The sequence below is a fragment of the Rhizobium sp. Root708 genome (genome assembly GCF_001429725.1).
Lineage (GTDB): Bacteria > Pseudomonadota > Alphaproteobacteria > Rhizobiales > Rhizobiaceae > Rhizobium.
Genome location: NZ_LMHV01000012.1, coordinates 168,377 through 223,484 on the forward strand (window position 1 = coordinate 168,377; position 55,108 = coordinate 223,484).

A 55,108-nucleotide genomic window follows, 5' to 3' on the forward strand; every position below is an offset into this window, starting at 1 on the left:
TATGCCGTGCAGGGGGATCTCAGCTTCAACACCTATTCGCTGGTCGTGCAGGCAGCGCTTGGCGAGCAGGGGCTGGCGCTCGGCTGGATGGGGCTCGTCGATTCGCTTCTGGAATCCGGCATTCTCGCCATCGCCGGCCCGGAGCTCGAGGCACCGGACCGTGGCTACTGGCTGCTGCGGCCGAAAAAGGGCAGCCCCCAGAGCGAAAGGCTCGGGGCGTGGCTGATGACCGAGGCGGGGATATCAGGCGTCGACGGCCAAGCCTGAGAAATCTAGGCCGCGAGGTCCTTGAGGAAATCGTCGCACCAGCGCGACACATCATGCTCGAGCAGGTAGTCCATCATTCGCTGCCAGCGATCTTGGCGCTCATCGAGCGGCATGTTGAGCGCCCGCGCGATCGCGTTCGCCGTGCCTTCGATGTCGTAGGGATTGACCAGCAGCGATCCTCGCAATTCCCGTGCGGCGCCGGCGAAGCGTGAAAGCACCAGCACGCCGGGGTCGCGCGGATCCTGCGCCGCCACATACTCCTTGGCGACCAGGTTCATCCCGTCGCGCAAGGGGGTGACAAGGCCGACCTTCGCCATTCGATAGAGACCCGCGAGAACCGGCCGGCTCACCGAGCGGTTGATGTAGCGGATCGGCACCCAGTCGACCGTCCCGAGAGCGCCGTTCACGCGTCCGGCCTGCTCGGCAACGGTACGCTGCATCTGCTCGTACTCAGGCACCTCCGAGCGCGATTTCGGGGTGACCTGCAGATAGGTGACCTTGCGCTGATGAGCGGGGTTGGCAAGCGCGAAACGCTCGAAGGCGTCGATGCGCTGTGTCAGCCCCTTCGAGTAGTCCAGCCGGTCGACACCGATGATCAGATCGCGATCCTCGATGCTCTCCTTGGCCTTGGTGACCAGCGAATGGTGGCCGGCCTTCTCGGCGAAACGGGCGAAGGCCGCAGTCTCGATGCCGATCCCGTAAATCCCGCCCTTGAAGATTTTATCGCCAGCCATGAACCGGCCTTCGCCGATCGCATCGCCCATCTCCTCGCGCCGGAGGCAGCCGGCGAAGTTTTCGAGATCGTGGTCGGTCTGGAAACCGACGAGATCGTAGGCGGCAAGCCCGCGCATGATCTCTTCGTGAACCGGCATGGCAAACAGCACGTCAGCCGGCGGCCAGGGTATGTGATAGAAGAAGCCGATGCGGTTCTTGACGCCCATCTGACGGAGCTCCGCGGCAAGCGGGATCAGGTGGTAGTCGTGAATCCAGATCGTGTCGTCCGGTTTCAGCAGCGGCGCCAGGCGATGCGCGAAGAAGCGGTTCACGCGAAAATAGCCCGCCATTTCCTTGCGGCCATACTCCGCCAGATCGAGCCGGTAATGGCAGATCGGCCAAAGCACCCGGTTGGCGAAACCAAAATAATACTCATCGACGTCCTTTTCCGTGAGGTCGGTGAGAGCGAAGGTGATCTTTCCCTGTTCTTCCACGGAAAGCGGTCCGGGCTCATTGTCGCCGCTGGATTTTCCCGACCAGCCCATCCAGATCCCGCCTCGCTCCTGCAGCGCCGCCAGCAACGCCACGGCAAGCCCTCCGGCGGAGGCTGCTGCACCGCCCTTCTCGGGAACAGGAACACGGTTGGAAACGACAACGAGACGACTCACAAAGACTTCCTTTCGGCGGAAATGGCGACAATGGCGCGGCTGTGCATCAAACGGAGATGCGGGCGATCAGTTCCCGCAGCGCGGCTGCCGAGGGCAGCGACAGCGATGCGGCGGTTGTGGTCGACGGTTTGCCGATGCGGATCGCATGGCCACCGAGCCGATTGACGGTGGCAAACATCGCCTCATCGGTCACATCATCGCCGATCGCAACCGGGCGGCGACCGGCAAACGGCGGTTCTGACAGGAAAGTCTCGACGGCCATGCCCTTGTCGGCACTGGCGGGTCGGAGCTCGATCACCATCTTGCCGCGCTGGAGAATCCAGCCCGGCCCGACCTCCTCCGCAGCCCGCTCCATCAGACGTTCGACCTCGGCCTGCCTATCGGGCGCCAGCCGATAATGCGCGGCAACGGCAGCACCCTTGTCCTCGATGAGAACGCCGTCGAGCGGTGTCGTCGCCTGCTGCAGCTCCTGTTTGAACCGATCGAAGGCAGGCGTCGTCTCGCTTCTGCTGACGGCGCCGTCCGCGTTCCGCAGTTCGGTGCCGTGAAGCCCCGCGATCGGAAAGCGATACGGGGTAAACAGCTTATCCGCATAGTGGAGCGCGCGGCCGGTAACGAGGGCTAACGCGCCTTCCAGGCGGCTCGACCAGGCGTGAAGCTGCGCGGGCAGGGCAGCAGGCACGATGATGTCATCGGGGGTGGCCGCGAGATCGAGCAATGTGCCGTCGATATCGAGAAACAGCGCGTAATCGTCAGGTGACAGGAAAATGATCTGCCATAGGTCTTCGGCTCCGGAAACCTCAGGCGAGGTCGGGGCGGGGGCAGGTGTCGTTGCATCGGGCATGTGGACTAACTAGGTCGGCGATCCCAGGAAACAACCCCAACGCGTCATGAGTACAGCCGGACGCCGTCGTTCAGTCCGCCGGCGAGGATTGGTGCCGTGCCGCGTAGAAGGCCTTCGCATCCGCCGTGAAGGCGGCGCGTTGCTCGGTCCGCGTATAGAACATGTGGCCGCCAGGATAGACGTTCAGCGCCACGCGCCCTGCTGTCAGCGCCGTCGGCAAGTGGTCGATGACATAGCGGCTCACACCATACGGCGTGACGAGGTCGCTATAGCCGTGGGCGACAAGCAGGCGGAATGACGGGTTGGACGCAAGCAGTTCCCGGATGTCGTCGGTGATGCTCGCCTGCAAGCGAGATCCGCCGCCCCGGCTGCCCCATTCCCAGCGCCGGTTGATGTCGCTGTCGAGCAGCGAATAGGTCATATCGGTATGGAAGCCGAGCTCGTTGCGGGCATAGTTCGCAAAGATGCCGCCATAGGCGCGGGTGAAGCCGTCGAGAATGGGATCGTCGCCACGGCTCTCGTCTGTTTCAGGATAGGGATCCAAAGATGTGAAGGCCGCATCGTAGGGGCTGGCGACAAGCCCCTTGCCGGCCTGCTTTGCGAACGAGCCGCCGAGGAAGCCACGGCTTTTCTCGACCACGCCGGCCTCGATCCCGGTCAGGTCGGCAACCTTCTTGTAGAACGCCTTGCCCGCGTCCCCTGTCGGAGGAGCGCCGGCGAGCGTCGTCAAGTAGTCGGTCAGCGCGAAATGCTCGGCATCCCGCTGGCGCGCAGGATCGAAGCTGTTGCGCCGATCCATTTCGGCCGCGGCGAGAGACGGAAGTTCCAGTGCGGCGCCGAGCGCGAACTGATCTGCACCGAACATCAGCTGTCCCTCGATGAGAGGCGAAAGCATGACGGCGCCGGAAACGATGATGCCCTGATTGTCCTTCAATGCATCCGCGACCTTCGCGGCGCGGAAACCGCCATAGCTTTCTCCGAGCAGATACTTCGGGGAAGCGGAGCGATTGTTATGCGCGACGTAGAGGGCGATCGCCTTGGCTATGGTGTCGGCGTCCGCGTTGACGTTGTAGTATTTGGAAGCGTCGTCGGCCTTCGCCGTCCGGCTCCAGCCGGTGCCGATCGGGTCGATCAGCACGAGGTCGGTAAAGTCGAGCCAGGTCTGCGGATTGTCCGTGAGCTTTGCGTGGGCACCATCGTCGCCCTTGGGGCCGAAATCGACGATCTTCGGTCCGACCAGGCCGAGGTGAAGAAAGGCGGAGGCGGCACCCGGCCCGCCGTTGAAGGCGAAGGTCAGCGGCCGATCCGGATCGCCGTCCTTCTTGACATAGGCCGTGTAGAAGATCGCAGCACTCTGCGTCCCGTCCTGGCCAAAGAGATCGAGGGTGCCAGCCGTCGCCGCGTAGCTCAGCCTCTGCGTACCGATCGTGATCTCGTGCTGCGTGACGGAATCGCCAGGCAACAGCCGCAGGACGCCTTCGCGCGCCGTGCCGCCTTCTTCGGCGGCGCCCAGCCCCGGCGGCAGAGCAGCAAGCAGCGTCGCGACGAGAAACATGTATCGAAGCCGCACGATTGTCCCTCCGGCAATGGCATTGACAGGCCTGAGCCTAGCATTGCCGGGCAGGGGGCGGGATCAACACTAGGTGATGCCGCGTTACTGCTTCTCGACGGTTCGCGCGCCGACATAGGACGCCCTTCCGGCATTCCAGCCATTGATCGCGGCGCCGGTGCCGAGAGCAACGAACAGCACGGCGCACCATGCGAAACTGCCCGTCCAGCCACGCAGTAACCCGACGATCAGCGGGCCGATCGCCGCAAGCAGGTATCCGACACATTGCGCCATGCCGGAAAGATGAGCGGCAACGTGCTGGTCGCGGGAGCGCAGCACGATCGTCGTCATCGCAACGGCGATCAGCCCGCCCTGGCCAATCCCTTGTAGCACCGCCCACAGCCAGACGGTGGACAGCGGTGCAAACAGCAGGCCGAGCAGGGCAACGACCGCAACGACGCAGAGCGAAGCGTTGATCAGCCGCTGATCCTTGCCCCTGACGGCGATCTGCGGGGCGACCAGGCAAGCCGCAGCCTGGACCATCACGGAAGCGGAAACGATCGCGCCGGCGGTAACGCCATCCAGCCCGCGCTCGCGCAGGATCGGAACGAGCCAGCCGAAGACACAGTAGGCGAGAGCCGACTGCAGACCCATGAACAGCGTTACCTGCCATGCGAGCCGGTCGCGCCACAGCCCTTCGACTGCAAAGCCGCTTCGCCGCGCTGCGTTCTTGGTCGTCAGGACTTGGGGCAGCCAGATCGCGCCGACGACGAGCGCCGGCAGCGCCCATCCCGCCAATGCGCCGGCCATGGAGCCGCCAAGGGCGCGCTCCAGCGGCAACGTAAGCCCGGCAGCGCTGGCAGCACCGGCGCACAGCGCCATCGTGTAGCACCCGGTCATCAATGCCGCGCGATCGGCGAAATCACGCTTCACGAGACCCGGCAGCAGCACGTTGCCGACGGCGATGCAGGCGCCGGCAAGCGCTGTCCCGATGAACAGCAGCGGCACCGACGAGGCGCCGCGTAAGGCTGTGCCGATTGCAAGCAGGAAGAGGACGAAAAGCAGCGTGCGTTCGGAGCCGATCCGCTGCGACAGGCGCGGCGCCAGCGGCGAAAAGGCACCAAGGCAAACGACCGGCAAGGTCGTCAAAAGGCTTGCACCAAGTGCTGAAAGACCAAGCTCGCTGCGGATCTCCGGCAGGAGTGCGGATGCGCTGGAGAAAACCGGGCGAAGATTGAAGGCAATGAGGACAAGGCTGGCGCCGAGCACGAAGCGGCGCATGCTGCTCAGTCCGGTCGGCGCTTCCGGCTGCGGCACGCTATCGGCTTCGGCATCGATCAATTGCTCGTCCGCCAGATCGTAGCTGCGCGCGGAATCTTGCAATGGGCTGGTCATGAAAGGATCTTTCGGTCTAGGGCACCGAGAATAGGGGCCATGAAGCGGCGCACGGCGGCGTCGGCACTGGCCGGCTCGCCGGTGGCGATGGCGTCGATGATATCGGCATGCGCCTGCATGTCGGGCTCGGGGATTTCCGCCCCCAGCGTGGCCTCGATCGTCTCGGCGATGGAGGCGGCGAAGAAATCGTATATGTCGACCATCGCCCGGTTGCCCGAGGCTGCGATGACGGCCTTGTGGAAGGCGAGGTCACGTTCGACGAAGGCCGCCTTGTCGCCACCTTCGAAATTGCCGCGCCGTTCCAGAAGGCGCCGAAGCTCGACGATGATGTCGGGTGTCTGCCGCAGCGCCGCCAGGCGCGCTGCCTCGACATCGAGGGCGCAGCGGGCTTCGAACTGGTCGCGCAGGCTCGCGCGCCGCGCCATGCTGAGCGGCGTACTGGCGTCCGTGGTCGACAGGACATAGGTGCCCGACCCCTGCCTCGTCTCCAGAAAACCTTGTGATGCCAGCACGCGGACAGCCTCGCGGATGGTCCCACGGCTGACGGAAAGCATAGCTGAGAGCGTCGTTTCGTTCGGCAGTTTCTCGCCGATATCCCAGCGCTTCGAGACAATCTCGCTGCGTATGGCCGCAATCGCGGTGTCTGCCAGGTTGGTCTTGGTCAGAGGTTGCATGGGTATCTCATTAAATCATCAGATGACTTTATGAATAATCCATGCCGTCTGTCGCGTCAATCGATCTGCTGAAATTGGAAAAGGGCCGCGCGAAGCGACCCTTTCCATGAGTTCTGGCCTGTAACCGGCCGGACCGTCAAAGCGATCCTAGGAAGGTGGGTTTAGAGCGAGGGCTGCCTCGCCTTCATCACCACTTCCATGCCCATTACGAGGTCTGAAATCTCATTAGACATTGGATCACCTTCCTTTCGTTCTGTTGTCGATGGATAGAAGGTAGGACGATTCGTCATAGATGCAAGAAAAAACCGGAAAGCCTGCTTCGGCGTTTCTTTCGGCGAAACGCGGCTTGCGACTAGGCGCGACCGGATTTTTGAATATTTACAATCAGGTGCGATCCGAAGGCGCCTCCCGAATTCGGGCGTGCGGCCTGTGGATCACCTGTGTTCAATGCGCGGCCTTTATGAAGGTGCCGTTCTGCAATTCGCGCATCGCCTGGTTGATCTCTTCGCGCGAGTTCATCACGATCGGGCCGTGCCAGGCGACCGGTTCCTCGATCGGCTTGCCGGAAACGAGCAGGAAGCGAATGCCTTCGTCTCCGGCTTGCACCGTCACTTCATCGCCGCTGTCGAACACCACAAGCGTGCGGTTGCCCGACATGTCGCGGATGTTGAGCTCCTCTCCGTTGACCTCCTTCTCGACACGCACGCCGAAAGGCTTCGAAGCGTCGCGGAAGGTGCCCGAGCCGGCGAAGATGTAGGCGAAGGCATTGCGATAGGTATCGACAGGCAGCCGCTTCTTCTTACCAGGGGGGACCGACACGTCGAGATAGATCGGCTCCGCCGCGATCCCGTCGACCGGGCCGGCCTTGCCCCAAAAGTCGCCACAGATGACCCGAACCGCCGTGCCGTCGTCATCGACGACAACGGGAATGTCCGCCGACTTGACGTCCTGATAGCGCGGCGCCGTCATCTTCATCGACGAGGGGAGGTTGGCCCATAGCTGGAAGCCGTGCATGCGCCCGGCGAAATCACCCTTCGGCATTTCCTGGTGCATGATGCCGCTGCCGGCCGTCATCCATTGAATGTCGCCCGCACCAAGCAGGCCGCGATTGCCGAGGCTGTCGCCATGCTCCACCGTGCCGGCGAGTACGTAGGTGATCGTCTCGATGCCGCGATGCGGGTGCCACGGAAAGCCGCGGATGTACTCCGCCGGATTGTCGTTGCGGAAATCGTCCATCATCAGGAACGGATCGGTCATCGACGGATCCCCGAAGCCGAAGACACGGTGCAGCTTCACGCCGGCGCCTTCCATGGTCGGGGTTGCAGTGCTCATATGCTTTACGGGACGGATCGACATGGCATCCTCGCTGGGGGGTGAACTTGACGCGACTATAGCGGCTTGGGCTCATCCTGCGAAATCGGCACCCACGGGAACGCACTGTTCACAAAAGAAGATGTTGCATCGCGCGATTTGATCACGTCGATCGTCCGAATTTCGTCATCTTCCGCTTGCAAGCCACGGATCTGTTTAGTTCTTATTAACCATCGGATTCGACAATCATCGTCGCGTTTCAGCATTCGCCTGCTCCTGCGGAGAGTGGGTTCAGGAGTGAAAAAGCATGTGTCGCTGGGCAGCCTATCGCGGAGACCCGCTCTATCTCGAGGAGCTGGTATCCTCGCCCGCGCATTCCCTGATCGAGCAGTCGCACTGCGCCACCCGCGCCAAGACGCCCACGAACGGCGATGGCTTCGGTATTGCCTGGTATGGCGATCGTCCGGAGCCTGGCCGCTACCGCGATACCTTGCCGGCGTGGTCCGACTGCAATCTGCGGAGCCTGGCACGGCAAATCCGTTCGCCGCTGTTTCTGGCGCATGTGCGCGCGGCAACCGGCGGCGGCACGCGTCGCGACAACTGTCATCCCTTCGTCTTCGAAAACTGGTCGTTCATGCACAACGGGCAGATTTCCGGCTTCGAGCGTTTGCGCCGGCCGATGGAAGCGATGCTTGATGATGAGCTGTTCAACGCCCGCGGCGGCACGACGGATTCGGAGTTGATGTTCCTGCTGGCGCTGCAGTTCGGCCTGCGCCAGAGGCCGGTCGCCGCCATGGCGGAGATGATCGGCTTCGTGGAGGGCCTCGCCCTCAACATTCTCGGATCGGCGCTCGTTCGCTACACGGCGGCGTTCTCCGATGGCAAATCGCTCTACGCCATTCGCTACGCGACGGACAGCAAGGCTCCAACGTTGTACGCATCGACCCTCGGCGGCGGCTTTTGCCTCGTTTCCGAGCCGCTCAACGACGACGTCGATGCATGGGCCGAAATTCCGGATGGAAGTGCCGTCGTGCTTGGGGAAGACGGGATCGATATCACCCCGTTCGGCGGCGAGAAGCCATCGGAAGCTTCGCCTCGGCTCGTTGTCGCTATGCCTGCCTGAGGCGCTCGGCGATCAGGGCGGCGAGCTTTGCCGCGACGTCTTCCTTGGTCAGATCCGGCCACTGCTCGATGCCGTCGCGGCCGACGATCTTCACCCTGTTTCTCACCCCGCCCATGATGCCGGTCGCCGGCGAAACGTCGTTCGCGACGATGAAGTCGGCGCCCTTGCGCTCCAGCTTCGTCTTGGCGTTGTTCTCGATGTCTTGCGTCTCTGCGGCGAAACCGACGACCAGCTTCGGCCGCATCGTATGATGGCCGATCGTCTTCAGGATGTCGGGGTTTTCGGTCAATGCCAGCGTCGGGATGGATTCGCCCGGGTGCTTCTTGATCTTCTGATTCGATGCCGACGCCACGCGCCAGTCCGCGACGGCTGCCACCATCACGGCGATGTCCGCCGGCAGCGCGGAAAGCACCGCGTCCCGCATTTCTTCCGCCCGTTCGACGTGGATCACCGTGACGCCAGGCGGATCCTGTATTGCGACCGGACCGGAAACCAGCGTGACCTCGGCGCCGAGTTTGGCGAGCGCCGAAGCAATGGCGTGACCTTGCCGGCCGGACGAGCGATTGGCGATGTAGCGGACGGGATCGATCGGTTCGTGCGTGGGGCCCGACGTGACGACGGCCTTTCGACCGGCGAGCGGCCTCGGACCTTTGTCGAGTAGTGCTTCCGCCGCAGCGACGATGTCGAGCGGCTCGGCCATGCGGCCGACACCGGCCTCCCGGCTCTCGGCCATCTCTCCAGCCATCGGGCCGACGAAGCGGATCCCGTCAGTGCGCAACGTTTGGATGTTGCGCTTGGTGGCCGGATGCGCCCACATATGCGGGTTCATCGCCGGTGCTGCGAGCACCGGCTTGTCGGTCGCGAGCAGAACGGTGGAGGCGAGGTCATCGGCGATCCCGGCCGACATCTTCGCCAGAAGATCGGCGGTCGCGGGCGCGATGAGCACCAGGTCGCAATCACGCGCCAGCCGGATATGCCCGACATCCTGTTCGTCCTGCCTCGAAAACAGGTCCGTGAAAACGTGATCCGCGGCAAGGGCTCCGACGGCAAGAGGCGTGATGAACTCCTGCGCACCCTTTGTCATCAACGGGCGAACCGAGGCGCCGCGTTCCCGCAGCCGGCGAATGAGGTCGAGACTCTTATAGGCTGCGATGCCGCCCGAAATGATGAGGAGGATGCGCTTGCCGTTGAGAACCATGGCTCCTGTCCGTCTCACATGTCACTGTGGATGAACCCTAAGCCCTTGGCGTATAATAAGCAATCGGCCTCAGGCTGGTTGCCGTCGGGCGGCTTTGCTGAAGATGGCGATCGCCGCGAAGACACCGGCGAGCTGCAGTAGCGATCCGCCGGCTTCCGCAACCGTCGGCCAACGCTGCTCGAAGACGAAACCGAAGACGAGGCCGAACAGGGTCTCCGCCACGATCAGTTGCGCCGCGAGCGCAAGCGGTAGCCGCCGGGACGCTATCATCCATAGCAGCGTGGCAAGCCAGGCGCCGGCAATGCCCATCAGAAGTGACCAGAGAATGAACCTGACAAGGTCGATCTCGGTATAGCTGATCGAATGGTTGAGCGACGTCAGCGGGATCAGCACGAGACTACCGAGACCTGCGCCGATCCCCTGAAGGCCGGTCCATTGCAGGATGTCGGGCGCATTGGTGGATTGCATCGCGGCGGTGCTCGCCAGGCCGTAGATGACCCAGAGCACGAGGCCGATGCCCGCCGAGCCGATACCGAGAACGATCATCGAGTGGTCACCCTCGGGGGCCGACGCGAAAACCGAAACGTTCACCCAGGCGATACCGAGCGCGATCAGCAGCAAGGGCACTGCGAGAAGCCGCCAGGAAACCGAGCGATCACGGAAATTCGCGATCAGCGCGAGGAGGACAGGCATCGTGCCGATGACGAGCGGTGGAATGGCGGCACCCGCAAACCTTACGGCGTATGAAACGCTGACGAAGTAACCGACATAGCCCACGCCGCCGAGAAGCAGGGCGGTGATGACCATGCGCGGCGGCATCCCCCGCGGGCGAAAGCGCGGATAGACCATCAGCACCACGCTTGCGAGCGCGAACAGGCCATAGCGGGTAACTGTCAGGTCGAGGGTCGTGAAAGGAGCGATGGCGCGCGGAACGACGAAGGTCAGCCCCCACAACGCACATGTCGCGATGCCGCACAGAATACCGATCAGCATGGATATCTCCGGGGCAGGTCAGCCCCAATCCAATGAAAGAGGAAGGAATCGGATCACCGATCTCCGAGGCACTATGCCCCAGATCGGATTTGCGCAAGCGTCAGAGTGCGACACGCGGTTGGCTACGTCCGCTTTCCGAGGCAAATGCGCTGCTGCCCTGACATCGCGAAAAAGCCGCGGCGAATGCCGCCGCGGCCTTGAAAAACATCGGACTGGACGTGTCAGAGATTGCTCATGCCACCGTCGATGACAAGTTCGCTGCCGACGATGTAGCGCGCCTCGTCGGAGGCAAGGAAGACGATCGTCTTGGCGACCTCGATTGGATCGCCAAAGCGACCGACCGGAATCTGCGACTGGATGTGCGCGGCCATCGCAGCGGCGTCGGCGGCGGAAGAGCCGAGCTTGTCGTAGAGCGGTGTCGCGATCGGGCCGGGGCTGACGGCGTTGACGCGAATGCCGCGACCGATCAGTTCGCCCGACAAGGTCTTTGCGAGTGTCAGCAGCGCGCCCTTGGTCAGGGAGTAGACGCTGGAGTTCGGCATTCCGATATGCGCGTTGATTGAGGTGTTGAGCACGATCGAGGCCTGCTTCGAGAACAGCGGCAACAGGGCCTGGATCAGGAAGAACGGACCTTTGACATTGATCGCGACCGACTTGTCGAAGGCGTCCTCGCCCCACTGTTCGAGGGGACCGAACTCGGCAACCCCTGCATTGATGAAGAGGATGTCGAGGTGTCCGAAGGCGTCGCTGATCGCGCCAGCAACGATCTTCTGACCGGCGACGTCACCGGCATCCGCCTGGATGACCAGGGCCTTGTCGCCGAATTCGGCGCGAGCGGCCTCGACGCTGCGGGCGCTGCTGCCGGTGATGGCGACACGTGCGCCTTCAGCAATGAATTGGCGGGCCGTTTCGAGGCCGATGCCGCTGGTGCCGCCCGTGATGAGCGCCGTCTTCTCTTGTAAGCGTGCCATTGTCTGTGTCCTTGTGAGCCGTGGGCCAGTGGCCCATCTGAGGGAATGCTTTTCGTCGAGGCCAACTGCTCCGGCGGGTTTGCCGACCGGAGCAGTCGTCGGATCGTTATGTGCGGGTGATCGATGCGCCGCCGTCGACGAGCGATGCGGTACCGGTCACGAAGCTTGCATCGTCGGATGCAAGGTAGAGAACCGAACGAGCCAGCTCCAGTGGGGCAGCGACACGCTTCAGGGCATGCAGGTTGGTGATGAAGCTCTGCTTGTCTGAGGTGTCGTTCATCTCCCTGTACATGTCGGTATCGACGGCACCGGGCAGCACGGCGTTGACGCGCACATTCTTGGGTCCGAACTCGGCGGCAAGCGCCTGCGTCAGGCCGATGAGGCCGGACTTGCTGGCGGCATAGGCGGCAACGCCCGGGAAGGCGAAGCTGTAGCCGACGAAGGTCGAGGTAAAGATGATCGAGCCGCCACCGTTCTGCTCCATCTGTGCGATCTGGTGCTTGGCGGCAAGGAAGGACGCCGTCAGGTTGATCGCCAGCGTGTCGGCGAAGCCACTCTCCGAAACCCCGGTGCTCGGGCCGGCCTCGCCAAGCGTGCCGGCGTTGTTGAAGGCGACATCGAGCTTGCCGTAGCGATTGACGGCGGTCGAGACCAGTTCCTTGTGGTAGTCTTCCGAGCGGACGTCGCCAGCAACGGCGACGGCTTCACCGCCTGCTGCCTTGATTTCTTCGACGAGGCTGTCGAGCTCCGGCTTGCGGCGTGCGCCGACGATGACCTTGGCGCCTTCGGCAGCGAAAAGCTTAGCTGTGTCGCGACCGATGCCAGAGCTTGCGCCGGTGACGATAGCGACCTTTCCAATCAATCTGTCCATTGTTCCATCTCCGTTTTTGGGTTGGAGGCGGCTGCGGCCGCCCTTCGATGAGTGGAAGATGGCATTTTCTTTTCGTTCGGATTAGTGTGCAAATTGCGGAACTCGAATTCGGAATTACCGAACGATGATCAGGATTGAGGGAATTGTCGCTTTCGTCGCCGTGGTGGAGGCCGGCTCAGTCAGCGAGGCCGCGCGGCGCTTGCGGCTGTCGAAATCTGTGGTCAGCGAACGCCTCTCCGAACTGGAGCGATCGCTGGGCGGTGTGTTGCTACACCGAACCACCCGGAAACTCACGCTGACGGAGGACGGCACCGCCTTCCTCGAGCGGGCTGCGCGGATTGTTCGCGAGATCGATGAGGCGGCTGCCGACATGGCGGTGCGGCGGGGAAGTCTCGCCGGTCCGCTGAGGATCGCGGCCCCGGTCACCTTCGGGCGAATGCATCTCGGGCCGGCGCTCTATCCCTTCCTGGCCGCGCATCCGGAGATCGAACTGACGCTCGACATCGACGACCGCCGCGTCGATGTGTCGTCTGAGGGATATGACGCGGTGATCCGGCACGGTCCGATCGTCGACTCGCGCCTCGTGGTCTGGAAACTCAGCCGTAGCCGACGTCTGCTGGTCGCAACACCCGATTATCTCAACCGTGCCGGTCGTCCAGCCACGCTTGCCGATCTCGATCACCACAAGGGCATCTTCTATACCAATCGCGGCAATGCTGACTGGCGGTTTCAGACGCCCGAGGGCGCGCTTGTCGTGCGCGCCAAATTCTCGGTCGGAATGAACAACGGCGACATGATCCGGGATGCTGCCGTGGCCGGCCTCGGCGTCGCGCTGCTGCCTGCGTTCATTGCCGGGCCGGCCGTCCGCGAAGGGTTGCTGGAGGAGATCGATGTCGGCTATCGGCCCGAACCCGAGTTCATCTACATGGCGCACCCCGAAGGCCGCAATCCATCAGCCAAGCTGCGGGCGGTGGCCGATCATCTGCGTAGAACCTTCAAGGACCCGCCCTATTGGGATCCGGCGGGCTGATCAGACAAGGCTCATCAGGTTGGCGACCACGCGCGAGCGCTGTGCCTTGAGCATGGCAAGCCCCAGCCGGGCGACCAGCGGCGGTCCCTCGATCGGGCGGTAGGCCACCCCGTCAAGAGCAAGGTGAGCGATCGACGCCGGAACGATCGAGACACCGAGATCGGCAGCGACGAGATTGACGACCGAGGGAATTTGCGGCGCCTCCTGCGTTACGACGAGCTCGAACCCGGCGTCGCGGCAGCCGCGCACGATGTCGTCGTAGAGGCTGAGGCCGACCGTGCGCGGAAAGAGGATGAAGGGCTCCCCTGCAAGTGCCGCCAGCGGCACAGCGCGCCGCTTCGCCAGTTCATGGTGGGCGGGCAGGGCGATCAGCATCGGTTCGTCGGCCAGCCGCTTCAAAAGCACATCTTTCGGATCCTCCAGCCCCGGCCGGATGAATGCCGCATCGATCTCCTGGCGCATCAGCTTTTCCATCAGCCAGTTGCTGTTCATCTCCGTCAGCGACAGCGACACATCGGGCCAGTGACCGCGAAAACGGCGGATGGTGCCGCTGACGGCTGTGTTGAAGGCCGAGGAAGCGGTGAAGCCGAGGGCAAGTCGTCCAGTCTCTCCACGCGTGGCTCTTTGAGCGGCAAGCTTTGCCTTTTCCGCCGCCGCGACCGCAGCCATCGCTTCCGGAAGAAAGGCGCGGCCGGCCTCCGTCAGTTCTGCGCCATGCGGCACCCGATGAAACAGCATCGCGCCGACTTCCCGCTCAAGATCGCGGATCTGCTGGCTCAGCGGTGGCTGACCAATACCAAGCTTCGCCGCCGCCCGGGTGAAATTCTCCTGTTCCGCCACGGCAAGGAAATATCGGATGTGGCGCAACTCCATAGGTATCTCCAAAACATATCGAGAATGGCAGTTCCATATATTGGACAAATGATAGCCGCTTGGCTAGATGAGAAGGCGTGAAAGGTTGGTGCCCATGCCCCGCGCCGCAGACAAGCAGCTAGACGTCCTCGACACTCCCTCCCGCCCCAATTTGCAGCTGGTCCAGGCTCAGCCCGAGCCAAGGGAAAAGCAGTTTCTCTTTCGCGGGACCGCTCCCTACCGCCGCGCCAGCATCGCGCTCTTTCTTTCGGGCTTCGCAACGTTCTCGCTGCTCTATTGTGTCCAGCCTCTCATGCCGATCTTCGCCGCGGATTTTCACATCAGTCCTGCGGCCAGCTCCCTCTCCCTGTCCTTGTCGACCGGTTTTCTTGCCTTTGCGATCTTCTGCGCAGCGGCCGTGTCGGAGAGCTTCGGGCGCCGCAGTCTGATGTTCGCTTCGCTGCTTGGCGCCGCGCTCTGCACCATAGCCTGCTCGCTGGTGCCGAGCTGGCACGCTCTGCTGGTGATCCGCGCGCTCGAAGGGCTTCTGCTTGGCGGCGTGCCGGCCGTTGCAATGGCCTACCTGTCGGAGGAGATCGATCCGCGGGGGCTTGGCGCATCCATGGGGCTCTATATCGCAGGCAATGCCTTCGGCGGCATGGCCGGACGCGTCGTGACTGGCACGCTGGCGGAATTCTTCTCATGGCGCGTCGCGTTGGGAACGCTCGGCTTGCTCGGTCTTGCCGCCGCCATCGGCTTCTTCCTGCTGCTGCCCGCCTCTCGGAACTTCACACCCCGCCGCGGTTTCAATGCGCGCTTCCATGCGATCGCCTGGATCGGTCACCTCCGCAATCCGGCGCTGCCGTTCCTGTTCGCCATCGGCTTCCTGGCGATGGGAACCTTCGTCACGGTCTATAACTACATCGGCTTTCGCCTGGTGCAGCCGCCCTATAGTCTCAACCAGACCGAATTGGGCTTGATCTTTACGGTCTACCTCTTCGGCATCGCCGCCTCCTGGATTGCGGGAACGCTCGGCGATCGCATCGGCCACTTCGTGGTGCTGCCGGCAGGCATCGCCATGGCCGCAGCTGGCGTGGCCGCAACACTGAGCTCGTCTCTACCGTTGATCATCCTCGGCATAGTTTTGCTGACATCGGGCTTCTTCGTCGCCCATTCGGTCGCGAGCGCTCTGGTGGGGCGGCTCGCGCGCGGCACCAAGGGGCACGCGTCGTCGCTTTATCTGCTGTCATACTACGTCGGCTCGAGTGTTGCCGGATCCGCGGGCGGCTACTTCTGGAGCGCCGATGGCTGGAGCGCTGTCGTCCTGTTCACGCTGGCATTGCTGGCAGTCGGCATGATCGCCGCACTGGTTGCCGCCCGCCTGTCACGGCGGTAGCCTGCCGCATGATCAGCGTCAACAACCTCGACCACCTCGTTCTAACGGTTGCCGACATCGACGCAAGCTGCGCCTTCTATGCGCGCGTGCTCGGAATGTCCGTCGAAACCTTCAGCGAGGAGCGCAAGGCTCTCAAGTTCGGACGGCAGAAGATCAACCTGCATCAGGTGAAGTGGGAGTTCGAACCCAAGGCCGCGCGGCCGACGCCGGGCTCTGCGGATTTGTGCTTCATCGCCGAAACGCCGCTTGCGGATGTCGTCGCGCATTTGCGCGCCGAAGCGGTGGAAATCCTCGAAGGTCCGGTCGCGCGCACCGGCGCCACCGGACCGATCGTGTCGGTTTATTTCAGGGATCCGGACGGCAATCTCATCGAGATCTCAAATTCGGTGTCCTGAAGCCGCGCCAGTCGGCGCGCCTCATCTCAACGTCCAGGCGATGTAGATCAGCGTCAGGGCGATGACCCACAGAGCAAAACGTCCGGAGCGGCTATGACGCGCTTCGGACTTGCCGATCGCCTCCGCCGTGCCGGCATCGAACCGCAATCCGTGCTCGCTCATATGCAGAAGCTCGTGATGGAACTTCTCGGTCTTGGCCGCGATCTCGGGGACAGCTTCCGCCAGTTTCACCGCGGCTTTCAGCCCATCCTTGAGGTCCGCGACGATGCGCTTCGGGCCGAGATTGTTGCGGATCCAGTCGCCGACAACGGGCTCGGACGCCTTCCACATGTTGAAACGCGGATTGAGAATGCGCGACACCCCTTCGACGACCACCATCGTCTTTTGCAGCATCACAAGTTCCGGGCGTGTCGCCATGTCGAACAGTTCCGTCACTTCGAAGAGCAACGTCAGCAGCTTGGCCATCGAAATCGTTTCCGCAGGCTGGCCGTGGATCGGCTCACCGATCGCGCGGATCGCCTGGGCGAAGCTTTCGACGTTGTGGTGGCCGGGCACATAGCCGGCCTCGAAATGCACTTCCGCCACGCGGAGGTAGTCGCGGGTGATGAAGCCGTAAAGGATTTCCGCCAGGAAGCGGCGTTCCTTTCTGCCGAGGCGACCGACGATCCCCATGTCGACGGCAACGATGTCGCCCTGTGCATCGACGAAGAGATTGCCGGGATGCATATCGGCATGGAAGAAGCCGTCGCGCAGCGTATGGCGCAGAAACGACTGGATCAGCGTATCCGCAAGCGCGTTGAGATCATGGCCGGCAGCGCGCAGCCCCTCGACGTCGGACATCTTGACGCCATCGATCCATTCCATGGTGATGACATCGCGGCCGGTCCGTTCCCAATCGACGGTCGGCACCCGAAACCCGGGATCTTTTGCCGTATTCTCGGCGATCTCCGAGAGTGCCGCAGCCTCCAGGCGAAGGTCCATCTCGACCTTGGTGGTCTGCTCAAGGGTCTTCGTCACCTCCACCGGCCTCAGGCGCCGGCTGGAAGGCATGAAGCGTTCCTGCATATGGGCGACGAGGTACATCGCCTCGATGTCGTGGGTGAAGCGCTGTCGCACGCCGGGGCGCACCACCTTCACGGCCACCTTCTTGCGTCCGGCAGGCGTATCGACCTCGGCTGGATGAACCTGCGCGATCGATGCCGCGGCTATCGGGTCGCCGAAGCTCGCGTAAAGGTCCTCGATCGGCCGGCCGAGCGAACTGGCAATGCTTGCCTTCGCCGCTTCCGACGGGAAGAATGCCATGCGGTCCTGCAACTGCGACAGATCGTCGGCAAACTCCACGCCGACGACGTCCGGCCGGGTTGCGAGGAACTGGCCGATCTTGACGTAGGAAGGGCCGAGCCGTTCGACGGCTTGAGCCAGCCTGTCGCTGCGCTTCTTCGCCTTCGAGCGGTTGCGTGCGAAAACGCCCGCCAAGGACTTGGCGATACCGACAGCCGGCGGAAGATCCTCCGACGGCAACGCGGAAATCACGCCTTCGCGCACGAGAATCCAGCCGACGCGCCAGAGCCGGAAATATGCTCCCAATGTGCTCATGCCAGATCGCCTGCCTGCGGACGCGGGGCGGTGAACGATGCCTGCGAAACCATGCGTCAGAGCTTCCAGCCGGAATGAAGGGCCGCGATGCCGCCGGTATAGTTGGTGAAGCTCACTCGCGAGAAACCGGCGTCGCGGATCATCTCGGCGAAGTGCTCCTGGTTGGGGAACTTGCGGATGGATTCGACCAGGTACTGATAGGGCTCGGCCTCGCCAGTGATCGCCTTGCCGAATTTCGGAATGGCGTTGAAGGACCAGGTGTCATAGACGCGGTCGAGCAGCGGCATGTCGACTTCGGAGAACTCGAGGACGAGCAGACGGCCGCCGCGCTTCAGCACGCGGTAGGCTTCGCTGAGCGCCACGTCGATGCGCGGCACGTTGCGAATGCCGAAAGCGATCGTGTAGGCGTCGAAGCTGTTGGCTTCAAACGGCAAATCCTCGGCATTGGCCTCGACGAAGGTCAGGTTGTCGGAAAGCTTCTTCTTGGCGGCGCGCTCGGCGCCGACACCGAGCATCGAGCCGTTGATGTCGAGCACGGTCGCATGCGCCTGCCGGTTGGAGGCCTCGATGATGCGAAACGCGATGTCGCCGGTGCCGCCGGCAACGTCGAGAACCTTGTAGCCGGGCTCCTTGCGCGGGTTGAGCGCGGAGATCATGGCGTCCTTCCAGACGCGATGCATGCCGACCGACATGACGTCGTTCATGATGTCGTAGCGCTTGGCGACCTTGTGGAAGACCTCGTTGACGAGACCCTGCTTTTCACCGTCCGCCACTTCGCGGAAGCCGTAGGATGTTTCCATGCCGCCTTCGGCGGAGGTACGGCTTTCTGACATCGAAATACTCCATCAATCTGAAATCGGCGCGGCGACCATAGCGAACGGACGCGCGCGGCGCTATCTGTGGGCCACGGTCAAGGCCGCGGCACCTTGGCGCTATAGCGCACAACGCCCGTGGTTGAAACATGTTAGATATAGATGGGTTAAGATGCCGGAATTGCCAGAAGTCGAAACCGTCCGACGCGGGCTTGCCCCCACGATGGAAGGCGCGCGCATCGCCCGCCTGGAACTGCGCCGCAAGGACCTGCGCTTTCCCTTTCCCGATGGCCTGGAGGCCCGGGCAACCGGTCGCGAAATCATCTCACTCGGCCGCCGCGCCAAATATCTGCTGATCGACCTCGACGACGGCACGACGATCATCTCGCATCTTGGCATGTCCGGCTCCTTCCGCATCGAGACCGGGCCGGTGTCCGATCAGCCTGGCGACTTTCATCATCCGCGTTCGAAGGATGAAAAGCACGACCACGCCATCTTCCATCTCGAGGGACCGACAGGCATCAGCCGCGTCATCTATAATGACCCGCGCCGCTTCGGCTTCATGGATATGGCGCGGCGCTCCGAGCTTGAGCTCAATCCCTTCCTCTTCGGCCTCGGGCCAGAGCCAACAGGCAACGCACTCAGCGCCGCCTATCTGGCGGAACGGTTCATCGGCAAGGCGCAGCCGCTGAAGAGCGCGCTGCTCGATCAGAAGAATATCGCAGGGCTCGGCAATATCTACGTCTGCGAGGCGCTGTGGCGCGCGCACCTGAGCCCGACCCGCGCCGCGTCGACTGTTGTGACGAAGACCGGCAAGCCGACCAAGCAGATGGATCTTCTGGTCACCTCGATCCGCGATGTCATTGCCGACGCCATCAAGGCGGGCGGCTCGTCGCTGCGGGACCATATCCAGACGGACGGTTCGCTCGGCTACTTCCAGCATTCCTTCTCGGTCTATGACCGCGAAAGTCTGCCTTGCCGCACGCCTGATTGCGGCGGTACGGTCGCACGCATCGTTCAGGCGGGACGTTCGACCTTCTATTGCCCGACCTGCCAGAAATAACGGGAGGACTGTCCATGCCCTATGAAACGCTCATCGTCGAAACCCGCGGTGCCGTCGGGTTGATCACCCTGAACCGCCCACAGGCGCTGAATGCGCTGAACTCGACGGTGCTGAAGGAACTCCTGCAGGCCTACCAAGCCTTCCAGGCCGATGACGCCGTCGGCGCCATGGTGCTGACCGGTTCCGAGCGCGCATTCGCGGCCGGCGCCGACATCAAGGAAATGCAGCCGCTCAGCTACGTCGACGTCTACAGCCGCGACCTGATGAGCGGCTGGGACGATGTCGCCAAGGTGCGCAAGCCCGTCATTGCTGCCGTCAGCGGTTTTGCGCTCGGCGGCGGCTGCGAGCTTGCCATGATGTGCGACATCATCATCGCCTCGGAAACCGCCAAGTTCGGCCAGCCCGAGATCACCCTTGGCGTCATCCCTGGCATGGGCGGCTCACAGCGGCTGACGCGTGCCGTCGGCAGATATAAGGCGATGGACCTGATCCTCACCGGTCGGATGATGGATGCCGCCGAAGCCGAGCGCGCGGGACTCGTTTCGCGTGTAGTGGCGCCTGAGCGTCTGCTGGACGAGGCGCTGGAGGCGGCCGCCAAGATTGCCTCCCTGTCGCGTCCGTCCGTACTGATGGCGAAGGAGGCGGTAAACCGCGCGCTGGAGACGACGTTGGACGAGGGCCTGCGTTTCGAACGTCGCCTTTTCCATTCTCTGTTCTCGACCGAAGACCAGAAAGAGGGGATGACGGCCTTCATCGAAAAGCGTAAGCCTGCCTTCAAGAACCGCTGAACCTTCGAGAAAGGCGGCGTTTCCTTGAAAATGCGCGTTGACGTGGGTCGGCTTTAGGGTTATATGCCCGCCCACGGTTCGGGAAGCCACTCCGGTTTTCCGATTATGCTCCCGCATTGCTGTATGAAGTGGCCGCAGGGCCCGCGGTGATGGCGGAGTTTGTTCGAATTCTTAGAGAGGCATCCATGGCCAATACAACTTCGGCGAAAAAAGCGACCCGCAAGATCGCCCGCCGTACCGACGTCAATAAGGCTCGTCGCTCGCGCGTTCGTACTTTCGTTCGCAAGGTCGAAGAGGCACTCGCATCTGGTGATGCTGCCAAGGCAAAGGAAGCTTTCCTCGCCGCGCAGCCGGAACTGGCTCGCGCTGCAAGCAAGGGCGTTGTTCACGCCAACACGGCATCCCGCAAGGTCTCGCGCCTGGCAGCTCGTGTGAAGGCTCTGTCGGTTTCCGCAACCGCATAATCTTTCGTTAACAAACGCTTTGTTATGATTAGCCCGGCAACTTTGTCGGGCTTTTTCGATTCCGCCAATGGCCAAAGTTTTGGTTAATTCAGCGACGATTTCATGTCGGGCGGATGACACAAAAAAATGTTTAAAAACAATGGCTTGCGTCAGGATGCTGTCAAGTCAGACGACTCGGACCTTCCGTAGCGGGGTACAAAACGAGTCAAGAAGCTTTTTTCTTTTTTTCTTTTTATGCGTGTCAAAATTGCCAGAAATGGGAATCTCCTTGATTCAAAAGCGATTCTTTTTTGACACCGGCGTGACGCCCTAAAGCTGGCGCCGGAGTCAACTGGGCCATCTTAATTTTGCGTAAAATTCATCGTTGATCTCTGCAATCGATCCTGCCTAAATGCCGCTCAACAAGGGGCTCGGACATCACCTGTTTAAGGCTTGGTCTTGAAACTGCCACGTCGGCAGGCTGATTGCTTTGTGTCTTTTGTGGCGAGGGAATTACCCTCGGATTTTCACGCACCGGCGCAGATTGGACCGCGACTTTGGCTGTCGCGGAACGAGATCGTTTGTGCGTTCATGAGTACACGCTTTGCGTGAGGTCTTGGGAGAGGAGACCTTTGCGCAGGTAGGCAGGTAACCGCTTGGACGAGGAGCGGAAGCCGGCAATGCGGGTGGGGCAAGCATGCATGAGGCTAGCTTCTTCATCCCCGGCATAGTCGCCCCCTGTTGCGGGGCAGGCGTTTGAGTGAACCGGCCAGCGGTGGGGCATGAGGGTGCCACGGCAGGCCATAGCGGGGAAATGATCGGGCGACGGAATAGGCCGCCCGGTGGAATTGGAAGGCGGCAATATGCACATGAATTCATCGGCGGCGAATGCTCTGGACGAGACGGACAAAGCATCGCAGGCATTCGGCTCTATTTGCCCAGAAGCGGCGGGGGAAAAGGGAGATATGAAGAATGGCATACTTTTTGATCGTGTCAGTGCTCGCCTAAAGGCGCAGGTCGGTCCCGACGTTTACGCAAGCTGGTTTGCCCGGCTGAAGCTGCATTCGGTTTCCAAGAGTGTCGTCCGGCTGACGGTGCCGACGACTTTTTTGAAGTCTTGGATCAACAACCGTTATCTTGATCTCATCACCAGCATTTTCCAGGCTGAGGACGCGGAAATTCTCAAGGTCGAGATTCTGGTCCGGACCGCCGCTCGCGGCGTAAGCAAGCCGGCCGAAGAAGCCGCTGCGCAGGAGCCCGTATCCGGTTCTCCGGTTCGGCGTACGACGATCGCCCAGCCTGCTGGTCACATCGTGCAGCAGGCCGTGTCCGCGGCCGCAGCATCGCGGCCCGCAACCTCCGGCCAGCCGCTGTTCGGTTCGCCGCTGGATGCGCGCTTCACCTTCGACACCTTCGTTGAAGGCAGCTCCAACCGCGTTGCCCTTGCAGCCGCAAAGACTATCGCGGAGGCCGGCCAGGGCGCCGTGCGTTTCAATCCGCTGTTCGTGCACTCCACCGTGGGTCTCGGCAAGACGCATCTGCTGCAGGCGATCGCCAACGCGGCCGTTCAGAACCCGCGCGCGCTCCGTGTCGTTTATCTGACCGCGGAATACTTCATGTGGCGGTTTGCCACGGCTATCCGTGACAACGACGCGCTGACCCTGAAGGACTCGCTGCGCAACATCGACCTTCTGATCATCGACGACATGCAGTTCCTGCAGGGCAAGATGATCCAGCACGAGTTCTGCCATCTCCTGAACATGCTGCTCGACAGCGCCAAGCAGGTCGTCGTTGCCGGCGACCGCGCTCCGTGGGAACTGGAATCGCTCGATCCGCGCGTTCGCTCGCGACTGCAGGGTGGCGTTGCGATCGAACTCGACGCTCCCGACTATGAAATGCGTCTTGAAATCCTCAAGCGCCGTCTGGCGGTCGCACGCACGGAAGATCCGTCGCTGGATATGTCGCCGGAACTGCTGAACCACGTTGCACGCAGCATCACGGCAAGCGGCCGCGAACTGGAAGGCGCCTTCAACCAGCTGCTCTTCCGGCGCTCGTTCGAGCCGAACCTGACGATCGAGCGTGTCGATGAGCTCCTCGCTCACCTTGTCGGCTCCGGTGAGCCGCGCCGGGTTCGCATCGAAGACATCCAGCGCATCGTTGCACGGCACTACAACGTCTCGCGCCAGGAGCTGGTTTCGAACCGCCGCACGCGCGTTATCGTCAAGCCACGGCAGATCGCCATGTATCTGGCGAAGACGCTCACTCCCCGCTCGTTCCCGGAAATCGGCCGCCGTTTTGGCGGGCGTGACCACACCACGGTTCTTCATGCCGTGCGCAAGATCGAGGAACTGATTTCGGGCGACACCAAGCTGTCGCACGAGGTCGAGCTGCTGAAGCGCCTGATTAACGAATAAGCTGCGCTTGTTCACAATCTTCGATGGTCGGGAGCGATTCCGGCCATTTTCTTTTATAAGGGTTTTATTCTATACCGCCTGAGTACGCCGCAGGAGGAGTGCGGCGCTTAGGAGGAAAAGAATGACTTTCACGAAAATTGCCGTCATCGGCCTGGGCAAGGTCGGACGGCTGGCGGCAACGCTTTTGCACGAGGGAGGCTTCGAGGTCATCGGCGTCGATGCACAGCCACCCGCCGGCGAAACGCCTTTCGCATTCCGGAGCGGCGATATTTCCGACCCGGTGGTGATTGGAAAATTGCTGTCCGAGGTCGAGGCGGTACTGTCGTGCCTGCCCTATCATCTCAACATGGAGTTGGCACGCGCGGCCCACACGGCCGGCATCCACTATTTCGACCTGACCGAAGACGTCCCGACGACGAACTTCATCATCCAGCTCTCGAAATCGGCACGCGGCCTGATGGCGCCGCAATGCGGTCTCGCCCCCGGCTTCGTCGGCATCGTCGGCGCCAGCCTTGCCGACGAGTTCGACCGTTGCCGCTCCATCCGCATGCGTGTCGGCGCCCTGCCGCAAAATCCGACCGGGCTTCTGGGCTATGCCTTCAATTGGTCGCCCGAGGGTGTCGTCAACGAGTATCTCAACGACTGCGAGGTCATAGAAGGCGGCGTGCGCAAGCTCGTCTCCCCGATGGAATGGCTGGAAACGATCTATGTCGAGGGCGTCAAGCTCGAGGCCTTCACGACGTCGGGCGGTCTCGGCACGATGTGCGACACGCTGCTCGGCAAGGTCGACAATCTCGACTACAAGACCATGCGCTATCCGGGCCACATGGATCTGATGAACTTCTTCTTCCATGAACTGCTGATGCGCGACAAGCGCGGTCTCGCGGGCGAAATCCTCACGAATGCGAAACCGCCTGTCGATGACGATGTGGTCTATGTCCACGTCGCCGCGGAAGGCACGCAGGCGGGCAGTCTCCGCCGCAAGGAGTTCGTCCGCGCCTACTATCCGATCGAGATCGCGGGTGCGCGGCGTACCGCCATCGCCTGGACGACTTCTGCCTCTGTTGTTGCCGTGATCGAGATGGTCCGGGACGGCCTGCTGCCGGACAGCGGATTTCTGCATCAGGAGCATATTCCGCTGGAGATGTTCCTGCAGACGCCGACCGGCAGCCTGTTCAAGGGTGGCGCCCACAAGCAGCGCTAGTCGATTGCTGCACCGGACGTCGGCCCTTACGGGGCCGGCGTTTCCGCCGTCGCTGTTTCGAGGCTAGGACGGCTTTCTCTGGCTAGGCAAGGCGCAGCGCTTGCCGCAGCTTGGGACTCCCGGCAGCAGATAACGCATGCAGCAGATCTTGCGTCTGGCGACATGCTCTCCTTCGTCCTCGACGTAGCGCACGCAACCACAGAACGGATTGACGCCCCCGTCAGGCAGGCAGCCGCGGATGAAAAGCGGCAGGTCGTTCTCCATCGACTTGTCAGCCGAAGTCAGTCGCATCACATAGTCGATATAGACCGCGGCATTGTTCCAGCAGAGCTTGGCCGAAAGCCCGCAGCCTTTCAGTCTCGCGACCGTCTCGTTCAGATGCGTCTCCATCAGATCGGAAACGCTCTCGAAGCTGTCGTCTGTCGCCGCGCGCGTCGTTCCCGCGTGCGGGACGCCGAAAGCCCGTGGCAATCCATCCTCATGCAGCGCGATCGTCATTCTGCTGAAATCGACCGGCAGGGACTGCTTGGCGAGCCGACGCGCCAGAAGATAGGGAATGGTAAGGCCGGAAAAATAATAAAGGGACCACATCGAGACGACCGCGCGCCGATCGGTGCCGCCGGTCTTGGCCATGTACCGCTCTATGGCGCGTTCGAAGTCGCCGCCGGCCGCGAAGAAAGCGGGCAACGGAATTCCGTCAGGCAGTTCCGCCGAGAGCATCATGCGTTCCTGGCACCAGGCATGGTCACCGACGAATGCCGGCGACAGCCCGACAGGTTCGCTCTCCATGGGTGCGATATGCCGGGCAGCATTCGCCATCAGTGCGTCGCAGCCACGCTGGATCTGGCGAACGCGCGCTCCTCGGCTGAGCGCAGTTGCCTCGACTGCTCATAACGTGTCTGATTTTTCATCGGTCGATATGCCGTACGTCTCAAATATCAAGAGTTAAATACTCAAGAAATGCGGGCATTGGAATAGGAAATGATGACTTTTCTATTCCACTTTTTGCGCTGCGGGCAATCGTTCCAGAACGTCAGCCTTTTGCTTCCGTCAGGAGCCACCGGCGGAACGCGGCCACGGCCGGCCGCTCAAGCGCAGGCCCAGGATAGACAAGGTGAAATGCAAGCCGGCTTGCAACACCGATCGGGAAGGGAGCGACGAGCGCGCCCTCGCGAAGCTCCGCTTCCACGAAGGATCGTCGCATCAGAGCAAATCCGTGCCCGGCCTTCATCGCGTCATAGGCACCATTGCCGTGCATGAAGATCGGTCCGCGAGACGGATCGACGACGGCTGCCTCGGCAGCTTCCAGCCAGAGCTGCCAATCATGACGGTAGACATCATGGATCAGCTGGAAGCCGGCCAGCGCGTTCGGGGCAGGCTTCTCACCGAGCCCGGCGGCAAGCGCCGGCGTGCAGACAGGCACGAGTTCATCGTCCACGAGGCGTTCGCTGACAAGGCCTTCATAGCCGCCAAGCCCATGCCGGATGGCCAGATCGATACCATCGCGCCGGAAGTCGAGAACGCGGTGCGATGCGCTGATGCGCACATCGATCTCCGGATGCAGGGTCTCGAACCGGCTGAGCCTCGGCACCAGCCAATAGGTCGCGAAACCGGCTGTGCAGGTGACACTGAGGATGGCGCCGCGCCCGCGCGATGTAATCGCCGCCGTTGCTTCCCTGACGAGACGGAAAGCGGCCCGCAGCGTCGCGAAATAATCCGCACCCTCCGCAGTCAAAGCCAGCGCGCGGGTCTTTCGCTCGAAAAGCTTGACGCCGAGCGACGTTTCCAGATCGCGGATCTGCAGGCTGACGGCGCCCGGCGTGACGTTGAGCTCCTTCGCGGCCAGTGTCATGCTGAGATGCCGGGCGGCGGCTTCGAAGGCGCGGAGCGCCGAAAGGGAAGGGAGATAATCGCTCATGGTTTAGCTCAGCTATATCATGGATCGAGAAAGACTCGTTTGTCGCACAGGCGGCATAGCAATAATATCAGCATGAAAGCTATCATTGAAGCCGCTTCAGGCTGTCTGACGGACGAGATTAAATCGGATATGGCGATATCTTCGCCACGCAACAATCGGGTGGCGGCAGGCTGTGATGGCATGTAGGCCATAGACAGGCTGACACAGGGAGAGAGTGATGCAGCAGAAGCAGATGGGCCTTGCCGAATGGGGAATGTTGCTGGTGCTCTCCTTGCTGTGGGGTGGTTCCTTCCTCTTCAACGGCATTCTCGTGAAGACGCTGCCGCCGTTCACCATCGTCACCGGCCGGGTTCTGATCGCCGCACTTGCGCTGAATGTTATCGTGAAGGTGACGGGCCATGCCATGCCGCGCGACGGCAAATCCTGGGCGGCCTTCTTCGGCATGGGTATCCTGAACAACATGATCCCGTTCTGCCTCATCGTCTGGGGGCAGACGCATATCGCAAGCGGTCTTGCCTCGATCCTGAACGCCACGACGCCGCTCTTCGGGGTCGTCGTCGCGCACTTCCTGACGGCCGATGAGAAAATGACCGGCAATCGCCTGCTTGGCGTTCTCGTCGGCTTTGCCGGCGTCGCCTACATGATCGGCTTCGACGTGCTGCGGGACCTCGGCTCGAATGTGCTGGCGCAGCTTGCCGTGCTGGGTGCCGCGCTGTCCTACTCCTTTGCCGGCATCTTCGGTCGCCGCTTCCGCCAGATGGGCATGGCGCCGCTGATCCCCGCCGCAGGGCAGGTTACCGCCTCGACCGTGTTGATGCTGCCGATCGCGCTTGTCGTCGATCAGCCGTGGACATTGGCCGCGCCCTCGACGGAGACGTGGATGGCGTTGTTGGGGCTTGCGCTGCTATCGACCGCGATCGCCTATGTGCTGTTCTTCCGCATTCTGGCGACCGCAGGCGCGACGAACCTGATGCTCGTCACCTTCCTCATTCCGGTCAGCGCCATCCTGCTCGGCGCCGCCATTCTCGGCGAACAGCTGCAGGTCAAGCACCTGATCGGCATGGCGATGATCGCGATCGGCCTTGCGGCGATCGACGGACGGCTGTTCTCTCTCGGCAGAAAGCGGCCTGCCTAGCAGGCGAGATCGGCGACGACGGAATCGAGGATCAGCATGCCTGATGGCGTGCAGCGAAGCCGAGAATTGCCGATCCGCTCGATGAAGCCGTGCTCCAGCAGGAACTCTTCCCGCTTCGGGTCGGGATCGCGGCCCGAAAGCTGCTGCCAGCGGGCGAGATCGACACCTTCCGTCAGGCGCAGCCCCATCAGCAGCAGTTCGTCCGCCTGCTCATCATAGCCGAGCTGTTCCTGCTCGATCATGCCGTGCCCGTCGCGCTCGACGAAATCGAGCCAGCTTTCCGGCCTGCGCTCGGTCGCGGTCGCGATCTTCATGCTGCCGCGTGTCAGCCGTCCATGGGCGCCGGGTCCGATGCCGGCGTAGTCGCCATAACGCCAATAGGTGAGGTTGTGACGGCTCTCCGCACCCGGGCGGGCATGGTTGGACACCTCGTAGGCAGGCATCCCTTCGCGGGCGGTGATCTCCTGGGTCGCCTCGTAGAGCAGCGCCGATTGTTCGCCATCCGGAACGATAAGCTTGCCGGCCTTGTGGAGTCCGAAGAAGGGCGTGCCTTCTTCGATCGTCAACTGATAGAGCGAGAGGTGATCGACCGCATAGGAAATCGCCTCTTTCAATTCGCGCTCCCACTCGTCGACCGTCTGGTTCGGGCGGGCATAGATCAGATCGAAGGACATGCGCGGGAAGATGTCGCGCGCGAGCTTGATGGCCTTCAGCGCATCGGCAACGTCGTGCAGCCGCCCGAGAAACTTCAGATCGCGGTCATTCAGCGCCTGGACACCGAGCGAGACGCGGTTGACGCCGGCGGCGCGATAGCCGCGGAAACGCTCCGCTTCGACGCTGGAGGGGTTCGCCTCCATGGTGATCTCGATACCATCGGGCATATGCCAGTGCTTGCCGATGCCGTCGAGAATGGCAGCAACCGTCGAGGGGTTCATCAGCGAGGGCGTGCCGCCGCCGAGGAAGACGCTGGTGACCGTCTTCGGTCCGCTCATTTGGCGCACCGTCGCCATTTCCTTCAGGAAGGCCGCGGTGAAGCGCTCCTGATCCACCGGCTGATGGCGGACATGGCTGTTGAAGTCGCAATAGGGGCATTTGGCGGCACAGAACGGCCAATGCACGTAGACGCCGAAGCCGGGTTCGCCGGTGTCGGGCAGAAGTGCGGCATAGCGTGTCAGGTTAGGCTGTTCCAAAATGTCCACGTTTGCCCTTATGCTTCCAGGCAGGTTTCAACGAAAATCTTGAAGGCGCGGGCGCGGTGCGACAGGGCTTTTGCGTCGCCCGGCTTCCAGCCGTGCTTTTCTTCCGCGCTCATCTCACCAAAGGTAGTCTCATAGCCTTCGGGTTGAAAGACCGGATCGTAACCGAAGCCCTGGCTGCCGCGCGGCGGCCAGACTACGGCGCCTTCGACCTCACCCCGGAAAAGCTCCGTGTGACCATCAGGCCAGGCAAGGCAGAGAACGCTGACGAACCGCGCCGTGCGCTGCTCCAGCTTCGACGCGCCGGCTTTATCCAGAGCCGCCTCAACCTTCTCCATTGCCATCACGAAGTCGCGCGTGCCGTCGGGCTTCTCGGCCCAGTTGGCGGTGTAAACGCCAGGATCGCCACCGAGCGCATCGATGACAAGGCCGGAATCGTCGGAAAGCGCGGGCAGGCCGGAAGCCTCAGCCGAAGCGAGTGCCTTGATCCTTGCGTTTTCCTCGAAGGTCGTCCCGGTTTCATCTGGCTCGACGAAGTTCAATTCGGCGGCCGACTTCGCCGTGAAGCCGAGCGGGCCGATCAGGTCCTGGATTTCCCGGATCTTGCCGGCATTGTGGCTGGCAACGACGATGGTCTTGGTTTCGAGCTTGCGCATGGTTGTCCTATTCGATGCCCCAGATCCGTGCTTCAGCGCATTCGAGGCTGTTGCCATCAGGGTCGCGGAAATAGATCGATCGACCGCCCTGCGGCCAGGTGACTTCGGATTCTATGGCAACGCCCGCCGATTTAAGCCGGTCGGCCATCGCATCGAGATTTTCCCCGGACACACGGAAACAGGCATGTCCTGCGCCGGTCGTTCCGTGCGGTGGCACCAGCAGGGAGCCGGGTGAGGGAGGCTTGATCGTTTCGTCAGGATTGAAGATCAGCAGCACGCCCGGGCCGCAGCGAAAGAAGACATGCCGGTCACCGCTCCGCGAGATCTTCGAAAGACCGAGAATACCTTCGTAGAAGGCTTCGGCCTTGTCGAGATCGCCAGCATAAAGCGCCGTCTCCAGCATGCCTTCCAGCATGTCGTTCATCCGGCGATGGCCTGCTTCTGCATCGTGACGAGTTCGGCGATACCGCCCTTGGCGAGTGCCATCAGCGATGCGAACTCCTCGTCGGTGAAGGGTGCACCTTCAGCCGTGCCCTGGATTTCAACGATCCCGCCGGTGCCCGTCATCACGAAGTTCGCGTCGGTCTCGGCCGAGGAATCCTCGAGATAGTCGAGATCGAGCACGGACTGGTTGGCGAAGATGCCGCAGGAAATTGCCGCGACATGGTCCTTCAGCACACGCTCGACCTTGAGCATGTTGCGGCTTTCCATCCACTTCAGGCAGTCATGCAGCGCAATCCAGGCGCCGGTGATCGATGCCGTGCGCGTGCCGCCATCCGCCTGGATAACGTCGCAGTCAAGGGTGATCTGGCGCTCGCCGAGTTCCTTGAGATCGACGACCGCGCGCAGCGAACGGCCGATCAGGCGCTGAATCTCCTGGGTGCGGCCACCCTGCTTGCCGGTCGCAGCTTCGCGCTTCATGCGGTCGCCGGTCGCGCGCGGCAGCATGCCGTACTCAGCCGTGACCCAGCCCTTGCCAGTGTTGCGCAGCCATGCGGGCGGCTTTTCCTCGACGCTTGCCGTGCACAGCACATGCGTATCGCCGAACTTCACCAGACAGGAGCCCTCCGCGTGCTTTGAAAAGTTGCGCTCGAAAGAGACCTTGCGCATCTGGTCGGTTTTTCTGCCTGAGGGCCGCATAGAATTCTCCTGAAGCATGATGCCGGGACGATGAACCATCCTGGACAAGTCATGCGTGCTTATGTTGTTGAGAGCTTCTACGATTGGCAGCGTCCATTTGCAATTTCCCTTTTGCCGCTGCCGGGAGATTGGCTATATTTTGTCACCATCATCAGCACGGGTATACAAAGTTTCATGGAGTTCAGATCAACGTCGGTTTCAGATGTCGTGGCTGCGCTGGATGAACGCTCCAAGGAAATCTTTCGCCGCATCGTAGAGGGCTATCTGGAAACGGGCGAACCGCTCGGCTCCCGTAACCTGTCGCGCATTCTGCCGATGTCGCTGTCGCCGGCCTCCGTGCGCAACGTCATGAGCGACCTGGAAGAGCTCGGCCTCATCTATTCGCCGCACGTCAGCGCCGGTCGCCTGCCGACGCAGATCGGCCTGCGTTTTTTCGTCGATGCCTTCATGCAGGTGGGAGACCTCTCCGCGGAGGACCGTGCCAACATCGACCGGCAGGTGCGCGCCGAGAGCCGCGACAATCCGATGGAACTGATGATGAACGAGGCAAGCCGAATGCTTTCTGGCATTTCGCGCGGTGCCGGCCTCGTCATTACCTCGAAGAGCGATCCGGTCCTCAAGCATGTCGAATTCATCCGGCTTGAGCCAACCAAGGCGCTCGCCGTGCTCGTCGGTGATCACGACCAGGTGGAAAACCGCATCATCGAGCTTCCGGCCGGCGTGACCTCGTCACAGCTGACCGAAGCCGCGAATTTTCTCAACGCGCATATGACCGGCCAGACGCTGCCGGAACTGAGCAATCAGCTGAGCCGGCTGAAGGACGAGGTGCGCAGCGAGCTCGATACATTGTCGCAGGCGCTGGTGGAGCGTGGTATTGCCGTGTGGTCCGGCAGCGCCGACGAAGGCAAGCCGGCGCAGCTTATCATTCGCGGACGTGCCAATCTGCTTGCGGACCTGGCCGGTGCTGATGATCTCGACCGGCTGCGCATGCTGTTCGACGACCTTGAGAAGAAGGACAGCCTGCTCGAGCTTCTCAATCTCGCCGAAAGCGGTCCGGGTGTGCGGATTTTCATCGGCTCGGAGAACAAGCTGTTCTCGCTCTCCGGCTCGTCGCTGATCGTTGCGCCTTATCGCGACGACGACGACCGCATTGTCGGCGCCGTCGGCGTCATCGGACCGACGCGGCTAAATTATTCGCGCATCGTGCCGATGGTCGACTATACCGCGCAACTGATGACGCGCCTGTCACGCGGCGCGAAATAGGGCTACTCCGGCAGCAGGTCGCCTGAGCCGCCCATCTCCGCCGGCATGTCCTTGTACTTCGGCAGCCCGTCGCGGATCCGCAGGACGCTTTCCTGATAGTTGACGTGCAGTGCCGGGACATAGTTGAAATCGGGCAGGAGCGCCGCGTAGACATCGGTAATGCCCCAGGTCGGATGCTCCGTGTAGAGATGTCCTCCGCAGAGCTCGCAGAACTTTCGCACGCTTGTGTCGGACTTCTGGTAGCCCTCCACATGTTCTCCGCCTTTGGTGACGCGGACAGCCTGCGGCTGCCATAGCGTGAAGGCGTTGACCGGCCCCGCCGACCAATGGCGGCAGGAGGCGCAATGACAATAACCCATGGCCACCGGCTCGCCGGTAGCAACAATCTCCACGGCACCGCAAAAGCAGCGCCCCGAATAACTCTTCTGATCGCTCATGTGGCAGCTCCCTGACCGGAAAAAGGCCGAAGCACGGGGATGTTTAGGTAGCGCTAAAATAAAAGAACTTTAGAGAGGGCGAGTCAAGGTGGTGGATGGCGGCGAAGACGATCCAGCTTGACCCGCATCGCACGCTTTTCGGTCACGCAGACTTGATTTTTGCCCGCCAAAGCTCGATATCGGGCACATCCTAAAAGACACCAATTACCGGAGAACGTCATGACTGACGAAACGACGAAGAACGGACCTGACGCCGCCGCGGCCGAAGCTGCAGCCGACGCGGCCGCAAACGTCGAAAACGAGGCCGCCGAAGACACGGCGCAGCCCGATCCATTGGCCCTCCTGAAGGCTGAAAATGCCGAGCTGCGCGATCGCTATCTGCGTCTCGCTGCCGAAATGGACAACCTGCGTCGCCGCACGGAGCGTGAGGTCAAGGACGCCAAGACCTACTCAGCAGCAGGTTTCGCACGCGACATGCTCGCGGTTTCGGACAATTTGCGTCGCGCCATCGACGCCGTTCCTGAAGAAGCCAAGGCGGCTGGCGATGCCGGCCTCAACACGCTGATCGAAGGCGTCGAGATGACCGAGCGCTCGATGCTGTCGACGCTAGAACGCCACGGCGTCCGCAAGCTGGAGCCGGTTGGCCAGAAGTTCGATCCGAACTTCCACCAGGCGATGTTCGAAGTGCCGAATCCTGAAGTGCCTAACAACACGGTGGTTCAGGTCGTTCAGGACGGCTATTCGATTGGCGAGCGCGTTCTGCGTCCTGCCATGGTGGGTGTCGCCAAGGGCGGCCCGAAGCTTGTCGAACCCGATACCAATTCGATCTTCGACCAGAAGGACGCCTGATCCGATCGGGCCCGCTACGCGGGCCTGATCTCTCAGGCGCCTTTTGTAATCATCAGATGCGGGCGAAGCGCTCGATCAAGAGATCGAAGAAACCGTCCGCATCGACGTCACGCATGACCTGCGCGTTGCGCTTGCGGTCGGTGACGTGCCACCAGTCGACGACGGTCATGCCGACCGTCAGCTCCGATTTTACCTCGATCTCCACGTTGCAGGTCCGGCCCTTGAAGAGTTCCGGCTTCAGCAGATAGGCGATCACGGTCGGATCGTGCAGCGGGCCGCCGTCCGAACCGTACTTCTCGATATCGAAGCGCTCGAAGAATTCCAGCATCTCGACCATGGCGATGGCCGGGCGCGTGCCGAGATCGGCCATGCGCTTGACGCGGTCCTTGCGGGTCAGCAGCTTGTGCGTGACGTCAAGCGGCATCATCACGACCGGGACGCCGGAGCGGAACACGATATCCGCAGCCTCGGGATCCACGTAGATATTGAACTCGGCCGCCGGGGTGATGTTGCCGCCTTCGAAGAAGCCGCCGCCCATCATGACCAGTTCGCAAACCCGCGGAACGATGTCGGGCGCCTTCTGGAACGCCAGGCCGATGTTGGTCAGCGGTCCGAGCGTGCAGAGCGTGACGGTGCCTTCAGGCTCGTTGCGCAGCGTTTCGATGATGAAATCGACCGAATGCTGCGCCTGCAGCGGCATTGTGGGCTCGTCGAGAACTGGGCCGTCGAGGCCTGTCTTCCCGTGCACGTGCTCGGCAGTCACCAGCTTGCGGGCGATCGGCTGGTCGGCGCCGGCGAACACCTTCGTATCGGTGCGGTCACAGAGCTCGCAGACAATGCGTGCATTGCGGCTGGTGTAGGAGAGCGGCACGTTACCGGCGACCGTAGTGATGCCCAGCACCTGGAGTTCTTCCGGGCTGCCGAAGGCCAGCATGATCGCGGCTGCATCGTCCTGACCTGGGTCGGTGTCGATAATTATCTTTCTCGGGTCTGCCATTCCAGTTGTTCCATCCTCCTAGGTGCTTGTCTTCTTGGTTTGCACCATTGGTCCATTGCCCGCTCCAAATCGGCGCAGCCGCTGCGGGGCACGTTTTGATGCGAGGCCCAGTCAGCTTTGTCAAGCGCATGCAACCGGGCAAACCATATGCCGCGCCGAGCTTTGCCTTGCGTCAGAGCGTCGCCGTTCCCATATTAGAGGTATCCGGATGCTGAGCGTCAGGTCCGGCAAGGTCGCTTGAATCAAGGACTTGATGACTATGAGCCGTATTACGCCCTTCGCCAGCCCTTTGCTCCTGGGCTTTGACGCCATGGAAAAAACGCTTGAGCGTCTGTCCAAGGCCAGCGATGGATACCCGCCGTACAATATCGAACGCATTGCCGCGGATCGCGCGGCAGACGATCCGGAACGCTTGCGGATCACGCTTGCGGTGGCCGGCTTCAGCGAAGAAGAACTCGACGTGTCGGTCGAGGAAAATCAACTGTCGATCCGTGGCCGCCAGGTCGATCAGGGCGAGCGGGATTATCTCTATCGCGGCATCGCCGCGCGCCAGTTTCAACGCACCTTCGTATTGGCCGACGGTATGCAGGTTCTCGGCGCAAGTCTTAAGAACGGTCTTCTTTCCGTGGATCTCATTCGGCCGGAACCGGCCCGTATGGTGAAGAAAATTAACATTTCAGTCTCACAGTAGAACAACGGCACTGTTTGAGCCGTTGGTCCCTTCTCATGGAGGTACAGGAATGTTGATGAAAGAAGCCAATTCGCACCTGACCAAAACCGAACTTGCCGGCATCGGCAACGGTGAGGTCGCCTATATCCGCAAAATACGGTCTGAAGACGTATCCAGATGCTTTCCCGAAGCGCCGGATATCGATCCGAGCGTCGACCTCTGGGCACTGTTCGGCGCAGACGGCACGCCGATTCTGCTGACGGACAATCGCTCCAGCACCTTCTTCAAGGCTGCAGAGGATGAACTGAAAACGGTGAGCCTGCACTAAGGCAGGCTCAGACTCGCTTGAATGTGAGATAGGCGGACGATCTGCCTTCGCGACGTGCTTTCGCCTCGTAGCGCGTGCTCGGCCAGCCCTCGTAGGGCGTCAGCCAGTCGGCGGCGTTTTGCGCCAGCCAATCGAAGCCGCCGTGGTCGCGGCACTTCAAGAGCGTCCAGTTGACGTAAGTATCGATATCAGAGGCAAAGCAAAACAGCCCGCCAGGCTTCAATACGCGGTGGAAACGATCGAGGTTCGTCTTTGAGACGAAACGGCGCTTCCAGTGCCTCCGCTTTGGCCATGGATCCGGGTAAAGCAGATCGATCTGGTCGATGGAGCCATCAGGCAGCCAGTCCAGCAGCTGTGTCGCATCGTCGTTGTAGACGCGGACGTTTCGGGCTCCGGCGCCGTCGACGCTCGACAACAGCTTCTGCATGGAATTTATGAACGGCTCGACACCGATGAAACCGGTGGAGGGCGTTTCCAGCGCGCGATGAATGAGATGCTCACCGCCGCCGAAACCGATTTCGAGGCGCAGCCTGTCGGTCGGTACCGGAAAAAGGTCCTTCAGCGGCTCGGGCGGAGCCGCTGAGAGATCGATGATGAACGCCGGAAGCAGGGTGTCCAGTCGCTCCGCCTGATGTTCGCGCAGAGCTTTTCCCTTGCGACGACCGAAGAAGGCTTCGGTCGCCCGTCCGCGGCGTTCCATGTCGGTCATGCTGCTTCCTTGACCTTGACGGCGTCCTTGAGCGCCTTCACGAGATCCGTACGCTCCCAGGAGAACGAGCCGTCGCGGCCGGCCTTGCGGCCGAAGTGGCCATAGGCGGAAGTCTTGGCGTAGATCGGCTTGTTGAGGTCGAGGTGACGACGGATGCCGGTCGGCGACAGGTCCATGTTCTTGCGGATCGCGGCTTCGACCTGGTCTTCCGTCACGCCCTTGCCGGTGCCGTGCAGGTCGACATAGATCGACAGCGGCTGCGCGACGCCGATGGCGTAGGAGAGCTGGATCGTGCAGCGGTCGGAAAGGCCGGCGGCAACGACGTTCTTTGCGAGGTAGCGCGCAGCATAGGCAGCCGAACGGTCGACCTTGGTCGTGTCCTTGCCGGAGAATGCGCCGCCGCCATGCGGAGCCGCACCGCCGTAGGTGTCGACGATGATCTTGCGGCCGGTGAGGCCGGCGTCACCATCGGGACCGCCGATGACGAACTTGCCGGTCGGGTTGATGTACCACTTGCAATCGCTGGCGATCGGCAGGTCGCCAAGCGCTTCGCGGATGTAGGGTTCGACAACGGCACGAACCTTCTTGGAATCCCAGCTGTCGTCGAGATGCTGGGTGGAAAGAACGATCGAGGTCACTTCGGAAGGCTTGCCGTCGACGTAGCGGACAGTCACCTGGCTCTTGGCATCGGGGCCGAGCTTGGCGACATCGCCGTCGCCCTTCTTGCGGGCGGTTGCGAGCAGCTGCAGGATCTTGTGCGAGTAGTAGATCGGCGCCGGCATGAGGTCAGGCGTTTCCTTGCAGGCGTAGCCGAACATGATCCCCTGGTCGCCTGCACCTTCGTCACCCTGCTGATCGGCAGCGTTGTCGACGCCCTGGGCGATATCGGCGGACTGCGAGTGCAGCAGCACGTCGATCTTCGCCGTCTTCCAGTGGAAGCCGTCCTGCTCGTAGCCGATGTCCTTGATGGCGCGGCGGGCCGCGGCCTTGAACTTCGACGGGTTGATGACGTCGTTACCGTTCTTGTCCTTCTTCATCAGGCTCGGGGGCAAGCGAACCTCGCCGGCGATGATGACGCGGTTGGTGGTCGCCAGCGTCTCGCAGGCGATGCGCACGCCCCATGGATTGACGCCGGTCTTGGTGGCTTCGCGATAGACCAGATCCACGATCTCGTCGGAGATGCGGTCACACACCTTGTCCGGATGACCTTCTGCAACTGACTCGCTGGTGAAGAGATAATTGGCGCGCATTTCGGGATTTCCCTCAAAGAACAAAAGCTGGGTAGTAGGTACCCAGTTCAGGGGCGAAAAACAAGCGTAGAAGGACATAAATATATCTTTATGTCTGCGGCAAAGTGGCAAATTATGCCCTAAAACGCAGAAAAAGCGGCCATTTCGACCGCTTTCCCAAAACTCTGTATTTTTGTGGGCGATTATTCGCTGTCGGCTTCGGCCGCGAGCGCCTTGACCAGTTCGACCACCTTGCGGCGGACCTTGGGGTCGGTAATCTTGACGAAGGCCCGGTTGAGTTGCAGGCCCTCCGAAGAGGAGAGGAAGTCAACCACGTAGTTTGAGCTGGAGGCCTCTGCCATCCCGGTCAGCATGCCGGACTGTTCGCCGGGTGCGTCCTCGAAGAAGAATGAAACCGGCACGTTCAGGATGCTGGAAATATTCTGGAGGCGGCTTGCACCAACACGGTTGGTGCCTTTTTCGTATTTCTGGATCTGCTGGAATGTAATGCCGAGGCTTTCCCCTAGTTTTTCCTGGCTCATTCCAAGCATTGTGCGGCGAAGGCGAATGCGACTGCCAACGTGGATGTCGATGGGGTTTGGCTTCTTCTTATTTTCAATCATGGTCCTGCCCTAACAATAATTTTCAACCTTGTTCAAACCGGCATGCCCAAACCCATCCCCAAAACGCCACGTTGCAAAGCTTTGATTAATCACCTTGAAACATACGTTAAGAACGCCGATCGCAACCACTATGCAATTTTAGGGGTTTTCGGTCAATTCTGCTTGAAAACAAAACCAAAGCGCGAACCGGCTGCAATTGCAAACAGAAGTATTTCGATCAACCAGAAGTACCTTTGTCGCGCATATGTCGAACCGCTACTAAATGCACTTCTATCAAGGGTTGCGTCGACAAAGCCAGTTTCATTGAGGGCGAGGCCAGCCACGACGCGCCCTTTGGCATCCACCAGGGCCGAAATGCCGCTGTTGCCGTCGCGAATCAATGGCAGACCCGTCTCCACCGCGCGCACACGCGCCTGTTGAAAGTGCTGATAAGGCCCGGGCGTCGCGCCAAACCAGGCGTCGTTCGTCACATTGAGAATTGCAGCCGCCGAGCCGATGTCGCCGGTCATCTCGTCGGGGAATATGATTTCGTAACAGACGAGCGGGTAGAGCTTGAGCCCACCTGGCAACGTCAACAGCTGACGATTGGCTGCGGCCGAAAAACCGCCCGGCATCTCCACGATATTCTGTATGCCAAACTCGTTCAGAATGCTTTCGAACGGCATGTATTCGCCGAAGGGCACGAGGTGAACCTTGTCGGCGGCGCCGATGATCTGTCCGCGTCCGTCGATCACATAGATCGAATTATAGTAGCGCGGCGGGTTGCCGGGTCCCATGTCTTCGACACGCACGGCGCCGGCCATCAGGATCTGGTTGTCGTCAAGCGTATCGGCGATCCGCGTGAGCGCGTCCTGATTGTCGGTCAGGATGAAGGGGATTGCTGTTTCCGGCCAGACGATGATGTCAGGCTTCTTGCTTCCATCCTTGGGCGGCTCGGCCGAAAGCTTCAGATGTTTTTCGAAGATCGCCGCGCGATCCCCGTCGCTATCCATTTTCGCTGTCTGCTCGATCATCGGCTGGACGAGACGAACGACCGGGCTCTTGCCATCGGCTTTCGGCGTGACGGCGGAGGGGCCATAGAGCGTATAGGCGCCGTAGCCGAGATGGGCCGCGAAGATCAGGGCTGCGAGCGGCAGGCCCAATTTCGCTCCCTGTCGGGTCCCGAGAAGGGCAGGCGCGCTGAAGACGAAAACGGCAAGCGCGGTGATCCCCATGATGCCGATCACATGTGCCGACTGCATCATCAGCGGAACCGGTGTCATTGCGTAGCCGATCGCGTTCCAGGGGAAGCCGGTGAAGACCACGCTTCTTGTCCACTCCAGCAATCCGAAGCTTGCCGCGAGTGCTGCAATTCGGCCGATGCCGTCGGACCAGAAGACCCGCGCCAGCGCGGTCGCCAGGCCGTAGAAGATGGCAAGCAGGGCAGGGAGGCCAAAGATGGCCAGCGGCAGCGCCCAGGCGAACTCTTCCGCGTCGATCATCAGGGCATGGCCAAGCCACCAGAGGCCGGCGACGAAGTAACCGAAACCGAACAGCCATCCTATCACGAAGGACGGCCATAGCCGCCCGACGGGATTGCTGTTCGGCGCAGCCGCGGAGCCGTCGATCAACCACACCAGCAGCGTGAACGAGACGAACATGGCGGCAAAGAAGCCGATCGGCGGGAGTGCCAGGACCCCGAATGCGCCGGCAAACACGGCCAACAACATTCTCCTGAAACCCCAGACCAGGATAACCTTGTCCGCAAGTCGCTCCATGCACACCCCGCCAAGCCGCGAATCAATCAGGACCGCAGTCTTTCAAAAAAGGCACAGTTTGTCGTGGCTTGCGGCGATCAGTTTGCCGTCGGAACCTCGGTCTGGCGGTCATCGCCATGCTCCGGACCCGACATGCCGTCGCCATCCGACTTTACACGGCGACGGAGAGCCTGGCGCTTGCGGGTAATCCGCACGCGCTTGATGCGCCGGGGATCGGCATCGAGAATGTGGAACTCGAAACCGGGCATGGCCTGGACAAGCTCGCCGCGCACGGGAATGCGGCCGAGTTCGGAGAAGATGAGGCCGCCCAGCGTGTCGACTTCGTCAACCTGTTCGGCGATGTCGAAGTCGGGACCGATCGCTTCCGCGATCTCCTCGAGTTCGACGCGCGCATCGGCGACGAACACGTCTTCGGTGATGCGCTTGAACATCACTTCTTCGTCATCGTGTTCATCATCGATATCGCCAACGACCATCTCGACGATGTCTTCGTGCGACGCCAGTCCATCGGTACCGCCGTACTCATCGATGACAAGCGCCATCTGGGTGCGGTTCACCTGCATGCGCCGCAGCAGATCGGCGGCGAGCATGGAAGGCGGAACGAACAAGATCTTCCGGATGATACCGGCCTCGGTCAGCGTCTTCTGCAGGTCCACGCGCGAAAGATCGAAGTTCGGTCTGGCGACGCGGGGTGCCTTCTGCAGATGTTCGGGAGAAACGTCGACAAGCGGTTCGGCAGGCTTCGCAGCCTTCGTGCTGCCGCGGCGCTTGTTGCGCGCCTGCTTGGCAATGTGGGACAGCAGGTCGCGGATATGAACCATCCCGCGCGGGTCGTCGAGCGTATCGGCGTAAACAGGCATGCGCGACCGGCCGGATTCCTCGAACAGGATCATCAACTCGCCGATGGTGATGTTTTGATCGACCGCTTCGATGTCGGCGCGCGGCACCATGACATCGGCGACACGCACTTCGCGGAAGCGAAGGATGTTGTGCAACATCGCCCGCTCGTCGGGCGAAAACACATCGCCATCTGCCGCGTCGGTCAGCAACGCATCGGTGATGTCCTCACGAAGGCGGGAAACCTGCTGCGGTCTCAGGATGCGCGCAGCCCGCGACCAAAAGGATTGGGATCGTCCGGACTGCCTACTACTACTGCCACCCTCGTCGGATGAGGAGGAGGATTGGTCGGTGTCCTTGGCCTCTGCGGCCGGTCTAGTCGTAAAGTCGCTCATGGTTCCATTTTAAGGTCTTGACCCTCGTATGGGTCAGATAGGCCGAGTTCCGCCAAAATGCGAGTCTCCAGCCCCTCCATTATCTCGGCTTCAGCATCATTATTATGATCGTAGCCGAAGAGATGCAAGAAACCGTGCACCATTAAGTGAGTGAGGTGGTCGTCGAAGCTCTTCTCGAGCTCGACCGCCTCCCGCTCCACGGTCTCTTTTGCGATGATGATATCGCCAAACATGGGCCCCGGCACCTTGCCCGGCTTCACCGGGAAGGCAGGAAAGGACAGCACGTTGGTCGGCTTGTCCTTGCCGCGCCATTCGGCGTTGATGTCCTGGATCGAGGCATCATTGGTGAAAACCAGCGACACCTCGGGCACCATTTTTGGAAAGGGCTGCTTGACCGTCTCGCGAAGGTAGATGGCCGCCGTCTCCAGCACCCGATCCGCCAATGCATGCAACGCATCTTCGGAAGGCCAGTCGCCTTCCTCGATGCTGATCTGTATGTCGAGTTCGGCCATCAATCCTGCCGGCTGGCGTCCTCTGCTTCCGCGATGTAGGTCGAGTCGTAAGCCTTTACGATGCGGCCGACAAGCGGGTGGCGCACAACATCCGTATCGCGGAAGCGAACGATCGAGACGCCCTCCACGTCGTTCAGCAGCCGAAGAGCCTCTACCAGTCCGGATTTTACGCCGCGCGGCAAGTCGATCTGGCTCGGATCGCCGGTGACGATCATGCGCGAGTTCTCGCCGAGACGCGTCAGGAACATCTTCATCTGCATCGATGTCGAGTTCTGCGCTTCGTCGAGGATAACGGCTGCGTTTGCGAGCGTCCGTCCGCGCATGAAGGCGAGCGGGGCGATTTCGATGACGCCGGCCGTGATTGCTCGCTCGACCTTGTCGCCGGGCATCATGTCATAGAGCGCGTCATAAAGAGGCCGAAGATATGGATCGACCTTTTCCTTCATGTCGCCGGGAAGGAAGCCGAGGCGTTCGCCGGCTTCGACGGCCGGTCGCGAAAGGATGATCTTTTCGACGGCGCCGCGTTCCAGCAGCTGGGCCGCGTGCGCGACCGCGAGGTAGGTCTTGCCGGTGCCGGCGGGACCGACACCGAAAACCAGCTCCGCGCGTTCCAGCGCGCGCATATAGGCATCCTGGGTCGGCGTGCGGGCAATGATGGTTTTCTTGCGTGTGGAAACCTGCGCCATGGTCAGCTTGGCCTTACGCTCCAAGGTTGGCAGGCTCAGCTGATCGTCCGCTGCAACCGCCATGCGGATCGCGCCTTCGACATCCGATCTTTCCACGCTGCCACCTTTCTGAAGCTTCTCGTAAAGATAATCCAGCGTCCGCCGAGCCTGATTGGTGGTGACGATGTCACCCGTAATCACAACGGAATTGCCACGCGCTCGGGCGTCGATGTTGAGACGCTCTTCGAGCAGCTTCAAATTCTGGTCGAATTGACCGAAAAGCTCACTGGCGAACCGATTGTTCTCGAACGTCAGGACAAAGTGATTGGCGTCGCTCGCTATGCGTGGGTGGCGCGGTGAAGAAGAAACCAATTCTTGTCCGTTCAAGCGGTCAGGCTCCCTGGGTTAGACCTCGGCCTCTGCAATCTCGGCAAACAGGCTGTTGGTTCCGGTTCCGGTGATTCGCACATTAATAATGTCACCGATTCGCGATGCTTTTGCATCAACATTCACTGATTGAAGCCACGGAGAACGGCCTATAAGCTGTCCTGGCATGCGACCGGGCTTTTCAAGCAACAGTTCGATCGTCTTTCCGACACAGGATTCGGCAAATTCCAGCTGCTGCTTCAAGAGAAGCGCCTGCAGGCGTTCGAGCCGTTCTGCCTTGATCTCTTCCGGCACCTGGTCCTTCAGCTCCGCACCGGGCGTGCCCGGCCGTGTCGAGTACTTGAAAGAGAAGGCCTGCGCATAGCGCACCTTCTCCACCAGACGCAGTGTATCTTCAAAATCCTGGTCTGTCTCCCCCGGAAAGCCGACGATGAAATCGCCGGAGAGGGCGATGTCGGGGCGGGCGGCACGAATGCGTTCGATCAGGGTCAGATATTCGGCTGCCGTATGGCGCCGGTTCATCGCTTTCAGGATGCGGTCGGAACCGGCCTGAACCGGCAGGTGCAGATAGGGCATCAGCGCGCGCAAGTCTCTGTGCGCCTCGATCAGGCGGTCGTCCATGTCGCGCGGGTGGCTGGTCGTGTAGCGCAGACGCGCAAGTCCGGGAATCTCGGCCAGCCGGTAAAGCAGGTCGCCAAGCGTCCATTCCTCGCCGTTCGGGCCGAGGCCGTGCCAGGCATTGACGTTCTGGCCGAGCAGGGTCACCTCGCGGACGCCGCCCTCGACGAGCTTCTGCGCTTCCTCGACGATCTGGCTGACCGGCCGCGACACTTCCGAACCGCGGGTATAGGGCACGACACAAAAGGTGCAGAATTTGTCGCAGCCTTCCTGGACGGTCAGGAAGGACGTCACGCCGCGCGAGCGGATCTGCTTGGCCTCGGCGATCGGCAGATGCTCGAACTTGTCTTCGAGCGCGTATTCGGTATCGACGATCCGCTGCCCTTCCTTCGCCTTGCGCAGCGCTTCCGGCAGGCGGTGATAGGTCTGCGGCCCGATGACGACATCGACGGCAGGCGCGCGGCGTAGAATTTCTTCGCCCTCGGCCTGCGCAACGCAGCCGGCAACGCCGATCATGAATTCGCGGCCCTGCTTGTTGCGCTCTTTCTTCATGTCGCGCAGGCGACCGAGAGCCGAATAGACCTTTTCGGCGGCCTTCTCGCGGATATGACAGGTGTTCAGCAGGACGAGGTCAGCCTCGGCCATGTCCTCTGTCTGCTCATAGCCGTCACGCGCGAGCGCATCGCTCATGCGCGTCGAGTCATAGACATTCATCTGACAGCCATAGGTCTTGATGAATACCTTGCGGCTGTTGCTGCCATCGCGGAGATCGGTCTCCGGGGCCGGAAGAAGGGCGCTGTCCTGAGTCATGGCCGGCTATTTAGTGGTTTTTCATGCGCGAGAAAAGGAAATCTTCTCTCAGGCAGCCTCGCGACCGCGCAGCGCTGCCCCGAGCATCGCGCGGATGCGGTGGGCGATGGTTGCGCTGACTTCCTTGCGCTTGCTGTCCCCTCGGTAGGGAATGGCTTCTCCGAAATGCACTTCGACATCGAAGGCACCGCATCTCAGCATGTCCTTCAGGTGCGGCAGCATCTCGACATCGCCAGGCCAAGAGGCAAGCGGACGGTGGTAGCGCCCCATCGGCAGGCCCTGCGCCTTCGTGTAGGCGACCGCCACCGGCTGGACGTAGACCGTACCGCTCGGCGATGCCGGCACAGCCATGGCGGCTGCGCCAAACAGGGAGGACTTCACCTCGAGCAGGCGGTTGCCGTCCGAGGTCGTGCCCTCGGGAAAGAGCACGACGATCTCGCCGTCGGCCATGCGGCCGGCAATCTCGTTCGCCTGGTTGCCCGTCTTGTGCTTCTCTTCGCGCACAACGAAGACGCTTTTTTGCAGCTTCGCCAGCGTCCCGAAGATCGGCCAGTCCCGCACCTCGGTCTTGGCGATGAATGCGACGTCCGCGACCGCCGAGAGGACCATGATGTCCATCCACGAGGAATGATTGGCGCAGAGCATCAGCGGCCGCCGCGTCTCCATATTGCCGCGAATGTGGATGCGGATGCCGAGACAGAAGCAGACCGTGCGGTGCCACATGCGGGGCAGCCAACGTCGCATCTTCCAGTCGTAGCGCAGTGCCAGCAATTGCCACGGCATCAGCAGAATGCTTGCGAGGAGAATGACGATGCCCGCGAAGGCGACACGCAGCCAGGCGATCAAAGAGAAGACTCCCGGGCTGCGCAGCTCATGACCTCAGTGCTCGTCCTTCTTCAGCGGAATGCCGTAGAGTTCCAGCCGATGATCGACGAGTTGGAAGCCATGTTCACGCGCGATGCGTTCCTGCAGTGCCTCGATTTCCGGCGAGCGGAATTCGATGACCATGCCCGACTTCAGGTCGATCAGATGATCGTGGTGTTCTTCCGGAACGGTCTCGTAGCGCGAGCGGCCGTCGCGGAAGTCGTGGCGCGCGATGATGCCCGCATCCTCGAAGAGCTTGACCGTGCGATAAACCGTGGAGATCGAGATCTTGGCGTCGACCTTGACCGAACGGCGATAGAGTTCCTCGACGTCGGGATGGTCAGCGGATTCCTCGAGAATGCGCGCAATGACGCGGCGCTGCTCGGTCATTCGCATGCCGCGCTCAGCGCAAAGCTCCTCCAGGGTCTTGGCCACTTCCGTCATGAGCCGCCTTCCGATAGTCAAACTGCCGTTAGGGAACTAGCGAAGAACACGCTTCATGACAAGCGCCGTGGAGGTCGCACCATTGGCATCCTTGTAGTATCCACGGCGTTCGCCGACCTGGTCGAAGCTTAGCTTGCGATAGAGCCCCAATGCGGCCGCGTTGCCGTTGTCGACCTCGAGGAACATGCTCTCGCCACCGCGAGCCTGGGCCTCGCGGATGGCCGCCTGCATCAGGCGCCAGCCGAGACCGGCCCGCGCCAGCTTCGCCTGCACGGCGATCGTCAGGATCTCGGCTTCGCCGGCGGCCTGCCTTGCCAGCACAAAACCCGGCAGCGGCTTTTTCAGGAAGGCGTTGGTCTGGCGTGCGACAAAACCGAAAACGTTGTTCTGGCTGAGCAGGCTGTAGAATTCTCCATCGCCCCAGGGCTGGGCGAAGCGTTCGCCATGCAGCGTGGCGACGGCGCGGCAATCGTCGCTGTCCATGGCGATGATTTCGAATTCCGGCTTCAGCGTCAGATAGGATTCCAACATGGTCATACTCGTTCGATTGCGAAGCCGGCCTGTGGCTTGGCGTCGGGTCCGCGCAGATAAAGAGGCTTCGGCTTTCCGGAAGAAGGATCGGCGGCAGCACCTAGGCGCGCCACGATGGAGATCGGGAAGTGGTTGGCGTGATCGCCGGATGCGTCGGGTTTCAGCAGCGGGGTCGCCGATCCGGTGATCTCACCGTCGAATCCGGCAGCGAATTCCAGCGCCTCTTCGATCGAGAGGGCGCGGGCCTCGTCAAGCGCGTTGCCTTCGGCGTCGAATGCCTGCAGATAAATCTCGTTGCGCTTCGCATCCATGGCGGCGAGAGCCGCGCGGCCCGGCGTTTTCAGCCGCTGCGCCTCGGCCATGACCGCAAGCGTTGTTATGCCGACAGCGGGGACGCCGAGCGACAGCGCGAAGCCGCGAGCGGCGGCAACACCGACGCGGATGCCGGTAAATGAACCTGGACCAACGGTAACGGCAATGCGATCGACGGCTGATAGCGCAACGCCTGCCTGATCCAGCACGCGGTCGATAATCCCCATCAAATGCTCTGCATGCCCCTTGCCGATCATGTCCGATGCCTCCCCAAGCATCGCCTTCCTGCCGCTGTCATAGAGAGCGGCAGCGCAATCCACACCTGCGGTGTCGAGCGCCAGTATGATCATGGCATCAATTTCCGAATAAAACGTTCCTGAGCCTCCATACATTCACCCTGCCGCGCTTGCAAATGCTGCGCCAGGACGAATGACGGAAACTTTGAGTGTCGTCGTCAGGCGGCGACGACTTCCTCGACTTCCGGAACGAAGTGGCGAAGCAGGTTCTGCACACCATGCTTCAGCGTTGCCGTCGACGACGGGCAGCCGGCGCAAGAGCCCTTCATGTTGAGATAGACCTTGCCATCCTTGAAGCCACGGAAGGTGATGTCCCCACCATCCTGGGCGACAGCCGGACGCACGCGCGTATCCAGCAGTTCCTTGATCGTGAGCACGATCGACTCGTCGGCTGCGTCAAAGAACTCACCGCCCGCATCGAGATCTTCGGAAAGAACGGAAGCGTCGCCCATGACAGGCTTGCCGGACATGAAGTGTTCCATGATCGAGCCGAGGATCGCCGGCTTCAGATGCTGCCACTCGGCATTGTCCTTGGAAACCGAGATGAAATCGTAGCCGAAGTAGACGCCGGTAACGCCAGGAATCTCGAAGAGGCGCGCGGCCAGCGGCGAAGCCTGCGCTTCGTCGGCGTTAAGGAATTCGGCCGTGCCCGTTTCCATCACCACCCGGCCTGGCAGGAACTTCTGCGTGGCGGGATTGGGCGTCGCTTCGGTCTGAATAAACATGTCGCTCTCCGTGCGGCGGGCAGCAGCCCCGGGCCGTCTTTAGAATTCTTCAAAAGAGAAAATAAGCCGATTGGCTGAGCTATTCAAGAGACTCATACTCAAGAAAGCATATCAGGCCAAGGCGTCGAGTTCTTCGTCCGTCAGCGTATCGGGAAGGACGGTCACCGGGATCGGAAAGGCCGCGCCACGTCCTGCGACCGAAGAAACCAGCGGCCCAGGGCCTTCCTTGGCCGAACTTGCGGCAAGCACGAGGATCGCGATGTCCCGATCTTCCTCGATCACTGCATTGATCTGCTCGGCGGCGCTTCCCTCGCGAATGACGATCTCGGGCTCGATGCCGATCGTTTCGCGCACCAGCTGGGCCGATTTCGCGACCACGGCCTCGGCTTCCTCACGGGCCTCGGCGCGCATGATTTCCTCCACGCCGAGCCATTGCTGAAAGTCGCCATCCGGAATGATGTAGACGAGAACCAGCCCGCCGTTGGAATTTTTCGCACGCCGACCGGCGTAATGAACCGCACGGGAGCATTCTGGCGTATCATCGATGACCGCCATGAATTTGCGCCGGTGACCTTCGAGCCGTGAGAGTCGCTTTGATACCATGGCGGGACTCTGACACCCGATCCCGAAATTTTGCAAGTGCTGGTTTTTGCCCCGAGCGGCGGTTTTCGCGCGCCCGCGGTTACGCCGGCATCAGCCCGTATAGGCGCATGATTTCCTTGACGTGCTCGATGTCAGGTTTCCCGTGGACGTTGATGGCGGAAGCCATTTCCTCGAAGTAGCGGCGCCCTATGAGCCCGGGCGTCATGGTGATCAGCGCTTTCGCGGTCTCGTTGTGGAGGTTCTCGTGGGTGTGCACGTAGCCGCGGGGGATGAAAAGCGTCTCGCCGGCCCTTATCTCGTGCTTCTTTCCGTCGAGGGTGGTCGTCATCGTTCCCGACAGGCCGTAGACCACCTCGTCCACGTCGCGATGAAAATGCGCAGCCGGAACCCTTGCCTGCGGCGGCACCGTGAACTCGAACATCACAAGGCTTTCCGAACTCTGATCTTCATCGATCAGAATGCGGACATCCATAGTGCCGATCTGAATGAGGTTACGATCGCGCATCGGGCCATCCTCATGGGTCTGAGGAGAGTACGCTGTCGTTTTCGGTTCGACAAGTCCGGGCGACGGAACCGCCGCCCGGACTGTACCTCAGTAGAGCCCGGACTTTATCTCAGTAGAGAAAGCCGACGATGTCGCGGACTTCCTTCATCGTCACCTCGGCGCGGGCGCGGGCGCGTTCGCCGCCGTTGCGCAGGATCGCATCGATATGGCTGGTGTCGGACATCAGGCGGCGCATCTCGGCGGTAATCGGCGAGAGCACGTTGACCGCGATATCGACCAGCGCCGGCTTGAAGACCGAGAATTGCTGGCCGCCGAATTCCGCAAGCACGTCAGCCTTCGACCTGTCGGCAAGGGCCGCATAGATACCGACGAGGTTGTCGGCTTCCGGGCGCCCCTTGAGGCCGTCGAGTTCGCTCGGCAAGCCTTCCGGATCGGTCTTCGCCTTGCGGATCTTCTTCGAGATCGCATCCTCGTCGTCCATCAGGTTGATGCGCGACAGATCCGATGGATCCGACTTCGACATCTTCTTGGTGCCGTCGCGCAGCGACATGACGCGCGGTGCCGGGCCGTCGATCAGAGGCTCGACCATCGGGAAATAGGCATGCACCGGCTCATTGCCGACGGTGATGTCGATGCCGTAACTCGTCTTGCGGATATGCTCCGCATAATCGAGGTTGAACTTCATCGCGATGTCGCGGGCAAGTTCAAGATGCTGCTTCTGATCGTCGCCGACAGGCACATGCGTACCACGGTAGACGAGAATGTCGGCGGCCATCAGGCTCGGGTAGGCGTAGAGACCAAGCGAGGCCTGCTCGCGGTCCTTGCCGGCCTTGTCCTTGAATTGCGTCATGCGGTTCATCCAGCCGATGCGCGCGACGCAATTGAAGATCCAGGCGAGCTCGGCATGCTGCGGCACGGCCGACTGGTTGAAAACGATATGCTTTTCCGGGTCGATGCCGGACGCGATGAAGGCGGCGGCGATCGAACGGATCTGGTTCGGCATGTCCTCGTGGACGAGTTGCGCGGTCAGTGCGTGCATGTCGACGACGCAGTAGATGCAGTCGTTGCCGTCCTGCAGCGCCACGAACTTGCGGATCGCGCCCAGATAGTTGCCGAGATGGAGGTTGCCGGTCGGCTGAACGCCGGAGAAAACCACTTTCTTGAATTCGCTCATAATGTCCTCGATTAGGCTGGTGGAGGGCCCCAGGGTTTGTAACCCATGTTGCTAACGGGCGCGCTTATGCACGCGCGCGAAACCGCAATCAAGGGGTTCAGGCCGCGGCGTGTTGGATCAGGTCGAAGGTGTTGCCATAAGGATCCGAAAACACGGCCACGGTTCCGTAGATTTCATGCCGAGGCGCTTCCAGAAAGCGCACGCCCTTCGCCAGCATCGAAGCATGGTCGCGGGCGAAATCGTCGGTCTTGAGGAAGAAGCCGACGCGGCCGCCGGTCTGGTTGCCGATCGCTACTCTCTGATCCTCGCTATCTGCCTTTGCGAGCAGAAAAGCCGCGCCGTCGCCGCCATCAGGTCTGACCACCAGCCAGCGATTGCCGGGGGACTGCGTATCGTCATGGATGCAATCGAAACCGAGCGCGCCACAATAGAAATCCTTGGCGCGATCGTAGTCGTCGACGATGAGAGTCACGAGAAAAAGGGATTGAGGCATGATCGCTCCGCTGCAGGCTTTCACTTGTCGCGAAGAGCCGGTCCCTGGTCAAGCACGCCGACCCCTCCGGCGGTCGGAAATGCGACTTCGGCATCCCCGGAAGACGGTGAATGCGCGCTCTCGAACGAACCGGAACATTGTTGTGAATATGCTTCGCACATTTACGTGAAAGGAAAAAATATACTGCTTTTTAGGTATATCTAAATCATATTTTAGCGGTAGATTGTGGCATTCACACATACCGCAGGGTAAACAATTTCACAAAAAGGCCATTTTTGGGGAGAGCTTTTCCGTCGCCAGAAAGTCACGCCGGGTTCGTCCGGCGCATTTCGAGGGGAGGGGAACCAATGCAATCCGCATTTTCCATCGCACTCGCCGGCCTGTTCTGTCTGTCGTGTTTCGACAGTGCCGACGCTCAGAATATCAAGAGAGTGGCGATACCGCCGCTCAAGCACAGGGAAACGCTCACCTATACTCTGCAGACCGTCAGCGTTCAGGCGAACTGCTTCCCGCCACAGCTACGCGGAATTCTGTCCTACATTGCCGACAAGACCGGTCGGCGTCCGATAGTGACCTCCGGCTTCCGATCACATGGCCGATCGCATTCCCAGCACCGCCATTGCGCGGCGGCTGACATCCGGATTCCCGGCGTGTCGGAGCGCACGATCATCGCGATCGCGGCGTCGGCGCCTGGGATCGGCGGCATCGGTCGCTACTGCAACGGCATCGTCCATGTGGACGTCGGTCCGAAGCGGCGGTGGACCTACTGCTGATCGCGCGAACCGCTACAGCATCGGCCCGAAAATCGGAATCGATTTTCGGAAAGCCTGATGCGTAGATTCAATAAGATAGAGCGTCCTCTGTGCGTCCTTAGGGACGCACGGCGCTCTAGCCGTCGACCTTCGCCGGCTTGCGGTTCAGGTTCCGCCGGATCATGCCGAGATTGGCGCCGCCGATCAGAAAGGCGGTCGCGAAATAGACCGCCATGGCGATGATGATCAGCAGACCGAGTGTGCCGACCTTTGTCGTCAGGTGCGCGCCCGAGGCAAGCCACGGCGCCCAGCGGTGCTGCAGGTACATGATCACGCCGCCCATGACGGCGGCGGACACGACGAGCAGTGCTGCACGACGCGCCAGGGCCCATTCCCATGCGAGGTGGCCACGGCGGAGCAGTGTCGTGAACAGCAGCACCGTGCTGATCCAGCCTGCGGTCGCTTCCGCGACCGCGATCCCTGGAGCGCCGAGGAACGGGAAAAGCGTCAACGCCGTCGCGCAGTTGACGCCGACGGCCACGGCCGAAAAGCGCATCGGGGTCTTGGTGTCTTCGCGCGCATAGAACCCGGGCTGCAGCGCCTTGATCAGCACGAAGGCGGGCAGGCCGATGCCATAGATGGCGAGAATGGAAGCGACGACAGCGGTGTTTTCCTGATGGAAGGCGCCGCGTTCATAGAGCACGCGAATGATCTCATTGGAAAGAATCCAGAGCGCAAAGGCGGCGGGGATCGTCAGGAACAGCACGAACTCGATCGATCGGTTCTGCAGGTTTCCGGCTTCGCGCAAGTTGCCGCCCTTCAGCGCACGCGCCAGTTCCGGCAAAAGCACCACGCCGACGGCGACGCCTACGACGCCGAGCGGCAGCTGGTAGATGCGATCGGCATATTGAAGTGCTGCGATCGCGCCTTCCTTGCTGGAGGCGATCGCCTGGCCGATCATCTGGTTGATCTGGGTGATGCCGCCGGTCACGGCGGCGGGCACTGCGAGGATCAGCAGTCGTTTGACGTTCGGCGTAAAGCGGGGAAAGCGAAAGCCGATGCTCATGCCGGCATGCAGGACGCCGATATAGACCACTACGAGCTGCAGGACGCCCGCGACGAGCACGCCCCAGGAGAGATACCAGGCGGTCTGAAGTGGTTCAGCGCCGGTATAGAGCGCGTAAAACAGCGCCCCGATCATCACCACGTTGAGGAAGACGGGGGCGATGGCCGCTGCGAAGAAATGATGCAGCGAGTTCAGCATCCCGCTCATCATCGCAGTCAAAGACATGCACATGAGATAGGGGAACATCACCGCCGCCATGCGGATGGTGATCGAAAACTTCTCAGCATCATCCGCAAAGCCCGGCGCGATGACGAAGCGCACCAGCAAAGGCATGCAGAGCTCCATCACGATGGTGATGAGCAGCAGCACCGAAAACAGCACGCCGAAGACTTCCTCGGAGAAGCGCTTGGCTCCGTCAGTGCCGTTCGCTTCGATCTCCTTGGCGAACAGCGGCACGAAGGCGGCGTTGAACGCGCCTTCGGCAAAGAGCCGGCGGAAAAGGTTCGGAAAGCGAAAGGCGGCGTAGAAGACGTCGGCCATCGGGCCGGTGCCGAGCGCCGCCGCCATCAGCGTTTCACGGGCAAAGCCGAAGATGCGGCTGCCGAGGGTGGCGCCGCCGACGGTGGCGAATTTTCTGACGAGGCTCATGCGTTCTGGCTCATGCGGGCGAATCCGCCTTCTTGTCTGTCTGTGGCGCGGCCCGAACCGGAGTCGGTTGCGCGATGATGCCGGAGGGCATGCGTTCGCGCAGCTCGTCCTGCTCCTCGGCCATGACGGCCTTGAGGCGCGCGGTGATGTTCGAGCGCTTGCTGTCGCCCGAGATCTTCTGGCCGACGAGGTCGGTCACGTAGAAGCTGTCGATGACCTTCTCGCCGAAGGTGGTGATCCGCGCCGACTGGATGTCGAGCGACAGATCCGAGAGAACCGCCGTGATTTCCGAGAGCAGGCCCGTCCGGTCGAGGCATTCGACCTCGATGACGGTGAACTTGTTCGAAAGACTGTTGGAAATGTTGACGGACGGCGGAATGACGAAGGCCTTGCTCTTCTTGCGGTTCTTGGTCCGCGTCGCAATCACTTCGGGCAGCCGCTTTTGGCCGGAAAGCACGTCCTCGATCATCCGACCAATCGTGCCGGCACGCCGCAACTCGTCGGCATCGTCCTTGAACTCGCGGCTGACATGGATCGTATCAAGCGCGCGGCCATCCGAGGTGGTGAAGATCTGCGCATCGACGATGTTGGCGCCCGCTGCCGCGCACGCGCCGGCGATGACGGCGAGAAGCCGCGGATGGTCCGGCGAGAGCACGGTGATCTCGGTGATCGCATGGAAGCTGTCGGTGCGCACCATCGTCGCCAGCGCCTGGCCTGCCTTGTCCGCCTGGCGGATGAAGCCGGCGTGCCGCACCTGATCTTCCAGCGGAACCGAGAGCAGATACGGCTGGTAGTGCAGCTTGCTGTAGATCTTGCGGTCCTTCTGGCTCCACTCGGAGAGCGCATTGTAGAGCGCCTCGGCCGCGAAGTTGGCGCGCTCCTTGCGTGACACTTCCGAGAACCCGCCGGCAAGCAACAGTTCGGTCTCGTAGTAAAGCGTGCGCAGCAGCTGCCCCTTCCAGCCGTTCCAAACGCCCGGACCGACCGCACGGATATCGCAGATCGTCAGGATCAGCAGCATCTTCAGCCGGTCGAGCGACTGTACGACATCGGCAAAGTCGGTGATCGTCTTGCGGTCGGTCAGATCGCGCGTCTGCGCGACCATCGACATGACCAGATGCTCCTGGATCAGCCAGACGACCATCTCCGTCTGCTTCTGCGACAGGCCGAAGCGGGCGCAGAGCTTGCGGGCGACGCGGGCGCCGGCAATCGAGTGGTCTTCCTGGCGGCCCTTGGCAACATCGTGCAGCAGCACCGCGACGTAAAGCGCTTCGCGATCCTCGAGGCTGGGCATCAACTTGTTGGCAAGCGGGTGCAGGTCGTCGGCCTTGCCCTTGTCGATCTCCGACAGCACCTCGACCGTGCGGATCAGATGCTCGTCCACCGTATAGTGGTGGTACATGTTGAACTGCATCATCGCGACGATCTTGCCGAACTCCGGGATGAAGCGGCCGAGCACGCCGGCCTCGTTCATGCGGCGCAGGATCAGCGCGGGATCGCGCTTCGACGTCAGGATCGACATGAAGAGGCGGTTTGCCTCGTCGTTCTCGCGCAGATTGTTGTCGATCAGGCTGAGCGAGCGGGTCACGCGCTTCAAAGCATCCGGATGGAATTCCAGCCCGTTGATATCGGCGACATGGAAGAGCCGGATGATGCTGATCGGATCGAGCTTGAAGACATCAGGGCTTGCAAGCGCAATACGACCGCGGTCTTCGACGAACTCGGTGCTGCCGGCAATCTTGCGGCTGCGGTGTGTGAAGCGGCTGAGGACACCTGATAGTCCCGGCGTCGACTTCGCCTGTTGGTCCTCGAGCGCCGCGCAGAGGATGCGCGTCAGATCGCCGACGTCCTTGGCGACAAGGAAGTAGTGCTTCATGAAGCGCTCGACGGCCGAGAGGCCGGGGCGCGAATGATAGCCAAACGCCTCGGCGATCTCGCGCTGGATGTCGAAGGACAGTCGCTCCTCCGCCTTTCCGGTCAGGAAATGCATGTGGCAACGGACCGCCCAGAGGAAATCGTCGGCCTTCTGGAAAAGGTGATACTCGTGCTTCGAGAGAACGCCGAGCGGTACGAGCTCAGCCGTGTCGCGGACGTGATAATAGTATTTCGAGATCCAGTAGAGTGTGTGCAGGTCACGCAGGCCGCCCTTGCCTTCCTTGACGTTGGGCTCGACCAGATAGCGGGTGTCGCCGGCCTTGCGGTGGCGCTCGTCGCGCTCGGCGAGCTTGGCGGCGATGAATTCGGGACCAGTCCCGGTGACGATTTCCTTATCGAAGCGCGTCTCGAGCTGGGTTTCCAGCGACAGCAGACCGCAGATGTAGCGCATCTCAAGGATCGCGGTGCGGATCGTCATGTCCGACTTCGAAAGCGCGATGCACTCTTCCACCGTGCGCGTCGCATGGCCGACCTTGAAGCCCATGTCCCACAGGACGTAGAGCATGAATTCGACCGCCTTATGGGTCTCCTCCGCCGGCTTCGGCTGGAAGAGGAACAGGAGGTCGATGTCGGAGCCCGGCGCCAGTGTATCGCGGCCATAGCCGCCGACGGCGGTGACGGCGAACTTGTCTTTCTGCTTCGGAAAGACGTGCGTGCACGCGAACTGGTAGAGAATGGTGATGATCTGGTCTTGCAGCCAGGAGATCCGGCGGGCGCAATTGATGCCGCTGCCATCGACCGAAAGCAGCTCGCGCGCTTTCTGTCGACCTTCGCTGCTGGCCTTCTTGAGGGTCGCCAGCAGATCGGACCGCATGACGTCGGGCCGCGTCTTGTTCGCCTCGGCGACCGCGTCGCACATCTTCAGAAGATAGTCGGTGTCGAGGATATTGGAGAAATCGATGTCGTTCGTCGTCGCCATGCGCGGGGCGGCTTCCTCTTCGCGCGGCGCAGCCGCTTCGTGCTGCGCCTCTCGTTTCGTCTGCATGCGCTATAGCCTCTTTGCCCGCCGATGACACGGGCTTTCATACTGCAGAACCTTTAATTTTGGCGAAAAGGTG

The 55,108-nt window shown here is 61.6% G+C and carries 57 protein-coding genes (1 of these 57 only partly in view); 16 read left to right on the plus strand and 41 right to left on the minus strand.

Going from position 1 to position 55,108, the window contains the following annotated elements:
• A protein-coding gene (locus ASE04_RS11235; RefSeq protein WP_056816667.1) for a choline sulfate utilization transcriptional regulator crosses the window boundary here: on the plus strand, positions 1–267 show its end. The gene continues 654 nt to the left of window position 1, outside the view; the window shows 267 of its 921 coding nt (coding positions 655–921); its start codon lies beyond the left edge, outside the window; it ends in the stop codon at positions 265–267.
• A gap of 5 nt (positions 268–272) precedes the next feature.
• Here the strand turns inward: ASE04_RS11235 and otsA are convergent, their stop codons facing one another.
• The 7 genes from otsA to ASE04_RS11270 form a co-directional block, all read right to left on the minus strand.
• Complete coding sequence (gene otsA / locus ASE04_RS11240; protein WP_056816671.1) at positions 273–1,649, minus strand: alpha,alpha-trehalose-phosphate synthase (UDP-forming); 1,377 nt, start codon at positions 1,647–1,649, stop codon at positions 273–275.
• A gap of 46 nt (positions 1,650–1,695) precedes the next feature.
• On the minus strand, positions 1,696–2,493 hold the full coding sequence (otsB, locus tag ASE04_RS11245) for a trehalose-phosphatase (protein WP_056816676.1): 798 nt from the start codon (positions 2,491–2,493) through the stop codon (positions 1,696–1,698).
• Positions 2,494–2,563: 70 nt separating this feature from the next.
• Complete coding sequence (locus ASE04_RS11250; RefSeq protein ID WP_056816680.1) at positions 2,564–4,063, minus strand: S10 family peptidase; 1,500 nt, start codon at positions 4,061–4,063, stop codon at positions 2,564–2,566.
• An 84-nt stretch (positions 4,064–4,147) separates the two neighbouring features.
• Positions 4,148–5,437, minus strand: a complete 1,290-nt coding sequence (locus ASE04_RS11255; protein WP_056816686.1) for a CynX/NimT family MFS transporter — start codon at positions 5,435–5,437, stop codon at positions 4,148–4,150.
• Positions 5,434–6,111 carry a FadR/GntR family transcriptional regulator gene (locus tag ASE04_RS11260; protein WP_056816689.1) on the minus strand — a complete coding sequence of 226 codons (678 nt, stop codon included), beginning with the start codon at positions 6,109–6,111 and terminating at the stop codon, positions 5,434–5,436. The genes ASE04_RS11255 and ASE04_RS11260 overlap by 4 nt, the downstream gene beginning before the upstream one ends.
• 444 nt (positions 6,112–6,555) lie before the next feature.
• Positions 6,556–7,467 (minus strand): pirin family protein, encoded by a 912-nt coding sequence (locus tag ASE04_RS11265; protein WP_056816691.1) that lies wholly within the window; start codon positions 7,465–7,467, stop codon positions 6,556–6,558.
• Positions 7,468–7,499: 32 nt separating this feature from the next.
• A complete protein-coding gene (locus tag ASE04_RS11270) occupies positions 7,500–7,688 on the minus strand; it encodes a hypothetical protein (RefSeq protein ID WP_056816694.1) in 189 nt (62 codons plus the stop codon).
• A gap of 41 nt (positions 7,689–7,729) precedes the next feature.
• On the opposite strand from ASE04_RS11270, the gene ASE04_RS11275 reads away from it, so the two are divergent.
• Positions 7,730–8,545 carry a class II glutamine amidotransferase gene (locus tag ASE04_RS11275; RefSeq protein WP_056816697.1) on the plus strand — a complete coding sequence of 272 codons (816 nt, stop codon included), beginning with the start codon at positions 7,730–7,732 and terminating at the stop codon, positions 8,543–8,545.
• Here the strand turns inward: ASE04_RS11275 and coaBC are convergent.
• The 4 genes from coaBC to ASE04_RS11295 all read right to left on the minus strand — a co-directional run bounded on the left by coaBC (position 8,532) and on the right by ASE04_RS11295 (position 12,578).
• Positions 8,532–9,743 carry a bifunctional phosphopantothenoylcysteine decarboxylase/phosphopantothenate--cysteine ligase CoaBC gene (gene coaBC, locus ASE04_RS11280; protein WP_056816700.1) on the minus strand — a complete coding sequence of 404 codons (1,212 nt, stop codon included), beginning with the start codon at positions 9,741–9,743 and terminating at the stop codon, positions 8,532–8,534. The genes ASE04_RS11275 and coaBC overlap by 14 nt on opposite strands.
• A 69-nt stretch (positions 9,744–9,812) precedes the next feature.
• Positions 9,813–10,736: a DMT family transporter gene (locus ASE04_RS11285; protein ID WP_056816703.1), complete on the minus strand. Its 924-nt coding sequence runs from the start codon at positions 10,734–10,736 to the stop codon at positions 9,813–9,815.
• Positions 10,737–10,957: 221 nt separating this feature from the next.
• Positions 10,958–11,707: an SDR family oxidoreductase gene (locus ASE04_RS11290; protein ID WP_056816706.1), complete on the minus strand. Its 750-nt coding sequence runs from the start codon at positions 11,705–11,707 to the stop codon at positions 10,958–10,960.
• Between the two features lie 106 nt (positions 11,708–11,813).
• Positions 11,814–12,578, minus strand: coding sequence for an SDR family oxidoreductase (locus ASE04_RS11295; RefSeq protein WP_056816710.1), 765 nt, complete (start codon positions 12,576–12,578; stop codon positions 11,814–11,816).
• A 124-nt stretch (positions 12,579–12,702) separates the two neighbouring features.
• Between ASE04_RS11295 and ASE04_RS11300 the strand changes: the two genes are divergently transcribed.
• Positions 12,703–13,608, plus strand: coding sequence for a LysR family transcriptional regulator (locus tag ASE04_RS11300; protein ID WP_056816713.1), 906 nt, complete (start codon positions 12,703–12,705; stop codon positions 13,606–13,608).
• Here the strand turns inward: ASE04_RS11300 and ASE04_RS11305 are convergent, their stop codons facing one another.
• On the minus strand, positions 13,609–14,481 hold the full coding sequence (locus tag ASE04_RS11305; protein ID WP_056816716.1) for a LysR family transcriptional regulator: 873 nt from the start codon (positions 14,479–14,481) through the stop codon (positions 13,609–13,611).
• Between the two features lie 94 nt (positions 14,482–14,575).
• Here ASE04_RS11305 and ASE04_RS11310 point away from each other — a divergent pair, with 94 nt between their 5' ends.
• Positions 14,576–15,856, plus strand: coding sequence for an MFS transporter (locus tag ASE04_RS11310; RefSeq protein WP_056816719.1), 1,281 nt, complete (start codon positions 14,576–14,578; stop codon positions 15,854–15,856).
• Between the two features lie 8 nt (positions 15,857–15,864).
• Positions 15,865–16,251 carry a VOC family protein gene (locus tag ASE04_RS11315; protein ID WP_056816724.1) on the plus strand — a complete coding sequence of 129 codons (387 nt, stop codon included), beginning with the start codon at positions 15,865–15,867 and terminating at the stop codon, positions 16,249–16,251.
• A 21-nt stretch (positions 16,252–16,272) separates the two neighbouring features.
• Here ASE04_RS11315 and ubiB read toward each other — a convergent pair whose 3' ends face one another.
• Positions 16,273–17,847, minus strand: a complete 1,575-nt coding sequence (gene ubiB / locus ASE04_RS11320; RefSeq protein ID WP_056816727.1) for a 2-polyprenylphenol 6-hydroxylase — start codon at positions 17,845–17,847, stop codon at positions 16,273–16,275.
• A gap of 56 nt (positions 17,848–17,903) precedes the next feature.
• On the minus strand, positions 17,904–18,680 hold the full coding sequence (ubiE, locus tag ASE04_RS11325; protein ID WP_056816730.1) for a bifunctional demethylmenaquinone methyltransferase/2-methoxy-6-polyprenyl-1,4-benzoquinol methylase UbiE: 777 nt from the start codon (positions 18,678–18,680) through the stop codon (positions 17,904–17,906).
• Between the two features lie 151 nt (positions 18,681–18,831).
• Here ubiE and mutM point away from each other — a divergent pair, with 151 nt between their 5' ends.
• From mutM to ASE04_RS11350, 5 genes are all read left to right on the plus strand, one after another.
• Entirely contained in the window at positions 18,832–19,722 is an 891-nt protein-coding gene (gene mutM / locus ASE04_RS11330) for a bifunctional DNA-formamidopyrimidine glycosylase/DNA-(apurinic or apyrimidinic site) lyase (protein ID WP_056816733.1), read from the plus strand.
• A 14-nt stretch (positions 19,723–19,736) separates the two neighbouring features.
• The gene (locus tag ASE04_RS11335) at positions 19,737–20,510 is read left to right on the plus strand and encodes an enoyl-CoA hydratase (RefSeq protein WP_056816736.1); all 774 of its coding nucleotides are present in this window, start codon (positions 19,737–19,739) and stop codon (positions 20,508–20,510) included.
• 185 nt (positions 20,511–20,695) lie between these two features.
• Complete coding sequence (gene rpsT / locus ASE04_RS11340) at positions 20,696–20,974, plus strand: 30S ribosomal protein S20 (protein ID WP_056816740.1); 279 nt, start codon at positions 20,696–20,698, stop codon at positions 20,972–20,974.
• Between the two features lie 842 nt (positions 20,975–21,816).
• Positions 21,817–23,367, plus strand: coding sequence for a chromosomal replication initiator protein DnaA (dnaA, locus tag ASE04_RS11345; protein WP_056817651.1), 1,551 nt, complete (start codon positions 21,817–21,819; stop codon positions 23,365–23,367).
• A gap of 121 nt (positions 23,368–23,488) precedes the next feature.
• Positions 23,489–24,571, plus strand: coding sequence for a saccharopine dehydrogenase family protein (locus ASE04_RS11350; protein WP_056816745.1), 1,083 nt, complete (start codon positions 23,489–23,491; stop codon positions 24,569–24,571).
• A 63-nt stretch (positions 24,572–24,634) separates the two neighbouring features.
• Here the strand turns inward: ASE04_RS11350 and fhuF are convergent, their stop codons facing one another.
• Both fhuF and gcvA read right to left on the minus strand, forming a co-directional pair.
• The gene (gene fhuF / locus ASE04_RS11355) at positions 24,635–25,390 is read right to left on the minus strand and encodes a siderophore-iron reductase FhuF (RefSeq protein ID WP_056816748.1); all 756 of its coding nucleotides are present in this window, start codon (positions 25,388–25,390) and stop codon (positions 24,635–24,637) included.
• A gap of 214 nt (positions 25,391–25,604) precedes the next feature.
• Positions 25,605–26,489 (minus strand): transcriptional regulator GcvA, encoded by an 885-nt coding sequence (gene gcvA, locus ASE04_RS11360; protein WP_056816752.1) that lies wholly within the window; start codon positions 26,487–26,489, stop codon positions 25,605–25,607.
• Positions 26,490–26,706: 217 nt separating this feature from the next.
• On the opposite strand from gcvA, the gene ASE04_RS11365 reads away from it, so the two are divergent.
• Positions 26,707–27,624, plus strand: coding sequence for a DMT family transporter (locus tag ASE04_RS11365; protein ID WP_056816756.1), 918 nt, complete (start codon positions 26,707–26,709; stop codon positions 27,622–27,624).
• Here the strand turns inward: ASE04_RS11365 and hemW are convergent.
• The 4 genes from hemW to rph are packed head-to-tail and all read right to left on the minus strand — an operon-like array spanning position 27,621 to position 30,616.
• A complete protein-coding gene (gene hemW, locus ASE04_RS11370; protein ID WP_056816761.1) occupies positions 27,621–28,823 on the minus strand; it encodes a radical SAM family heme chaperone HemW in 1,203 nt (400 codons plus the stop codon). The genes ASE04_RS11365 and hemW overlap by 4 nt on opposite strands.
• 8 nt (positions 28,824–28,831) lie before the next feature.
• The gene (rdgB, locus tag ASE04_RS11375; RefSeq protein ID WP_056816764.1) at positions 28,832–29,476 is read right to left on the minus strand and encodes an RdgB/HAM1 family non-canonical purine NTP pyrophosphatase; all 645 of its coding nucleotides are present in this window, start codon (positions 29,474–29,476) and stop codon (positions 28,832–28,834) included.
• 7 nt (positions 29,477–29,483) lie between these two features.
• Positions 29,484–29,900: a VOC family protein gene (locus tag ASE04_RS11380; RefSeq protein ID WP_056816767.1), complete on the minus strand. Its 417-nt coding sequence runs from the start codon at positions 29,898–29,900 to the stop codon at positions 29,484–29,486.
• A complete protein-coding gene (rph, locus tag ASE04_RS11385) occupies positions 29,897–30,616 on the minus strand; it encodes a ribonuclease PH (RefSeq protein WP_056816771.1) in 720 nt (239 codons plus the stop codon). Before rph ends, ASE04_RS11380 begins: the two co-directional genes overlap by 4 nt.
• A gap of 174 nt (positions 30,617–30,790) precedes the next feature.
• On the opposite strand from rph, the gene hrcA reads away from it, so the two are divergent.
• Positions 30,791–31,879: a heat-inducible transcriptional repressor HrcA gene (gene hrcA, locus ASE04_RS11390; protein ID WP_056817655.1), complete on the plus strand. Its 1,089-nt coding sequence runs from the start codon at positions 30,791–30,793 to the stop codon at positions 31,877–31,879.
• Positions 31,880–31,881: 2 nt separating this feature from the next.
• Here the strand turns inward: hrcA and ASE04_RS11395 are convergent, their stop codons facing one another.
• A complete protein-coding gene (locus tag ASE04_RS11395; protein WP_056816775.1) occupies positions 31,882–32,316 on the minus strand; it encodes a GFA family protein in 435 nt (144 codons plus the stop codon).
• 219 nt (positions 32,317–32,535) lie between these two features.
• Here ASE04_RS11395 and grpE point away from each other — a divergent pair, with 219 nt between their 5' ends.
• Positions 32,536–33,165, plus strand: coding sequence for a nucleotide exchange factor GrpE (gene grpE / locus ASE04_RS11400; protein ID WP_056816779.1), 630 nt, complete (start codon positions 32,536–32,538; stop codon positions 33,163–33,165).
• 52 nt (positions 33,166–33,217) lie between these two features.
• Here the strand turns inward: grpE and ASE04_RS11405 are convergent, their stop codons facing one another.
• Positions 33,218–34,162 carry a nucleoside hydrolase gene (locus tag ASE04_RS11405; RefSeq protein WP_056816783.1) on the minus strand — a complete coding sequence of 315 codons (945 nt, stop codon included), beginning with the start codon at positions 34,160–34,162 and terminating at the stop codon, positions 33,218–33,220.
• A 259-nt stretch (positions 34,163–34,421) separates the two neighbouring features.
• On the opposite strand from ASE04_RS11405, the gene ASE04_RS11410 reads away from it, so the two are divergent.
• Positions 34,422–34,853 carry an Hsp20 family protein gene (locus ASE04_RS11410; RefSeq protein ID WP_056816788.1) on the plus strand — a complete coding sequence of 144 codons (432 nt, stop codon included), beginning with the start codon at positions 34,422–34,424 and terminating at the stop codon, positions 34,851–34,853.
• Positions 34,854–34,902: 49 nt separating this feature from the next.
• Positions 34,903–35,160, plus strand: coding sequence for a DUF1150 family protein (locus ASE04_RS11415; RefSeq protein ID WP_056816791.1), 258 nt, complete (start codon positions 34,903–34,905; stop codon positions 35,158–35,160).
• Between the two features lie 7 nt (positions 35,161–35,167).
• Here ASE04_RS11415 and trmB read toward each other — a convergent pair whose 3' ends face one another.
• From trmB to ASE04_RS11500, 17 genes are all read right to left on the minus strand, one after another.
• Positions 35,168–35,869: a tRNA (guanine(46)-N(7))-methyltransferase TrmB gene (gene trmB, locus ASE04_RS11420; RefSeq protein WP_056816794.1), complete on the minus strand. Its 702-nt coding sequence runs from the start codon at positions 35,867–35,869 to the stop codon at positions 35,168–35,170.
• Entirely contained in the window at positions 35,866–37,119 is a 1,254-nt protein-coding gene (metK, locus tag ASE04_RS11425) for a methionine adenosyltransferase (protein WP_056816799.1), read from the minus strand. Before metK ends, trmB begins: the two co-directional genes overlap by 4 nt.
• 182 nt (positions 37,120–37,301) lie before the next feature.
• Positions 37,302–37,721: a helix-turn-helix domain-containing protein gene (locus tag ASE04_RS11430; RefSeq protein ID WP_056816803.1), complete on the minus strand. Its 420-nt coding sequence runs from the start codon at positions 37,719–37,721 to the stop codon at positions 37,302–37,304.
• 152 nt (positions 37,722–37,873) lie between these two features.
• Positions 37,874–39,478: an apolipoprotein N-acyltransferase gene (gene lnt, locus ASE04_RS11435; protein ID WP_056816808.1), complete on the minus strand. Its 1,605-nt coding sequence runs from the start codon at positions 39,476–39,478 to the stop codon at positions 37,874–37,876.
• 77 nt (positions 39,479–39,555) lie between these two features.
• Complete coding sequence (locus ASE04_RS11440) at positions 39,556–40,710, minus strand: hemolysin family protein (protein WP_056816810.1); 1,155 nt, start codon at positions 40,708–40,710, stop codon at positions 39,556–39,558.
• Positions 40,707–41,222, minus strand: a complete 516-nt coding sequence (ybeY, locus tag ASE04_RS11445; protein ID WP_056816813.1) for an rRNA maturation RNase YbeY — start codon at positions 41,220–41,222, stop codon at positions 40,707–40,709. Before ybeY ends, ASE04_RS11440 begins: the two co-directional genes overlap by 4 nt.
• Positions 41,222–42,274 carry a PhoH family protein gene (locus tag ASE04_RS11450; protein ID WP_056816816.1) on the minus strand — a complete coding sequence of 351 codons (1,053 nt, stop codon included), beginning with the start codon at positions 42,272–42,274 and terminating at the stop codon, positions 41,222–41,224. The genes ybeY and ASE04_RS11450 overlap by 1 nt, the downstream gene beginning before the upstream one ends.
• 18 nt (positions 42,275–42,292) lie before the next feature.
• Entirely contained in the window at positions 42,293–43,702 is a 1,410-nt protein-coding gene (gene miaB / locus ASE04_RS11455; protein ID WP_056816819.1) for a tRNA (N6-isopentenyl adenosine(37)-C2)-methylthiotransferase MiaB, read from the minus strand.
• A 48-nt stretch (positions 43,703–43,750) separates the two neighbouring features.
• Positions 43,751–44,548, minus strand: a complete 798-nt coding sequence (locus tag ASE04_RS11460) for a lysophospholipid acyltransferase family protein (protein ID WP_056816822.1) — start codon at positions 44,546–44,548, stop codon at positions 43,751–43,753.
• Between the two features lie 33 nt (positions 44,549–44,581).
• Entirely contained in the window at positions 44,582–45,010 is a 429-nt protein-coding gene (locus ASE04_RS11465) for a Fur family transcriptional regulator (RefSeq protein ID WP_056816827.1), read from the minus strand.
• A 36-nt stretch (positions 45,011–45,046) separates the two neighbouring features.
• The gene (locus ASE04_RS11470) at positions 45,047–45,547 is read right to left on the minus strand and encodes a GNAT family N-acetyltransferase (protein ID WP_200960708.1); all 501 of its coding nucleotides are present in this window, start codon (positions 45,545–45,547) and stop codon (positions 45,047–45,049) included.
• Positions 45,544–46,203: a tRNA (adenosine(37)-N6)-threonylcarbamoyltransferase complex dimerization subunit type 1 TsaB gene (gene tsaB, locus ASE04_RS11475; RefSeq protein ID WP_056816834.1), complete on the minus strand. Its 660-nt coding sequence runs from the start codon at positions 46,201–46,203 to the stop codon at positions 45,544–45,546. The genes ASE04_RS11470 and tsaB overlap by 4 nt, the downstream gene beginning before the upstream one ends.
• 104 nt (positions 46,204–46,307) lie before the next feature.
• Positions 46,308–46,874: a NifU family protein gene (locus ASE04_RS11480; RefSeq protein WP_056816837.1), complete on the minus strand. Its 567-nt coding sequence runs from the start codon at positions 46,872–46,874 to the stop codon at positions 46,308–46,310.
• Between the two features lie 111 nt (positions 46,875–46,985).
• Positions 46,986–47,477: a universal stress protein gene (locus ASE04_RS11485; protein WP_056816840.1), complete on the minus strand. Its 492-nt coding sequence runs from the start codon at positions 47,475–47,477 to the stop codon at positions 46,986–46,988.
• 79 nt (positions 47,478–47,556) lie between these two features.
• Positions 47,557–47,982, minus strand: coding sequence for a cupin domain-containing protein (locus ASE04_RS11490; RefSeq protein WP_056816841.1), 426 nt, complete (start codon positions 47,980–47,982; stop codon positions 47,557–47,559).
• Positions 47,983–48,091: 109 nt separating this feature from the next.
• The gene (trpS, locus tag ASE04_RS11495; RefSeq protein WP_056816844.1) at positions 48,092–49,156 is read right to left on the minus strand and encodes a tryptophan--tRNA ligase; all 1,065 of its coding nucleotides are present in this window, start codon (positions 49,154–49,156) and stop codon (positions 48,092–48,094) included.
• Between the two features lie 97 nt (positions 49,157–49,253).
• Positions 49,254–49,649 carry a VOC family protein gene (locus ASE04_RS11500; protein WP_056816847.1) on the minus strand — a complete coding sequence of 132 codons (396 nt, stop codon included), beginning with the start codon at positions 49,647–49,649 and terminating at the stop codon, positions 49,254–49,256.
• 347 nt (positions 49,650–49,996) lie between these two features.
• Here ASE04_RS11500 and ASE04_RS11505 point away from each other — a divergent pair, with 347 nt between their 5' ends.
• Complete coding sequence (locus ASE04_RS11505; protein ID WP_056816850.1) at positions 49,997–50,422, plus strand: YcbK family protein; 426 nt, start codon at positions 49,997–49,999, stop codon at positions 50,420–50,422.
• 115 nt (positions 50,423–50,537) lie between these two features.
• Here ASE04_RS11505 and murJ read toward each other — a convergent pair whose 3' ends face one another.
• Both murJ and ASE04_RS11515 read right to left on the minus strand, forming a co-directional pair.
• The gene (gene murJ / locus ASE04_RS11510) at positions 50,538–52,115 is read right to left on the minus strand and encodes a murein biosynthesis integral membrane protein MurJ (RefSeq protein ID WP_056816853.1); all 1,578 of its coding nucleotides are present in this window, start codon (positions 52,113–52,115) and stop codon (positions 50,538–50,540) included.
• Positions 52,116–52,125: 10 nt separating this feature from the next.
• Positions 52,126–55,035, minus strand: coding sequence for a [protein-PII] uridylyltransferase (locus ASE04_RS11515; RefSeq protein WP_056816856.1), 2,910 nt, complete (start codon positions 55,033–55,035; stop codon positions 52,126–52,128).
• Positions 55,036–55,108 lie beyond the last annotated feature (73 nt).

What these genes read in the sequence shown, in the direction of transcription:
- ASE04_RS11305 (WP_056816716.1), bottom strand. Translation starts at nt 14,481, where the DNA reads ATGGAGTTGCGCCACATCCGATATTTCCTTGCCGTGGCGGAACAGGAG.
- ASE04_RS11350 (WP_056816745.1), top strand. Translation starts at nt 23,489, where the DNA reads ATGACTTTCACGAAAATTGCCGTCATCGGCCTGGGCAAGGTCGGACGG.
- ASE04_RS11505 (WP_056816850.1), top strand. Translation starts at nt 49,997, where the DNA reads ATGCAATCCGCATTTTCCATCGCACTCGCCGGCCTGTTCTGTCTGTCG.
- rph (WP_056816771.1), bottom strand. Translation starts at nt 30,616, where the DNA reads ATGCGGCCCTCAGGCAGAAAAACCGACCAGATGCGCAAGGTCTCTTTC.
- ASE04_RS11290 (WP_056816706.1), bottom strand. Translation starts at nt 11,707, where the DNA reads ATGGCACGCTTACAAGAGAAGACGGCGCTCATCACGGGCGGCACCAGC.
- ASE04_RS11270 (WP_056816694.1), bottom strand. Translation starts at nt 7,688, where the DNA reads ATGCTGAAACGCGACGATGATTGTCGAATCCGATGGTTAATAAGAACT.
- tsaB (WP_056816834.1), bottom strand. Translation starts at nt 46,203, where the DNA reads ATGATCATACTGGCGCTCGACACCGCAGGTGTGGATTGCGCTGCCGCT.
- grpE (WP_056816779.1), top strand. Translation starts at nt 32,536, where the DNA reads ATGACTGACGAAACGACGAAGAACGGACCTGACGCCGCCGCGGCCGAA.
- metK (WP_056816799.1), bottom strand. Translation starts at nt 37,119, where the DNA reads ATGCGCGCCAATTATCTCTTCACCAGCGAGTCAGTTGCAGAAGGTCAT.
- ASE04_RS11275 (WP_056816697.1), top strand. Translation starts at nt 7,730, where the DNA reads ATGTGTCGCTGGGCAGCCTATCGCGGAGACCCGCTCTATCTCGAGGAG.
- ASE04_RS11485 (WP_056816840.1), bottom strand. Translation starts at nt 47,477, where the DNA reads ATGGTATCAAAGCGACTCTCACGGCTCGAAGGTCACCGGCGCAAATTC.
- coaBC (WP_056816700.1), bottom strand. Translation starts at nt 9,743, where the DNA reads ATGGTTCTCAACGGCAAGCGCATCCTCCTCATCATTTCGGGCGGCATC.
- fhuF (WP_056816748.1), bottom strand. Translation starts at nt 25,390, where the DNA reads ATGGCGAATGCTGCCCGGCATATCGCACCCATGGAGAGCGAACCTGTC.
- ASE04_RS11465 (WP_056816827.1), bottom strand. Translation starts at nt 45,010, where the DNA reads ATGACGGAAGTGGCCAAGACCCTGGAGGAGCTTTGCGCTGAGCGCGGC.
- otsB (WP_056816676.1), bottom strand. Translation starts at nt 2,493, where the DNA reads ATGCCCGATGCAACGACACCTGCCCCCGCCCCGACCTCGCCTGAGGTT.
- ASE04_RS11480 (WP_056816837.1), bottom strand. Translation starts at nt 46,874, where the DNA reads ATGTTTATTCAGACCGAAGCGACGCCCAATCCCGCCACGCAGAAGTTC.
- ASE04_RS11380 (WP_056816767.1), bottom strand. Translation starts at nt 29,900, where the DNA reads ATGAACGACATGCTGGAAGGCATGCTGGAGACGGCGCTTTATGCTGGC.
- gcvA (WP_056816752.1), bottom strand. Translation starts at nt 26,489, where the DNA reads ATGAGCGATTATCTCCCTTCCCTTTCGGCGCTCCGCGCCTTCGAAGCC.
- dnaA (WP_056817651.1), top strand. Translation starts at nt 21,817, where the DNA reads ATGCACATGAATTCATCGGCGGCGAATGCTCTGGACGAGACGGACAAA.
- ASE04_RS11295 (WP_056816710.1), bottom strand. Translation starts at nt 12,578, where the DNA reads ATGGACAGATTGATTGGAAAGGTCGCTATCGTCACCGGCGCAAGCTCT.
- ASE04_RS11405 (WP_056816783.1), bottom strand. Translation starts at nt 34,162, where the DNA reads ATGGCAGACCCGAGAAAGATAATTATCGACACCGACCCAGGTCAGGAC.
- ASE04_RS11260 (WP_056816689.1), bottom strand. Translation starts at nt 6,111, where the DNA reads ATGCAACCTCTGACCAAGACCAACCTGGCAGACACCGCGATTGCGGCC.
- mutM (WP_056816733.1), top strand. Translation starts at nt 18,832, where the DNA reads ATGCCGGAATTGCCAGAAGTCGAAACCGTCCGACGCGGGCTTGCCCCC.
- ASE04_RS11430 (WP_056816803.1), bottom strand. Translation starts at nt 37,721, where the DNA reads ATGATTGAAAATAAGAAGAAGCCAAACCCCATCGACATCCACGTTGGC.
- ASE04_RS11335 (WP_056816736.1), top strand. Translation starts at nt 19,737, where the DNA reads ATGCCCTATGAAACGCTCATCGTCGAAACCCGCGGTGCCGTCGGGTTG.
- ASE04_RS11300 (WP_056816713.1), top strand. Translation starts at nt 12,703, where the DNA reads ATGATCAGGATTGAGGGAATTGTCGCTTTCGTCGCCGTGGTGGAGGCC.
- trmB (WP_056816794.1), bottom strand. Translation starts at nt 35,869, where the DNA reads ATGACCGACATGGAACGCCGCGGACGGGCGACCGAAGCCTTCTTCGGT.
- murJ (WP_056816853.1), bottom strand. Translation starts at nt 52,115, where the DNA reads ATGAGCCTCGTCAGAAAATTCGCCACCGTCGGCGGCGCCACCCTCGGC.
- ubiE (WP_056816730.1), bottom strand. Translation starts at nt 18,680, where the DNA reads ATGTCAGAAAGCCGTACCTCCGCCGAAGGCGGCATGGAAACATCCTAC.
- rpsT (WP_056816740.1), top strand. Translation starts at nt 20,696, where the DNA reads ATGGCCAATACAACTTCGGCGAAAAAAGCGACCCGCAAGATCGCCCGC.
- ASE04_RS11365 (WP_056816756.1), top strand. Translation starts at nt 26,707, where the DNA reads ATGCAGCAGAAGCAGATGGGCCTTGCCGAATGGGGAATGTTGCTGGTG.
- ASE04_RS11415 (WP_056816791.1), top strand. Translation starts at nt 34,903, where the DNA reads ATGTTGATGAAAGAAGCCAATTCGCACCTGACCAAAACCGAACTTGCC.
- ASE04_RS11490 (WP_056816841.1), bottom strand. Translation starts at nt 47,982, where the DNA reads ATGCGCGATCGTAACCTCATTCAGATCGGCACTATGGATGTCCGCATT.
- ASE04_RS11500 (WP_056816847.1), bottom strand. Translation starts at nt 49,649, where the DNA reads ATGCCTCAATCCCTTTTTCTCGTGACTCTCATCGTCGACGACTACGAT.
- lnt (WP_056816808.1), bottom strand. Translation starts at nt 39,478, where the DNA reads ATGGAGCGACTTGCGGACAAGGTTATCCTGGTCTGGGGTTTCAGGAGA.
- ybeY (WP_056816813.1), bottom strand. Translation starts at nt 41,222, where the DNA reads ATGGCCGAACTCGACATACAGATCAGCATCGAGGAAGGCGACTGGCCT.
- ubiB (WP_056816727.1), bottom strand. Translation starts at nt 17,847, where the DNA reads ATGAGCACATTGGGAGCATATTTCCGGCTCTGGCGCGTCGGCTGGATT.
- rdgB (WP_056816764.1), bottom strand. Translation starts at nt 29,476, where the DNA reads ATGCGCAAGCTCGAAACCAAGACCATCGTCGTTGCCAGCCACAATGCC.
- ASE04_RS11265 (WP_056816691.1), bottom strand. Translation starts at nt 7,467, where the DNA reads ATGTCGATCCGTCCCGTAAAGCATATGAGCACTGCAACCCCGACCATG.
- ASE04_RS11255 (WP_056816686.1), bottom strand. Translation starts at nt 5,437, where the DNA reads ATGACCAGCCCATTGCAAGATTCCGCGCGCAGCTACGATCTGGCGGAC.
- ASE04_RS11285 (WP_056816703.1), bottom strand. Translation starts at nt 10,736, where the DNA reads ATGCTGATCGGTATTCTGTGCGGCATCGCGACATGTGCGTTGTGGGGG.
- ASE04_RS11515 (WP_056816856.1), bottom strand. Translation starts at nt 55,035, where the DNA reads ATGCAGACGAAACGAGAGGCGCAGCACGAAGCGGCTGCGCCGCGCGAA.
- ASE04_RS11440 (WP_056816810.1), bottom strand. Translation starts at nt 40,710, where the DNA reads ATGAGCGACTTTACGACTAGACCGGCCGCAGAGGCCAAGGACACCGAC.
- ASE04_RS11315 (WP_056816724.1), top strand. Translation starts at nt 15,865, where the DNA reads ATGATCAGCGTCAACAACCTCGACCACCTCGTTCTAACGGTTGCCGAC.
- hrcA (WP_056817655.1), top strand. Translation starts at nt 30,791, where the DNA reads ATGGAGTTCAGATCAACGTCGGTTTCAGATGTCGTGGCTGCGCTGGAT.
- ASE04_RS11395 (WP_056816775.1), bottom strand. Translation starts at nt 32,316, where the DNA reads ATGAGCGATCAGAAGAGTTATTCGGGGCGCTGCTTTTGCGGTGCCGTG.
- ASE04_RS11470 (WP_200960708.1), bottom strand. Translation starts at nt 45,547, where the DNA reads ATGACCATGTTGGAATCCTATCTGACGCTGAAGCCGGAATTCGAAATC.
- miaB (WP_056816819.1), bottom strand. Translation starts at nt 43,702, where the DNA reads ATGACTCAGGACAGCGCCCTTCTTCCGGCCCCGGAGACCGATCTCCGC.
- ASE04_RS11410 (WP_056816788.1), top strand. Translation starts at nt 34,422, where the DNA reads ATGAGCCGTATTACGCCCTTCGCCAGCCCTTTGCTCCTGGGCTTTGAC.
- ASE04_RS11310 (WP_056816719.1), top strand. Translation starts at nt 14,576, where the DNA reads ATGCCCCGCGCCGCAGACAAGCAGCTAGACGTCCTCGACACTCCCTCC.
- trpS (WP_056816844.1), bottom strand. Translation starts at nt 49,156, where the DNA reads ATGAGCGAATTCAAGAAAGTGGTTTTCTCCGGCGTTCAGCCGACCGGC.